Source organism: Streptomyces sp. NPDC029122 (genome assembly GCF_055569445.1).
This window is the reverse complement of record NZ_JBVHWK010000016.1, coordinates 57,672-114,318: the sequence shown is the minus strand read 5'-3', so window position 1 is coordinate 114,318 and position 56,647 is coordinate 57,672. Positions and strand designations below refer to the sequence as shown.

Genomic DNA, 56,647 nt, shown 5'->3' with positions numbered 1-56,647 from the left:
CCCGCCGTCCGCCGACCCGCGCCCACCGCCCCTCGGGCAGCTCCAGGGAGGTTCCGCGCCAGCCGCCCGCGGCCGCCAGGCGGTGGGAGAGGCGGGTGGCCACCGCGATGAGCCCGGCCGGACGGGTGAAGGCCACGCAGTGGCCGGCGGCCGGGCCCCGGGCCGGCAGGGGGGCGTAGCCGGTGAACAGTCCGGGCCGGTCGCGGCGCAGCCGCAGCAGCGCCGCCGTCAGCGCGAGCTTCTCCCGGGCGAGGTCCGGCGGGGCGGCGCCGGCGTCCAGGGCGGCCAGCGCCTTCCGGGGGAAGTCGACGGGGCGGCGGTTGTCCGGGTCGACCAGCGCCCGGCACTCGTACTCGCAGCCCTGGTACACCTCCGGCACCCCCGGCATCGCCAGGTGCAGCAGGGTCATCCCCAGCAGGTTGGCCCGGGCGGCCTCCGCCAGTTCCGGCGGCAGCTCCACCGCCTCCCGGGGCACCAGAGCCGCGATGCCCGCCTCGTAGCCCTCGTCGGGGTCGGTCCAGGAGGTGTGCACCCCCGCCTCCCGCGCGGCCTTCAGCAGGGCGGCCGCCAGCCGGGACTCCCGTTCGGGTGCCTCCCCCAGGCCGAGCGCGCTCTGCCGGGCCACCCACGCCAGCTGCGGGTCGGCCCCGGGCGGCCCGCCCGGCTCCCCCATCGCCTCCGGGGCCTGCGACAGCACCGAGATCCGCGCCCGTACGTCCGCGCTGCGCTTCGTGTCGTGCGTGGACAGCACCGTCCCGGAGGCGGGCCAGTCCCGTTCGAGCTCCGCGCAGTACGCGTGGAACCCGGCGACGGACACCGCCGGATCCCCCGGCTCCCCGCCGACCTCGGTGGCCGACAGCAGCGGCGCCCACCGGTAGAAGGCCCGGTCCTCCAGGGACTTGGCGCGCAGGGCCGCCGAGGTCTGCGCGAAACGCGCCGCGAAGGCGGGGTCCCGCAGCAGCAGTTCCCGTACGCCCTCCACCGCCGCGGCCCCCGCCCGCGCGGCGGCCCGCTCCAGGGTCGCCGCCGACGGCCCCGGCCCGCCCGGGTACGTCCGGTACACCGGCGAGGCGAGGAGCAACTCCCGCACGCCGAAGGCCAGTGCCGGGCCCGCCCACCGCTCCAGCGTCGCCAGCTCGGCGGCCAGGTCGACGGTCAGCACCTCCCGCCCGGCCTCCGAGGCGGTCTCCTCCCACGAGGGAGGCCCCCCGGCGGCCTCCGCGTACGTGCACGCCAGCCGGCGCACCCCCACCGGATCGGTGAACACCCCGTCCACCCGGTGCAGCGCGTCGTACCCGGTGGTCCCGGCCACCGGCCAGGACGCGGGCAGCCGTTCCCGGCGGGCCAGGATCTTCTCCACCACGATCCAGCAGCCGCCCCCGACCGCGGCCCGCAGCCGCCGCAGGTACTGCTCCGGATCCGCCAGCCCGTCCACGTGGTCGATCCGCAGGCCGGCCACCACCCCGTCCCGCACCAGCTGCAAGACCTTCCCGTGGCTGGCCGCGAACACGGCGGGGTCCTCCACCCGCACTCCGATCAGGTCGGAAATCGTGAAGAACCGCCGGTAGTTCAGGGCCGTCCGCGCCTCGCGCCACCAGGCGGCCCGGTACCACTGCGCGTCCAGCAGCTCCCGGAGCGGCAGCCCGGCCGTCCCCGCCCGCAAGGGCAGCTCCAGCCCGCCCCCGTACCGGAGCAGCTCCTCGCCGCCGTCCCCGGCCACCACCTCGCAGCCCTCGTCCGGCCCGCCAAGCACCGGCAGCAGGACCTGCCCCCCGCCGCCCTCCCAGTCGATGTCGAACCACCGGGCGTACGGCGAGCCCGGCCCCTCCCGCAGCACCTCCCACAGGGGCCGGTTGAGCCGCAACGGCACCGGTACCGCCATGTGGTTCGGCACGATGTCCAGCACCAGCCCCAGCCCGTGGGCCCGTCCCGCCGCCGCGAGCGCGCGCAGCCCCGGCTCGCCGCCCAGCTCGGCCCGGACCCGCGCGTGGTCGACGACGTCGTACCCGTGCTCCGAGCCCGGCACCGCCTCCAGCACGGGGGACAGGTGCAGGTGCGACACGCCGAGCGAGGCGAGGTACGGCACGGCTGCCTCGGCCGCCGCGAACGTGAAGCGCGGGCTGAGCTGGAGACGGTAGGTCGACGCCGGAACGACCGGTGTCTGAACGTCGGATTCCGGTCGGCTGCTTGAATACCCCAGGGTCATGAGAACGTACGTACCCAGCCCGGGCGATTCCGTGCCATGACCCAATGCATCCGGGTGACTCCAGCGCGTTAGTGTCGATCAAGTGGTTGGAACCGTCAGTACCTATAGACACGTCATCGCCCTGACCGGGCCCCTGCTCCCGCTCGTCTCCTTCTTCGCCCGACTGCCCGTCGCGATGTCCCAGTTCGGGAGCGTCCTGCTGGTCGCAGGGACCAGCGGCTCGCTCACCACCGCCGGAATCGTCGGCGGCACCCTCTCGGCGGGCCAGGTGGTCTGCGGGCCCGTCCTCGGCCGGCTCGCCGACCGCCACGGGCAGCGGCCCGTCGTCCTGACCGCCGCCGCCGTCAACGCCCTCGCCACCGCCGCGCTCGTCGCCGGCGCCCTCGGCGGGCTCGCGACCGCCCCCCTCGCCGCGATCGGCGCCGTCACCGGGGCCTCCGTACCGCTGATCGGGCCGCTCGCCCGCACCCGCTCCGTCGCGCTCGCGCACCGCGCCCGCGCCGACGAGAAGGTGGTCGGCGCCGTGCACTCGCTGGAGGGCACCCTCGACGAGGTCTCCTTCGTACTCGGCCCGGCCCTCGTGGGCCTCGCCGCGCTCGTCGCGCACCCCGCCGTCGCCCTCGGCGGCGCCGCCGCGCTCGTGGTCGTCTTCGGCACCGCGTACGCCCTGCACCCGACCGCCGCCGTCACGGCGGGCACTCCCGCACCGCGGCGCACCGGCGGCGCCCGACCGGCCCGCCCGCCCCGCGTGGTGCACGCCGTACGCGGCTCCCTCGCCCTCCAGGGCGCCATGTTCGGCGCCTGCCAGGCGGGCATCGCCTCGCTCACCGCCGCGCTGGGCGTCCCGGGCCAGGCCGGGCTGGTGTACGCCGCCATGGGCGTGGTCAGCGCCGCCGTCGGCCTCGCGCTCGGTGCGCTGCCCGCCCGCTTCGGGCTGAGGCTGCGCTGGCGGGTGGCGACCGGCGCCGCGCTGCTCCTCTCGGTGCCGCTGCTGTTCACCGAGACCCTCTGGCCGCTGTACGCGGTCGTCACCGTCCTCGGGGCCGCCTACGCCCCGCACCTGATCACCGCGTTCGCGCTCACCGAGCGCGTCGTGGAGCCCGCCCGGCTCGCCGAGTCGATGGCCTTCGCCGCGAGCTCCCTGGTGGCCGGGCAGGCCGCGGCGCTGGCCGTCTCCGGGCGGCTCGCCGAGTCGTACGGGCCCGCCGGGGCGTTCGCCGTGGCGGTGGGCGCGGCCGCCCTGTGCCTGGTCATCGCCCTCGTGACCCGGGTGCCGTCCGACCGGCCCCCCGCGGCGGCCCTCGCCGCGGCCCGGCGCACCCCCTCACCCGGAGGCACCGCCGCCGGCTACGCCGGCCGCTGAAGCACCACCAGGCACCGCCCCGTCAGGGCCACCCGGTCCCCGGCCGCGTACTGCGGCCCGGTGCCGGGTGGCGGCACTTCCGCCCGCGCCGTGTCCACGACCAGCCGCCAGTGCGCGCCGTGCCCGGCGGGGACGGTGAAGTCCTGCGGTTCGGCGCCCGCGTTGAACATCAGCAGGAACGAGTCGTCGGTGATCCGCTCCCCCCGCGTGCCGGGCTCGGAGATCGCCTCCCCGTTGAGGAACACGGTCAGCGCCCGCGCGTGCTGCGCCTGCCAGTCCCGCGCCCGCATCTCCTCGCCGTGCGGGGTGAACCAGGCGATGTCGGAGAGTTCGTCGTGCGTGCCCTCCACCGGCCGGCCGTGGAAGAACCGGCGCCGCCGGAACACCGGGTGGTCGCGCCGCAGCCAGACCATGCGGCGGGTGAACTCCAGCAGGGCGGGCGGTGGTTTGCCGGGCTCGGGCCAGGTCACCCAGGACAGCTCGTTGTCCTGGCAGTAGGCGTTGTTGTTGCCCTCCTGGGAGCGGCCGAACTCGTCTCCGTGGCTGAGCATCGGCACGCCCTGCGACAGCATCAGGGTGGCCGTGAAGTTGCGCATCTGCCGCTCGCGCAGCTCCTGGACCTCCTTGTCCTCGATGGGCCCCTCGACCCCGCAGTTCCAGGACCGGTTGTGCGTCTCGCCGTCCCGGTTGCCCTCCCGGTTGGCCTCGTTGTGCTTCTCGTTGTACGAGACCAGGTCCCGCAGGGTGAAACCGTCGTGGCAGGTGGTGAAGTTGATGGAGGCCAGCGGCCGGCGCCCGTCGTCCTGGTAGAGGTCGGAGGAGCCCGTCAGCCGCCCCGCGAACTCCGCGAGGGTGCGCGGCTGCCCGCGCCACAAGTCCCGTACCGTGTCCCGGTACTTGCCGTTCCACTCGGTCCACAGGGGCGGGAAGTTCCCCACCTGGTAGCCGCCCTCGCCCAGGTCCCAGGGCTCCGCGATCAGCTTCACCTGGCTGACCACCGGGTCCTGCTGCACCAGGTCGAAGAACGAGGACAGCCGGTCCACCTCGTGGAACTGCCGGGCCAGCGTGGCCGCGAGGTCGAAGCGGAAGCCGTCCACGTGCATCTCGGTCACCCAGTACCGCAGCGAGTCCATGATCAGCTGGAGCACGTGGGGGGAGCGCATGAGCAGCGAGTTCCCGGTCCCCGTGGTGTCCGTGTAGTGCCGGGGGTCGTCCGCGAGCCGGTAGTACGAGGCGTTGTCCAGGCCGCGGAAGGACAGCGTCGGACCCAGGTGGTTGCCCTCGGCGGTGTGGTTGTAGACCACGTCCAGGATCACCTCGATCCCGGCCTCGTGCAGCGCCCGTACCGCCGACTTGAACTCCAGCACCTGCTGGCCCCGGTCCCCGGAGGCGTAGCCGTTGTGCGGGGCGAAGAAGCCGATCGTGTTGTAGCCCCAGTAGTTGCTCAGCCCGTCGTTCACCAGGCGGTGGTCGTTGACGAACTGGTGCACGGGCATCAGCTCCAGCGCCGTCACCCCCAGCTTCGCCAGGTGCCCGATCACCGCCGGGTGCGCCAGCGCCCCGTAGGTGCCCCGCAGCTCCTCGGGCAGATCCGGGTGACGCATGGTCAGGCCCTTCACGTGCGCCTCGTACAGCACGGTGTGGTGGTACTCGTGACGCGGCGGCCGGTCGTTGGCCCAGTCGAAGTACGGGTTCACCACCACCGAACTCATCGTGTGCGGCGCCGAATCCAGGTCGTTGCGGGAGTCGGGCCGGCCGAAGTGGTAGCCGTAGACCTCCTCGCCCCAGGACACCTGCCCGCTGATGGCCCGCGCGTACGGGTCCAGCAGCAGCTTCGCCGCGTTGCAGCGGTTCCCGCGCTCGGGTTCGTACGGCCCGTGCACGCGGAACCCGTACCGCTGGCCGGGCATGATCCCCGGCAGGTAGGCGTGACGGACGAAGGCGTCCGTCTCGCGCAGCTCGACGGCGGTCTCCGAGCCGTCGTCGTGCAGCAGGCACAGCTCGATGCGGCGGGCGACCTCGGAGTACACCGCGAAGTTGGTGCCCGCGCCGTCGTACGTGGCGCCCAGCGGATACGCCTGTCCCGGCCAGACTTGCATGGCTAACGACTCTTCCCGTCCTGGTCCGGCTCGATCCGGCGCGCATCACGCCTCTGCCAGATCTTCCCCGAAAGAGGCTCCCCACGCGTGGACTTGGAATGCTGCCGATGGGTGAACCGGAGAGCTGATAGGCGGGTCAACCGACTGTCCGGGCATCACATAATGGGTCAACGGACGGCCGGACCAGGGGACCTGAGGTCACGGGGGACGGCTTCGGGCTGCGTCGGGCCGCGTGCGCGGAGTACCCTTCCGTGATCACTGGAGACGGGCGTCCAGACGCAGAAGGCGGTGCACGGGTGAGCTCGGGAGGTCTGGAGCTGCCCCCTGGTGACAGCGGTCACGAGGGTGGCCCGGTGGACGCGGCGGGCGGCGCGTCCACCGGTGTGCCGGGCGCGGCGGCGGCCGGGGCGGCGGTGTCGCTGGCCCCGCAGGAGGCCGGGGACGCGCGGGCCGGGGCCGAGCTCGACTGGGGCGCGGACGCGTGGAGCGAGGTCCGTACGCGGGCCCAGCGCGCGGGCCGTGCGTACATCTGGCTGAACCTCATCGAACAGCGGCTGCGCTCGGTGGTCGGTGCCGTGCTGCGGCCCGTCTACGAGCCGGTGCACGGCGGGGACGACTGGGTGGTCGCCGCAGCGGGGCCCGCCGGGCAGGAATGGGTGCAGCGGGCCGTGGCCGTGCGCGAGGTCAGCAGGCGCAAGGGCTACCTCCTGGACCCGGCCGACGACAACGTGCTGAGCTTCCTGACCCTGCCGCAGCTGCGCGAGCTGATGGTCCAGCACTGGCCCTGCTTCGAGCCGTACTTCGACGACCGGCGCGAGATCGAGCTGGCCCTCGACGAGCTGGAGGTCACCCGCAACGTGGTCTCCCGCAACCGGGCGCTGTCGCGGGCGGTGCTGGAGCAGGCGGAACGCGCCTCGGCGCGGCTGCTGGAGGTGCTGGGCGCCGGCTCGGGCAGCCCCTCGGCGGACCGGCTGCCGATCGACGCCGTCGAGGACCTGGTCGGGGACCGGTACGCGGACGTCATCTCGGTCCACCCCGACCGGGTGCGGCTCCAGCGGCAGCTCCCGGCGGAGGACCTCTTCGGGGGCGCGCGGCGGCTCGACGCCATCGGCATAGGCCTCAACCTGCTGGTGCAGAACTTCTCGGGCCGCCGGCTGGTGCGGCTCTCGGAGGCCGGCTGCCGGGTGCGGCTGCTGTTCCTGAACCCGGCGAGCAGCGCGGTCAAGCGGCGCGAGCGCGAGCTGGGGCTGCGCAAGGGCGAGCTGAGCCGGTCGGTGGAGATGAACATCCTGCACGTGCGCAGGGTGCGGGCGGGGCTGAAGGACCCGTCGCGCTTCGACATCCACGTCTTCGACGAGACCCCGCGCTTCACGGCCTACCTGGTGGAGGGCCAGTCCTCGGGGATCGCGGTGGTCCAGTCGTACCTGCGGCGGGCCCGGGGGATGGAGGCGCCGGTGCTGGTGCTGCGCGGGGGCGGCAGGGGGGTGCCGAAGGACGCCGACCACGGGCTGTTCCAGACGTACCGCGAGGAGTTCGAGTCGGTGTGGGAGGACTCGCGGCCGGTGTCCTGACCCGGGCGGCCCCGCCGGCCCGCTCCCCCCGTTCCCGATCCGGCTTCCGTCCGGCTCCCGGGCCGGCCGTGCCAGGCCCGGTGCGGGGCGGTCCTGGGGGGTGGCCCGGCCCGGTGTCAGTGCCGCGTGGCAGGCTGAAACGCGTTGACCTGAAACACGGGGGAGGGGCGCGTCATGGAGGCGTGGCACGGGGGAGCGCTGGTCGGGTTCGACCTGGAGACGACCGGCACGGAACCGGGGGAGTCCCGGATCGTGACGGCCGCGGTGGTCGAGGTGCGGGGCGGTGAGGTGCACGCCAGGCGCGGCTGGCTCGCGGATCCGGGGATACCGATCCCGGAGCAGGCGGCTGCCATCCACGGGATCAGTACGGAGCGGGCCGTCGCCGAGGGCCGCCCGGTGCGGGAGGTCGCCGAGGAGGTGGCGGCGGCACTGGTGGAGCACTGGCGCGGCGGAGCCGTGGTCGTCGCGTACAACGCTGCCTTCGACCTGACCCTGCTCTCGGCGGAGCTGGCCCGGCACGGGCTGCCCTCGCTCGCCGACCGGCTGGGCGGAGCCGAGACCGGCCCGGTGGTCGACCCGCTGACGATAGACCGGGCCGTGGACCGCTTCCGGCGCGGCAAGCGGACGCTGGAGGCCGTGTGCGGGGTGTACGGGATCACCCTCGACGCCGCGCACGACGCGGGGGCCGACGCGCTGGCGGCGGTACAGGTGGCCCGGGCGATAGCCGCCCGCCACCCGCAGGTGGCCGCGCTCAGCCCGGCCGAGCTGCACGACCGGCAGGGCGGCTGGCACGCCCGCTGGGCCCGCGACTTCCAGTCCTACCTGCGCCGCCAGGGCAGCCCGGACGCGGTGATCGACACGGCATGGCCGCTGCGGGGCCCGGTCCCGGCCTGAGCCTCACCGGGTCGGGGCGTCGCGGTACTCGACGTGGATGTCCCGGAAGCGGGGGTCGCAGTGCACGCTGCGGCAGTAGTGCCCGTGGCGGTGGCCGGGGAAGGCGGCGGTGTGCCCGGGGCCGTGGCGGGCCACCTCGTGGAAGACGTCGGCCGCCTGACGGAACACCGGGGCGCTGCCCGTCATGAAGAGGGTCTCGGCGTGGACGCTCTGGTGGAAGCGGTCGAGGTTCTCCGCGCGGTGCACGGCGGCGTGGTGCAGCTCGGCCGGCTCCCGGAGCGGCACCTCCACGGTCTGCGGGCGGCCGGGACCCAGCCGGCCGCGCAGCTCCTTCCAGCGCGAGGGCGCCCACTGGAGCGAGTGGTGCGCCAGGACCAGGTCCAGCCGCCTCGAGCCCGTCGGCGAGGGGCCGTCGCGCAGGGGCAGGTGGACCAGCGTGCGCGGTGAGGAGGCGGCGAGGGTCCACAGCCCCGCCATGAGCACGGCGGCGTCCCGGTCGACGTACGCGTTCAGGTACCAGCTGTCGTCGAGGAGTCCGGCGTGCCGCGGAGGCACGGCCGGGCGGACCACCTTGACGGTCCCCGTTCCGTGGCGGGCGTGGTGGGCGGTGAGGTGCAGCTTCGTTCGGTCGGGCACGCGTGCCATTGTCCCGTGTCTGCTTTCCTGCGTCCCGGCGCGGGCCGGTGTCTGCCGGGGAGGCCCCGGTTCCAGGGCCGGGCGCCGCCGCTCTCCCGGCGGGGTACGCACCCGAGGGGCTCGCCGGCGGGGGCGCGGACAGCGGGGCTTCCGGCACTCCGGGACCGTCCCGTGGCGGCCTTCGGCGTGCCGGGGCCGTGCTCCGGGCGGGTCAGAAGGCGTGCCAGCGGGCTTCCGTGTCGCCGTCGCGCAGGGAGGCCACCCGGCGGCGGAACTCGCTCAGGGCCTTGGGGTTGGACGGCGCGTGCTGGGCGACCCAGGCGCAGCTCGCCGTCTCGCGGGCGCCGCGCAGGACGGCGCAGCCCTCCCAGTCCCGTACGTCCCATCCGTACGCGGCCGTGAAGGCCTCGTAGGAGGAGGCGGGCAGCCCGTAGCGGTCGCGGGACAGGGCCATCACCACCAGGTCGTGTTCCCGCAGGTCCGCGGAGACGGTCTCCAGGTCCACCAGGACCGGCCCGTCCGGGCCCACGTGGACGTTGCGGGGCAGGGCGTCGCCGTGGATGGGGCCGGGCGGCAGGTGCGGGGCGAGTGCGGCGACCTCGCCCGCGTAGGCGTCGCGCCGGGCGCGCAGGTACGCCGCGTCCTCGGGGCCGACGGCCGCGCCGGCCAGCCGGAGCCACCGCTCGACCCCGCCCAGCAGGTCCCGCGCGGGCAGGGCGAAGGAGGGCGCGGGCAGCGCGTGCAGCGGCCGCAGCAGGGCCGCGAGGTCCTCGGGACCCGCCGGGCGGACCGGTTCCGGGAGCCGGTGCCACAGGGTCAGCGGGTGTCCGCCCACCAGCCGGGGCTTCGGTTCAGCGGCCCGGACCGCCGGGATCCCGGCGTCGGCGAGCCAGCCCGCGACCGCCAGTTCCCGCTCGGCCCGCTCCAGCAGTCCCGCCTCGCGGCCGACCTTGACCACGAGGCCGCCGGCCGCGAAGACGGCGTTCTCGCCGAAGGCGAGCAGCTCCGGGCGGCCCGCCCCGGCGCCCGTCAGTCCCGCCTCCGCCAGTACGTCCCTGGCCCGCGCCTCGTCCATGCGTTCGTCTCGTCCTTCGCCGGGTCGTCGTGATCACCGTGGATCGTCCCAGTCTCGCATTCAGCGCCCCGAGCCCCCGGCGGGAGACGGAACGAGCCATCAGGTCGATTTTCGGACAGGGTGACCGTCGGGTCCGTCATCCAATTGCACGAGACGTCTCGTCTCGTTAAGCTCGCGGCATGACCTCAGCCGAGCCCGCACACATCGCCATGTTCTCCATCGCCGCCGCCGGGCACGTGAACCCCAGCATCGAAGTCATCCGGGAACTCGTCGCCAGGGGCCACCGCGTCAGCTACGCCATCCCCGCCTCCTTCGCCGACAAGGTCGCGGAGACCGGCGCCACCCCGGTGATCTGGAAGTCCACCCTGCCCACCGAGGACGACCCCGAGGCCTGGGGCACCGAACTCATCGACAACATCGAACCCTTCCTGAACGACGCCGTCCAGGCGCTCCCGCAGCTCGCCGACGCCTTCGAGGGCGACGAACCCGACCTCGTCCTCCACGACATCACCGCCTACCCGGCGCCCGTCCTCGCCCGCCGCTGGGGCGTCCCCGCGATCTCCCTCTCCCCGAACCTCGTCGCCTGGACCGGCTACGAGGAGGAGGTCGCCGCCCCGATGACCGCGGAACTGCGCGCCTCCGAGCGCGGGCGGGCGTACTACGCCCGCTTCCGGGCCTGGCTCGACGGGAACGGCATCGACGCGGACCCGGACCACTTCGTCGGCCGCCCGTCCCGCAGCATCGTCCTGATCCCCCGCGCCCTCCAGCCGCACGCCGACCGGGTCGACGAGTCCGTCCACACCTTCGTCGGCGCCTGCCAGGGCGACCGCAGCGCCACCCAGGGCACTTGGGAACGGCCCGCCCCCGCCGAGGGGAAGAAGGTGCTCCTGGTCTCCCTCGGCTCCACCTTCACGAAGCAGCCCGCCTTCTACCGCTCCTGCGTCGAGGCCTTCGGAGACCTCCCCGACTGGCACGTCGTCCTGCAGATCGGCAAGTTCACCGACGAGGCCGAACTGGGGGAGATCCCCGCCAACATCGAGGTCCACCGCTGGGTTCCGCAGCTGGACGTCCTGCGCCAGGCCGACGCCTTCATCACCCACGCGGGTGCCGGCGGCAGCCAGGAAGGCCTCGCCACCGCGACCCCGATGGTGGCCGTGCCCCAGGCCGTCGACCAGTTCGGCAACGCCGACATGCTGGCCGCCCTCGGCGTGGCCCGGCACCTCCCGATGGAGGAGGCGAACGCCACCACCCTGCGCGAGGCCGTCCTCGGCCTGCTCGCCGACCCCGAAGTCGCCGTCCGCGCGGAGGCCGTCCGTGCCGGCATGGCCTGCGAGGGCGGCACCCGGCAGGCCGCCGACCTCATCGAGGCGGCGCTGTCACAGGCACGCCCTAGGGTTCGGCCATGACGAAGAAAGCGAGCCCGAAGAAGTACGCCGCCCTCCTGCGCGGCATCAACGTCGGCGGGAACAAGAAGGTCCCGATGGCCGAGCTGCGCTCCGTACTGGAGGGCCTCGGCCACGGCGACGTGCGCACGTACCTGCAGAGCGGCAACGCCGTCTTCAGCAGCGCGCAGACCGATCCCGCCGCCCTCGCCCGGGACCTGGAAGCGGCCGTCGAAGCCCACTTCGGGTTCCGGGTGCCCTGCCTGGTCGTCGACGGCGACCACCTGGCGGCCGTCGCCGGAGCCTGCCCCTTCCCGGCCGCCGAACTGGAGGGAAGACAGCTCCACGTCACCTTCTTCTCCGAGCAGCCCGGCCCGGAGCGCTTCGCCGCGCTCGACGCCGCCGCGTACCTCCCCGAGGAGTACCGCCTGGGGGACCGCGTCCTCTACCTCTACGCGCCCGAGGGCCTCGGCCGCTCCAGACTGGCCGAGGCCCTCCACCGGCCCGCCGTCGTCAAGGGCCTGGACGTCACCACCCGCAACTGGAACACCGTCGTCAAGCTCGTGGAGCTGACCCGCCCCTGAAACCCCGCGCTCCGAAGGCGCGACGGCCGACCGGCCCCTCTCGGGGACCAGCCGCCGGAGCGATCCGTCACGGCCCGACCGCGGCCGTGCGCGACCGGTGTGCCAGGCTCTGGGCATGCGTTACATCATCATCGGCGCCGGCGCGGTCGGCGCGACCATCGGCGGACGCCTCGCGGAATCGGGCCGGGAGGTCGTCCTCGTCGCCCGCGGCGCGCACGCCGAGGCGCTGAAGAAGGACGGACTGCGCCTCACCACCGCCGCCGGCACCCGCCTCCACCGGCTGCCCGTGGTCACCGGCCCGGCGGAACTGGGCGAACTGCGCCCGGACGACGTACTGCTGCTGACGGTGAAGACCCAGGACGCGATCGCCGCACTCGACGCGTGGGGCGACGCGGAGGTCGCCGGCGGCGGCACCGCGGCGCAGCGGCTCCCGCTGCTGTGCGCGCAGAACGGCGTCGAGAGCGAACGGCTCGCGCTGCGCAGGTTCTCCCGGGTCTACGGGGTCTGCGTCTGGCTGCCCGCGACCTTCCTGGAGCCCGGCGTCGTCTCGGCCCTCTGCGCCCCCTTCACCGGCATCCTGCACCTCGGGAGGGCGGCCGGCGGATCGGACGCGCGGATCGGGGCCGTCGCCGCCGACCTCGCCGGGGCGGGCTTCGAGGCGCCGGTCGTCGAGGACGTGATGCGTTGGAAGTACGCGAAGCTGCTCGGGAACCTGGGCAACGCGATCCAGGCGACCACCGGCCCCGAGCCGGACCCGGCCAAGGCGGCCCTGCTGCTGCGGGCGATCCGCGAGGGCAAGGCCGCCTTCGACGCGGCGGGCATCGGCTACGCCACCGACGCCGAACAGTCGGCCGCCCGCGACGGCAAGGCCGACCAGCCGGCGGGCGTGCGCGGCGGCTCCTCCTGGCAGAGCCTGGCCCGGGGCACCGGCTCGGTCGAGGCCGACTACCTCAACGGCGAGATCTCCCTGCTGGGCCGCCTCCACGGGGTGCCCACCCCGGTCAACGACGTCCTGCGCCAGGCGGCGAACATCTTCGCCCGCGAGGGCCTCCCGCCGGGCGCGATGTCCATCGCCGACCTGACCTCCCTGGCCGACGAGGCCGCCGCCCGCGGCTGACCGGGCCGCTGCCCGGGCCCTCGTACGCGGACCCGGGCGGGCGCCGTCTAGGCGGTGAGGGCCGCGAGAGGGGTCCGGCGGCCGGCCGCCGTGTCGTAGCGGTGCAGCAGGAGGCGGGCCAGTTCCGGGGTGGCGCCCAGGACACCGGCGACCACGTCCGCGCCCGCCGCCCCGGCGCCCGCCGTGATGCGGTCCGGGAGGAAACCCGGGGCGATGACGTACGGGGCGACCGCCACGCGGCGGACGCCTTCCGCGCGCAGGGCGCGTACGGCGTCCTCCGTGCGGGGAAGGGCAGCGGAGGCGAACGCAGGCCGCACGGCGCACCAACCGGTGTGCCGCCACTCCCGCGCGATTTCAGCGATCACTGCGATCGCCTCCGGGTCGGTGGATCCGGCGGACGCGAGGACGACGCCGGTCGCCGCGCGGTCCGCCGGGGTGAGGCCGAGGCCGGCCTCGGCGAGGCGGCGCTCCAGGGAGGCCACCAGGAGGGGGTGCGGGCCCAGGACGTCAGCGACCCGGACCGAGAGGCCGGGCAGGCGCGTGGCGGACTCCGCCAGGACCGCCGGGACGTCGGCCTTCGCGTGGAAGGCGCGGGTCAGCAGCAGCGGCAGGGCCACGACCTCCCGCACCCCCGACAGGTACAGGGAGGCCAGGGAGCGGGAGACGGTCGGCCCGTTGAAGTCGAGGAAGGCCGTCTCCACCCGGAGCCCCGGCCGCAGCGACCGGGCCCGCCCGACGAGGGCGTGCACGGCCGCCGCGTGCCGCGGATCGCGGCTGCCGTGGGCTATCACCAGAAGTGCGCGGGACATGGGACCGGGGCTCAGCTCTTGACCAGCAGGCCGCGGCTGCGCAGCACCCACCGCTCGACCGGGCTGAAGATCAGCAGGTCGATGGCGATGCCGACGACCAGGATCAGGATGATCGCGAGGAACACGCCCGGCAGGTCGATGTTGTTGCGGCCGTTCTCCAGGAGCTGGCCGAGGCCCAGGCCCAGGTCGGGGGAGCTGGCGATGATCTCGGCGGCCATCAGGGAGCGCCAGGAGAAGGCCCAGCCCTGCTTGAGACCGGCGACGTAGCCCGGCAGGGCCGCCGGCATGACCACGTGCCAGGCGCCGCGCAGGCCGGTGGCGCCGAGGGTGCGGCCGGCCCGCAGGAACAGCGGCGGGACCTGGTCGATGCCGGAGACCAGGCCGTTGGCGATCGACGGGACCGCGCCGAGCAGGATCACCGTGTACATCATGGCGTCGTTGAGCCCGAACCAGAGCACCGCCGGGGGCACCCACGCCACCGACGGCAGGGACTGCAGGCCCTGGAGGATCGGGCCGATCGCGGCGCGGACGAACTTCACCCGGGCGACCAGCAGACCGAGCGGGGTGCCGATGGCCAGCGCGAGGAGGAAGCCGAGCAGGCCGCGGGAGACGGAGGTCCAGATGACGTCGAGGAGCGTGCCCTTGAGCCACATGTCGGACAGGCTGTCCCAGACGGCGGACAGGGCGGGGAGTTTGCTCTCCTCGGTGACCTTCGCCGCGACGAGGACCTGCCAGACCAGCAGCACCAGGGCGACGGCGACGACCGGCGGCAGGACCTTCTTGGTGAGGACCTCGCGCACCGGGGTGCGGTGGGTCTGGACCGCGTCGAGGGCGTCGAGTCCGGCCTCCAGGCCGGCCAGGTCGTCGCGGGTGCCCCGGACGGCCCCGGCCTTCGGGGTGGTGTCAGTGCTGGCCATGGCGGCGGATCTCCCCACGCAGGTGTTCGGTGATCTCGAGGGACAGCTCCGCGACGTCCGCGTCCTCGATGCGGCGCGGCTGCGGGATGTCGACGGTCCACTCCTTCGCGACCCGGCCGGGGCGGGAGGAGAGGAGGACGACGCGCTGGGCGAGGCGGACGGCCTCGCGGACGTTGTGGGTGACGAAGAGGACCGACAGGCCGGTCTCCTCCCAGATGCGGGTGAGTTCGCCGTGCAGGACGTCGCGGGTGATGGCGTCGAGGGCCGCGAAGGGCTCGTCCATCAGCAGCAGTCGGCTGTCCTGGGCGAGGGCGCGGGCCAGGGCGACGCGCTGGCGCATGCCGCCGGAGAGTTCGTGGACGCGCTTGCCGTACGCGCCGCCGAGGCGGACCAGCTCCAGCAGCCGCTCGGCCTCGGGCTTGCGGTCGGCCTTGGCCACTCCCCGCAGCCGCAGGGCCAGTTCGATGTTCTTGCCCGCGGTGAGCCAGGGGAAGAGGGCGTGCTCCTGGAACATCAGGGCCGGGCGTCCGAGGGTCTCGATGGACCCCGCGGACGGCTTGTCCAGACCCGCGACCAGGTTCAGCAGGGTGGACTTTCCGCACCCCGAGGCCCCCAGGAGGGTGACGAACTCTCCGGGAGCGACATCGAGACTGATGTCGTCCAGGACGAGCTGCGATCCGGCCGGGCCGGAGAAGGACTTCGAGACGTGCTCGATGCGGGTGGCGTGCGTCTGCTCCGCTACCGCGCCCTCGGCAGCCTTGGCGAGAGTGGTGGCCATGGTCGTCACCTCCTGGGGTTGCTGGACTACGGATTTACTTGGCGCCGAGACCGGCGTCGGAGACCTCGGGCTTGCCGGCGGCCTTCAGGACCTTGTTCAGGAGCGTCAGGTCGTAGATGCCGGAAAGGTCGGGCTTCTCGAGGAGCTTGGCCTTGACCGCCCAGTCCGACTCCGTCTTCAGCGTGGTGGCCAGCGGGTCGTCGGTGATCGCGATGCTCTGCCACGCCGGGTCGATGACCTTGGCGTCGAGCGGCTTGCCGCCCTCCTCCGCCAGCTTCGCGTTGGCCGAGGCCTTCGCCTTCTCCGGGTTGGCGTTGATCCACTCGTTGGTCTTCACCGTGCCCTTCAGCACGGCCTCGACCACGTCCGGGTGCTCCTTGAGGAACTTCTGCGACACGATGACGTTCGTGATCACGAACTTCCTGTCGGGCCACAGGGAGGTCTCCTCGAGGAGGACGGAACCCCCGTCGGAGACCAGCTTGGAAGCCGTCGGCTCCGGCACCCAGGCGCCGTCGATGGAGCCCTGCTTGAAGGCGTCCGGGGTGACCTTGTTGTCCGTACGGACGACGGAGACGTCGCCCTTGCCGGACTCGGGGTCGACCGACCAGCCCTTCTCCGCGATCCAGTTGAGGAACGCGACGTCCTGTGTGTTCCCCTTCTGCGGGGTGGCGATCCTCTTGCCCTTGAGGTCGTCCAGGGACTTGATCCTGTCCGGGTTCACGACCAGCTTCACGCCGCCCGAGGCGGAGCCGGAGATGATCCGCAGGTTCTGCCCCTTGGACTTCACGTAGCCGTTGATGGCCGGCGAGGGGCCGATGAAACCGATGTCGAGAGAGCCGCCGTTGAGGGCTTCGATCTCGGACGGACCGGCGTTGAAGGCCTGCGGCTTGACCTTGGTGCCGTTCAGTTCCTTCTCGATCAGGCCTTCCTGGAGGCCGACCAGGGCGGTCGCGTGCGTCAGGTTCGGGAAGTACCCGATGCGGACCTCGGAGGCGGAGAGCTTCGGGCCGCCGCCGCCGGCGGCGCCGGACGCCTTCGCGTCCGTCTTCTCGGCCTGCGAGCCGTAGCCGCAGGAGGCGAGCGCGCCGATCAGGAGGGGCAGGGCCGCTGCGACGGCGACGCCGCGGCGCAGGGTCTTACGGGTGGAACCGGTGGCAGGCACGGGAGGACGTCCTCTCGACGCGCCGTCTGGGGACTACGGCGCATGTCTTCGTCTGTGATGGAGGGGCAGGCAGGGATCGTGCGGGGTGAGGGCGCGACGGCGGGACGCCGACGGCAGTGCGGTCATCGCACACATCGCGCCACTCCTCCCTGGCCGCTGCCGAGGACGCCGCTGCCCACGCGGCCGCCCTCCTTCGCGAAGGTGGAGTACATGTCGCCGAGCATGATCTAGAAGTCCCACCCTTCTTCGTCCGCCTGCACGGTCTCGGCCTTGGCGGCGAAGGCCTCGCCCGCCATGCCCGCCGCCAGGGTCGTTCCGTCAGCCGGGTCGATCAGCAGGAAGGACCCGGTGCGGCGCGAGTCGGCGTACGCGTCGAGCGCGAGCGGCTCGGCGGTACGGACGACGACGCGGCCGATGTCGTTGGCCACGAGCTGCCCCGGGTCCGGGTGCTGGGACAGGTCGTCGAGGGTCAGCCGGGAGGGGATCTCCTTGACGATCGCCTTGACCGTGCGCGTCGTGTGCTTGAGCAGCACCCGGGCGCCCACGGCCAGCGGCTGGTCGGCCACGTGGCAGACCGTCGCGACGACGTCCTGGGTGGTGGCGGGGGCGCTCGCGGACGGCGCGATCAGGTCACCGCGCGAGATGTCGATGTCGTCCTTGAGGCGCAGGGTCACCGACTGCGGGGACCAGGCGATGTCCACGGACTCGCCGAGGACGTCGATGCCTTCGATGACCGAGGTGCGGCCGGAGGGCAGCACGGTGACGGCCTCGCCGACGCGCAGGACGCCGGAGGCGATCTGGCCCGCGTAGCCGCGGTAGTCGGGGTGCTCGGCGGTCTGCGGCCGGATCACGTACTGCACCGGGAAACGCGCCGGGCAGGCCGTGAGGTCGTGGCTGACGGGGACGGTCTCCAGGTGCTCCAGCACCGTCGGGCCGCCGTACCAGTCCATGTTCGCCGAGGGCTCCACCACGTTGTCGCCGGCCAGCGCCGAGATCGGGATGGCGGTGATCTCCGGGACGCCCAGCTCCGAGGCGTACGCGGTGAACTCCTCGGCGATCTTCGCGAAGACCGTCTCCTGGTAGCCGACGAGGTCCATCTTGTTGACGGCGAGGACGACGTGGGGGACGCGCAGCAGCGCGGCGACGGCGGCGTGGCGGCGGGTCTGCTCGATGACGCCGTTGCGGGCGTCGACGAGGACCACGGCGAGGTCGGCGGTGGAGGCGCCGGTGACCATGTTCCGGGTGTACTGCACGTGCCCGGGGGTGTCGGCCAGGATGAACCGGCGGCGGGCGGTGGCGAAGTAGCGGTAGGCCACGTCGATGGTGATGCCCTGCTCCCGCTCGGCCCGCAGACCGTCGGTGAGCAGCGCCAGGTCCGGGGCGTCCTGGCCCCGGTCGGCGGAGACCCGCTCCACGGCCTCCAGCTGGTCCTCCAGGACCGACTTGGAGTCGTGCAGCAGGCGGCCCACCAGGGTCGACTTGCCGTCGTCGACGGAACCCGCGGTGGCGAAGCGCAGCAGCGTCGTGGCGCTGAGCTGCTCGGTGGTGGTCGTCATGGTTAGAAGTACCCTTCGCGCTTGCGGTCTTCCATCGCGGCCTCGGACAGCTTGTCGTCGGCGCGGGTCGCTCCCCGCTCGGTGAGCCGGGACACGGCGATCTCGGCGATCACGGCGTCGAGCGTGGTCGCGTCGGAGTCGACGGCGCCGGTGCAGGACATGTCGCCGACCGTGCGGTAGCGCACGAGGCGCTTCTCCACGGGTTCGGTGTCCTTGGGGCCGCCCCATTCGCCGGCGGTGAGCCACATGCCGTTGCGCTGGAAGACGTCCCGCTCGTGGGCGAAGTAGATCTCCGGCAGTTCGATGCCCTCGCGGGCGATGTACTGCCACACGTCGAGCTCGGTCCAGTTGGACAGCGGGAAGACGCGGACGTGCTCACCGGGGGCGTGGCGGCCGTTGTAGAGCTGCCACAGCTCGGGGCGCTGGCGGCGCGGGTCCCACTGGGAGAACTCGTCGCGCAGGGAGAAGACGCGTTCCTTGGCGCGGGCCTTCTCCTCGTCGCGGCGGCCGCCGCCGAAGACGGCGTCGAACTTCAGCTGCTGGATCGCCTCGGTGAGCGGGACGGTCTGCAGCGGGTTGCGGACGCCGTCGGGGCGCTCGCGGAGCCTGCCCGCGTCGATGTACTCCTGGACGGAGGCCACGTGCAGGCGCAGGCCGTGCCGGGCCACCGCACGGTCGCGGTAGGCGAGGACCTCGGGGAAGTTGTGCCCGGTGTCCACGTGCAGCAGCGCGAACGGCACCGGCGCGGGCGCGAACGCCTTCAGCGCCAGGTGCAGCATGACGATGGAGTCCTTGCCGCCGGAGAACAGCACCACCGGCTTCTCGAACTCCCCCGCCACCTCACGGAAGATGTGCACCGCCTCCGACTCGAGGGCGTCGAGGTGCGACAGCGCGTAGGGCGCGTCGGAACCGGAATCGGTGTGCAGGTGCGCGGCGGTGGTCATGCCAGACCCCTCTCGGTGAGCAGTGCGTGCAGGGCCGAAGCCGACTCCTGCACGGTCTGCGTGTGCGACTCGATCCGCAGGTCCGGCTTCTGCGGTGCCTCGTACGGGTCGTCGACGCCGGTCAGACCGGTGATCTCGCCCGCCGCCTGCTTGGCGTACAGGCCCTTCACGTCACGTTCGGAGCACACCTCGACCGGAGTGGCCACATGGACCTCCAGATAGGTGGTCCCGGCGGCCGCGTGCCGCTCGCGGACGGCGTCACGGCTGTCCGCGAACGGCGCGATCACCGGCACCAGCGCCTTGACGCCGTTGCTCGCCAGGAGCTCGGCGACGAACCCGATCCGCTGCACGTTGGTGTGCCGGTCCTCCCGGCCGAAACCCAGCCCCGCGGAGAGGAACTCGCGGATCTCGTCCCCGTCGAGCACCTCCACCCGGTGACCATCGGCGCGCAGCCGCTCGGCCAGCGCGTAGGCGATCGTGGTCTTGCCCGCGCTCGGCAGCCCGGTCAGCCACACCGTGGCGCCCTGGTCGCTCACGCTCATCCGCTCCGTCTCCGTCACTTCTTCACTCGTCGTCATCAGCCGTGCAACCCGCACTCGGTCTTGCCCAGCCCCGCCCACCGGCCGGCCCGCACGTCCTCGCCCTCCGCCACGCGCCGGGTGCAGGGAGCGCAGCCCACCGAGGCGTAACCGTCCATCAGCAGCGGATTGGTCAGCACCCCGTACTCGGCCACGTACGCCTCCACGTCCGCCTGCGTCCAGCGGGCGATCGGCGACACCTTGACCTTCCGCCGCTTCTCGTCCCAGCCGACCACCGGCGTGTTCGCCCGGGTCGGGGACTCGTCCCGGCGCAGACCCGTGGCCCACGCGTCATACCCGGTCAGACCCTCTTCGAGGGGCTTGACCTTGCGCAGCGCGCAGCACAGGTCCGGATCCCGGTCGTGCAGCCTCGGGCCGTACTCGGCGTCCTGCTCCGCCACCGTCCGGCGAGGCGTCAGCGTGATGACGTTGACGTCCATCACCGCCGCCACCGCGTCCCGCGTCCCGATGGTCTCCTCGAAGTGGTAGCCCGTGTCCAGGAACACCACGTCCACACCCGGCAGCACCCGCGACGCCAGATGCGCCACGACCGCGTCCTCCATCGAGGACGTCACGCAGAACCTCTCCCCGAACGTCTCCACCGCCCACCGCAGGATCTCCAGGGCGGAAGCGTCCTCCAGGTCCCGGCCCGCCCGCTCGGCGAGCTCTTTGAGACCGACGTCTTGAGTGGTGGTCATATCTCGTCCCCTCCAGCGGTGTTGGACTGAACGCCCCGGGCCAGCAGCCCGAGGTACTTCAGCTGGAAGGCTCGGTTGCAGGCCCTGCATTCCCAGGCGCCGTGACCCGTCTCGTGGGGAAACAGGTCCTCGTCGCCGCAGTACGGGCAGTAGAACGGTGCGGCGCGCTCGCTCATGAGAGGCTCGCGTCGCTGGCGCGGCCGACCCAGGCGGCGAAGCGCTCGCCGTCCTCGCGCTCCTCCGCGAAGCGCTTGACGACCCGCTCGACGTAGTCGGGCAGACCGGCCGAGGTGACCTTGAGGCCGCGGACCTTGCGGCCGAAGCCGGCTTCGAGGCCGAGGGCGCCGCCCAGGTGCACCTGGTAGCCCTCCACCTGGTTGCCCTCGTCGTCCAGGACCAGCTGGCCCTTGAGACCGATGTCCGCCACCTGGATACGGGCGCAGGCGTTCGGGCAGCCGTTGATGTTGATGGTGAGCGGCTCGGCGAAGTCCGGCAGGCGGCGCTCCAGCTCGTCGATCAGCGAGGCGCCGCGCGCCTTCGTCTCGACGATGGCCAGCTTGCAGAACTCGATGCCGGTGCAAGCCATGGTGCCGCGGCGGAAGGGGGACGGCTTGACCCGCAGGTCCAGCGACTCCAGGGCCGCGACCACCGAGTCGACCTGGTCGGCCTCGATGTCGAGGACGATCATCTTCTGCTCGGCGGTGGTGCGCAGCCGGCCGGAGCCGTGCTGCTCGGCGATGTCCGCGATCTTGGTCAGGGTGGCGCCGTCGACGCGGCCGACGCGGGGCGCGAAGCCGACGTAGAACTTGCCGTCCTGCTGCTGGTGGACGCCGACGTGGTCACGCCACTGGCCGGAGGGCTGCTCGGGCGCGGGGCCGTCGGTCAGCTTCCGCTTCAGGTACTCGTCCTCCAGGACCTGGCGGAACTTGGCCGGGCCCCAGTCGGCGACGAGGAACTTCAGGCGGGCGCGGGTGCGCAGACGGCGGTAGCCGTAGTCCCGGAAGATCGAGATGACGCCCTCGTAGACGTCCGGGACCTCGTCGAGCGAGACCCAGGTGCCCAGGCGGACGCCCAGCTTGGGGTTGGTGGACAGACCGCCGCCGACCCAGACGTCGAAGCCGGGACCGTGCTCGGGGTGGTTCACGCCGACGAAGGCGATGTCGTTGATCTCGTGCGCCACGTCGAGCAGCGGCGAGCCGGAGACCGCGGACTTGAACTTGCGGGGCAGGTTGGAGAAGTCCGGGTTGCCGACGATGCGGCGGTAGATCTCCTCGATGGCGGGGGTGCCGTCGATGATCTCGTCCTGGGCGATGCCGGCGACGGGCGAACCGAGGATGACGCGGGGCGTGTCACCGCAGGCCTCGGTGGTCGAGAGGCCGACGGCCTCCAGGCGGCGCCAGATCTCCGGGACGTCCTCGATCCGGATCCAGTGGTACTGCACGTTCTGGCGGTCGGTGAGGTCCGCGGTGCCGCGCGCGAACTCCTCGGAGATCTCGCCGATGACGCGGAGCTGCTCGGTGGTCAGCCGGCCGCCGTCGATGCGGACGCGCAGCATGAAGTACTTGTCGTCCAGCTCCTCGGGCTCCAGGATCGCGGTCTTGCCGCCGTCGATCCCGGGCTTGCGCTGGGTGTACAGGCCCCACCAGCGCATGCGTCCGCGCAGGTCGTTGGGGTCGATCGAGTCGAAGCCCGTCTTCGAGTAGATCGTCTCAATGCGTGTCCGCACGTTGAGACCGTCGTCGTCCTTCTTGAACTGCTCGTTGCCGTTGAGGGGCGTGTGGTGTCCGACGGCCCACTGGCCCTCGCCGCGGTGACGGCCGGTCTTGCGGCGCGCTGCGGCTGCGGGGGCGGCTGCGGGCGTATCAGGGGTGGCGGCCATGGCGGGTACGTCCTTCTTCAACGGCTCGAGGTGGAGGCAGGGGGGAGCGGCGGCGCGCCCCTGTCACGCTGGAGTCTCTGAGCAGGTGCGGCCGATATCCGCCCGCGCGCCGGGGTTGCCGGCGGGCAGGGGGCGGTGTTCGGCCTCAGGGGGCTTGCGGGTGATCGACGCGTCCGCGGCGGCGGGGACTGCGGCGATGTGCGGCGGTCGCTGGTTCCGTCAGCGTGCCGGACAGATGGCGCTGGACATGCGGCCGAGGTCGACGTGCCGCCGACTCACCAAGGCAATTCCAGCTCCATTCATGGCCGAAGCGTGGCATGTGGCGATTGGAGGAGTCCACTACTGTCCACGATCCGGACGAACTCGTCCCGGATCGTGGGATGGCGTGACGGGGGTCACTGCCGGAGCGGAGCCCCCACCCGCCCTTCACCCGTTCCCCGGGACCGCGCCCCGGCCCCCGCGCCTCACACGCCGGCGAGGCTGAAGTTGCCGACCCAGTCGGCTTTGGCTGCGCAAGGGGGCGGGGACGGGGTGGGGTGTCGTCCGGGGCCAGAACGAGATGAATTCGGCGCGCGGTACCCCGTACGACTCACACCCGGAACAGGCGCCGAACATCGAAGCCCGCCCCGGACGACACCCCACCCCGGCACCGACCCCGACCCGAAACCACCCCACCGAAACCCCGCCCCACAGGGCAACCATCCGACCCCGAAGCCACCCCACCCGCACCTCGCCCGACAGGGCAACCGCCCCGCCCCCGAACCGCCCGGCCAGGGCCTACGCTCCCGGCCACGGCCCCGGCGTAGGCGTCGCTTCCTTCAGTTCCGTCTCCGTCCGGAAGACCTTGAACCCGCGGCGCTGGTAGTTGGCCATCGCCGTCGGGCCGTCCAGGCTGCACGTGTGCACCCAGACCCGCCGCGTGGGCTCGCGGTCCGGCCAGCGCGACGCGAGGTCCCAGGCGCGGGCCGTGCCGAAGGCCAGCAGGTGTCCGCCGATGCGGCGGCCCCGGAAGTCGGGCAGGAGTCCGAAGTACATGATCTCGACCACACCGTCGGGCTGCGGGTCCAGCTCCACGTACCCGGCCGGGGTGCCCCGGTCGTACGCGACCCACGTCTCCACCCCAGGCCGGTTCAGCTGCTCCACCCACTCCGCGCGGGTCAGCGACAGCCGGTCCGTCCAGTGGATGTCCCCGCCCACCGAGGCGTAGAGGAACCGGCTGAACTCGGGCGACGGGACCTCCGAGCGGATGATCGTGATCTCCGGGCCCGGTACCGCCGCCGGGACGAGGTCCGACGCCGAGGTCATCTCGAGGGACCAGGTGGTGAGTGTGATGGTGCTCATGCCGTTCAGGGAATCACGGCCGCCGCGCCGTGGCCCACGCGGGCCCGGATGACCGCCGGGGCGGTGGAGTGGGGCAGGAGCCGGCCCGGGTCCGCCGGGCGGATCAGCTCCACCTCCACGTCCTCCGCGAAGCGGTACGGCCGGTGCGTCAGGACCCCGGCGAGGTGCCGCCGTACCCGGGACAGCTCGGCGCGGACCGTCACCGTCCGCGTCGGGTCCCCGAACAGTTCGGCGGCCAGTTCCGCCGCCGTACGCCCCCGCGGCGCCTCCGCCAGCAGGAACAGCAGCTCGGCGTGGCGCGGGCTCAGCTCCTGGGACCAGCTGCCGGCGGCCCCGTACACCGTCGCCGACCAGGACCGGGGCCGGCTCAGGTCCAGCACCACCCGGCTCACCGCCGCGGCGGCGCCGCGCGGCTCGGCCAGCCGCAGCAGCCACCCGCCGGGCAGCGGCTCGGCGACGCAGTCGCCCAGCTGCGCGACGCGTACCGGTCCGGGGCCGAGCGCCTTCGGCAGGGCGACCCGGTCGGCGGGGACCAGCCCGGTCACGGCCGCCGTCCAGCCGTGCGGGTCCACGGCCACGGCCCGCCCGGGCAGCCGGGCCAGCAGCGGGGCCGCCACCGCCCGCAGCCGCTCCAGGGACTCCAGATGCCGCACCCGCAGTTCCCGCTCGGCGAGGCGGGCCACGGAGCTCACCCAGGCCAGGGTCGCGGGGTGCATGGTGGCGAGCGGCCCGCTGACGTCGACCACGCCGAGCAGCCGCCCGTCCCTCGGGTCGTGCACGGGGGCCCCCGCGCAGGTCCAGTCGTGGTGGCTGGAGACGAAGTGCTCCGCCGAGAACACCTGGACCGGGCGCCGTGTCACCAGGGCCGTGCCCACCCCGTTCGTGCCGACCACGGCCTCGTCCCAGTCGGCCCCCACCGCGAAGCCCAGCCGGTCGGCCTTGCGCAGGATCGACCGGTGTCCCTCCCGCCACAGCAGCCGCCCGTCCGCGTCGGCGACGACCATGATGTGCAGGGACTCGTCCAGGGCGGGCAGCAGCCCCTCGCGCAGCACCGGGAGGATCTCCCGCAGCGGCGAGACCTGCCGCCGCTCCTCGGTCTCGGCCGCGGACAGCATCCGCGAGCGGGCGTCCCGGTCGGGATGCACACCGCCCGCGAGCATCCGCCGCCAGGACTCGGCGATCTCCGGGCGGGGGGCGGCCGGCGGCCGGTCCCCGGCCAGCGCGGCGGCCCGTACCCCCTTGAGCAGGCGCGTCGCCTCCCGCGCGTCCATGGCCGAGATGCGCGCCACGTCGACCGTGCTGCCTGCGGTGTTGGCCACCGGAACCTCCCCGTGCTGAACAGGACGTACTGCCGGAGCCGCCCCGGTGCCGCACGCGCGTGTTTCCCGGGCACATGCGGCGGGCGAATTCCGAGCCGTAAGGAATGCAGGGTTGCAACGGTATGCAACCCTCGCCAACCCCCGGTCACCCGACCGAAACTATCGGCACGCCGCCGAGCGGCGTGGCAGCTCCTTCCTCGGGGCTCTTGGACCAGGGGTGGTGCCGAGTCGGCGCGGCGCCACCCCCGGTTCCACCTCCACGGGCTCGGATCCGGTGCTGAGCGTTCCGGCGGCCGTAGCGGTTTGGGGACCACGACGGCCAGGGAGCACGGTGGTTTGGGGACCGCCGTCAGCCCGTGATCCGCGCCCGTGCCACCACCGCGGCCAGGTCCAGGCTGTGCGGCAGCGTTCCGAAGGCCGCCCCCCAGTCACCGCCGAGCCGCGACGCGCAGAACGCGTCCGCCACCTCCGGCGGAGCCCACCGCACCAGCAGCGAGCCCTGCAGCACCAGGGCCATCCGCTCCACCACCCGGCGGGCCCGTGCCTCGATGCCGTCGAGATCGGCCAGCTCCGTCAGCAGGTTCTTGATGGCCGCGTCCAGCCGGTGGTCGGCGCCCCGCGCCAGGCCGACTTCCTGGAGGAAGGCGGTCAGGGCCTGCGGCTCCCGCTGGAGCGCGCGGAGCACGTCCAGGGACTGGACGTTGCCCGAGCCCTCCCAGATGGAGTTCACCGGGGATTCGCGCAGCAGCCTCGGCAGCCCCGACTCCTCGACGTAGCCGTTGCCGCCCAGACACTCCAGGGCCTCCGCCACCATCGGCGTGCAGCGCTTGGTCACCCAGTACTTCGCGGCGGGGACGGCCAGGCGCAGGAAGGCCCGCTCCTGGTCGGTTCCGGCGTCGTACGCGGCCGCGAGGCGCAGCGTCAGAGCCGTCGCCGCCTCCGACTCAAGGGCGAGGTCGGCGAGGACGTTGCGCATCAGCGGCTGCTTGATGAGCGGTGCTCCAAAAGCAGAGCGGTGCTCCGCGTGGTGGACGGCCTGCGTCAGCGCCTGCCGCATCAGCGACGCCGAACCGATCACGCAGTCCAGCCGGGTCGCCGCGACCATCTCGATGATGGTCCGCACCCCCCGGCCCTCCTCGCCCACCCGCCGCGCCCATGTACCGTCGAACTCGATCTCCCCCGACGCGTTCGACTTGTTGCCCAGCTTGTCCTTCAGCCGCTGGATCGCGAACGCGTTCCGCGTCCCGTCCGGCAGCACCCGCGGCACCAGGAAGCAGGTCAGCCCTCCCGGCGCCTGCGCCAGCACCAGGAACCCGTCCGACATCGGAGCCGAGCAGAACCACTTGTGCCCGGTCAGCACGTATTCCCCGGAGGCGTCCAGCGGCGCCGCCGTCGTCGTGTTCGCCCGTACGTCGCTGCCGCCCTGCTTCTCCGTCATCCCCATCCCGAAGAGCACCCCGGCCTTCTGCCCGGCCGGCCGCAGCCCCTCCTCGTAGACGTGCGAGGTCAGCCGCGGCTCCCACTCCGCCGCCAGCTCCGGATCGGCCCGCAGCGCCGGCACGGCGGCGTGCGTCATCGAGACCGGGCAGCCGTGCCCCGACTCGGCCTGCGACCACAGGAAGAAACCCGCCGCGCGCCGCAGGTGCCCGGCCGGACGGCCCCAGGCGTCCGTCAGCCCGGCGCCCACCGCGTGCCCGAGCAGCCGGTGCCACGAAGGGTGGAACTCCACCTCGTCGATCCGGTTCCCGTACCGGTCGTGCGTCCGCAGGACCGGCGGGTGCTCGTTCGCCTCCCGGCCCCATTGCTGGGCCTGCGCGGAACCCGCGGCGCGCCCGAGCACGGTGAGCTCCCCGCGCACCTCCTCGCGGAGTTCCGGTGCCGCGTCGGCGAGGTGCCGCTCCACGCCCTCCGTGAGGGCACGGTCGCCGAGGTAGACCTCGTACCCCACGAGGGGAGGGGCCTGGTTGCTGACTGTGTGGGTGGTGGCTGCCATGCGGATACCGTAAGGACGTGCAGCCAGCAAAAGAAACACCCGAGGGGTTCCCGGTACGGCCGGGACGGCTCCACCGGGCCCGCGCCCTCTACCGCAACGTCTCCAAGCGCACGATGGGCTGGCTGCTCCTCAAAGACACCGTCAACTCCTGCATCGAATACCGGATCCTCGGCCTCGCCGCCGAAGCGGCCTTCTTCACCCTCCTCTCCCTGCCCCCGCTCTTCCTCGGCCTGCTGGGCCTGCTCGGCTACGTGGACGGCTGGACGAACACCGAGTCCGTCGCCAGCATCGAGGAGAACATCCTGCGCGCGGTCGGCACCGTCCTGTCCGACCGGGGCGTCAACGACATCGCCAGACCCATGCTCGACGACGTCACCAGCCGCGGCCGCCCCGACCTGATCTCCCTCGGCTTCGCCTTCGCCCTGTGGTCGGGCTCGCGCGCCGTCAACGTCTTCATCGACACCATCACCGTCATGTACGGGCTCGACGGACAGCGGGGCATCGTCAAGACCCGGCTGCTCGCCTTCCTCCTCTACGTGATCGCCCTGCTGATCGGCGCGATCGTGCTCCCGCTGATGGTGGTCGGGCCCGACGCCGTCGTCCGCCTGGTGCCCTGGAGCACGGAGGTCATCGCCGTCCTCTACTGGCCCGTGGTCACCCTGCTCTCCATCGCCTTCCTGACTACGCTCTACCACGTCTCCGTACCCGTCCGCTCCCCGTGGATCGAGGACGTGCCGGGCGCGCTGGTGGCGCTCGCGATGTGGGTGCTCGGCTCGTTCCTGCTGCGGATCTACCTCACCAACACGGTGGAGGGGCCGACGATCTACGGCTCCCTGGCCGCGCCCGTCGCGATCCTGCTGTGGATCGGCATCTCCGCCTTCGCGGTCCTCGTCGGCGCCGCCGTCAACGCCGCCATCGACCGGGTCTGGCCCTCGGTGGCCACCGCCGCCGCCCGCGAGGCCAACGAGCGGGCCCGCGAGGCCGAGGCCGCCCGGCTCGTCGCCCGCGCCGCCGCCTGGCGGGCCCTCGCCGAGGGGGAGTCCGAGGACGACGAGGACGCCGGAATGCCCTCGGAGTTCCCCGAGCGCTGGTCGAACTTCCTGCCGCCCGACGACTACACCTCCCGCCTGCGCAAGCACTGACGGCGGGCCCGGCCGGAGGGCCTCGGTGGTCCGACCCTTAGGGTGGCCGTGTGTACGAGGAAGCGCCGTCCGGGGCGGTCCCCGGAGCCGTGGTCTGGCGGGCGCGGGGACCCGGCGGGGTGGTGCTGCCCGACGGGTGCATGGACCTGCTGTGGATCGAGGGGCGGCTGCTGGTCGCCGGCCCCGACACCGGCCCGCACCCCGCCGGGGAGGTCCCCGGCCGTTCCTTCGCCGGACTCCGCCTCGCCCCCGGCACCGCGCCCGCGCTGCTCGGCGTACCGGCGCACGCACTGCGCGACCGGCGGGTGGAGCTGGCCGACCTGTGGCCCGGCCCGGACGTGCGCCGCCTCACCGAGCGCACGGCCGCGTACGAGGACCCGTGCGCGGCCCTCGAAGCGCTGGCCCGGACCCGCCTCGCCGCCGCCGGCCCGCCCGACCCGCTCCCCGCCGAGGTGACGGCCCGGCTCCGGGCGGGGCAGCCGGTCGCCGCGATCGCGCGGGCCGTCGGGCTCGGGGAACGCCAGCTGCGCCGGCGCTCCCTCGACGCCTTCGGGTACGGCCCCCGCACCCTGGGCCGGGTGCTGCGCCTCCAGCGCGCGCTGGCCCTGGCCCGGCGCGGGCTCCCCCAGGCGGAGGTGGCCTCCGCCGCCGGGTACGCCGACCAGGCGCACCTGGCCCGCGAGGTGCGCGCCCTGGCCGGGACCACCCTCGGGGCCTACACGGCGTCGGCGGGGGCGAACAGCGAGACCCCGCAGCCGTCCGGGTCGAGCACCACCGCGTAGCGCTGCCCCCAGAAGGCGTCCCAGGGGTTGAGGTGCCCCTCGTACCCGGCGCCCGTCAGCTCCGCGTACAGCGCGTCCACCTCGGCGGGGGAGTCGCACAGAAAAGCGAGCTCCCGGCGCTGGCCGCCGCTCGGCGGGGTCCAGGAGGGGTCGAAGGACCGGACCGTCTCCTCCGTGTCCCAGGCGATCCGCAGCCCGCCGGGCAGTACGGCCTCGACGTGCGGCTGGGTGTCGGCGCCGGCCGGGACGTCCAGACCGAGCCGGCGGTAGAAGGCGAGCGAGGCGGCCATGTCGGAGACGACCAGGCCGATCATGTCGAGTCGTGGAGTCATGCACCGCAGGCTAGGCGGGCGGCCGGGGCGAGGTCTTGAAGGAAACGGACATCGCGGGAACGGCACACGGACGTCGGCACGGGGACGTCGGCACGCGGACGCCGGCACGCACCCCGGCGCGGTCCGGTGAATAAACCGGTGGTGCCGCCCCGGGGGCCGGGTTATGGTTCCGGCGTACGGGAGCGCGGCACCGAGCCGCCTTCCGGAGAGCCGCGTCGGCTCGTCGTGGAAACAGGAGGTGAGGACATTGATGACTGTCACGGTGACGGGTGTTGCCCGCATTCAGGAGTTCATCATCGTTTCCGCCCCTGTGGTCTCCGGCTGACCTCACACTCTCTTCGCACCGCCGCCGAGCGGGCGCTGCCGGGGCCACCCTGTGAAGGGTTCCCCTTGACTCTCTCTTCTTCCACCTCTTCCCTGTCCTCCCTGTCCTCCTTCGGCTGGGACGAGGCATGGGCCGACGAGTTCGCCCCCTACGCCGCCCAGGGACTCCTTCCCGGCCGCGTCGTGCGGGTCGACCGGGGCCAGTGCGACGTGATGACGGGGAACGGCGTGGTCCGCGCCGACACCGCGTTCGTCACCCCGCACGACCCGCTGCGGGTCATCTGCACGGGCGACTGGGCCGCCCTCGAGGCGACCGGCAACCCCCGTTACGTGAAGGCGTACCTGCCGCGCCGGACCGCCTTCGTGCGGTCCACCTCCTCGCAGCGGTCCGAGGGGCAGATCCTCGCCGCCAACGTCGACCACGCGATCATCGCGGTCTCGCTCGCCGTCGAGCTCGACCTCGGCCGGATCGAGCGGTTCCTCGCGCTGGCGTGGGAGTCGGGTGCACAGCCGCTGGTCGTCCTGACCAAGGCCGACCTGGTCCCGGACCCGAGCACCCTGGCCCACCTGGTGCAGGATGTGGAAACCAGCGCTCCGGGCGTGCAGGTCCTCACCGTCTCCTCCCACACGGGGGAGGGCACGGACGTGCTCGCCGCGATCGTCGCCGACGGTACGAGCGTGCTGCTCGGCATCTCCGGCGCGGGCAAGTCCACGCTGGCGAACGCGCTGCTCGGCGCCGACGTCATGCACGTCCAGGAGACCCGCGAGGTCGACGGCAAGGGCCGCCACACCACCACCACGCGCAACCTGCTCGCCCTGCCGGGCGGGGGCGTTCTGATCGACACCCCGGGGCTGCGCGGCGTCGGGCTCTTCGACGCGGAGGCGGGGGTGGGGCAGGTGTTCTCGGAGATCGAGGAGTACGCCGAGCAGTGCCGCTTCCACGACTGCGCGCACGAGGCGGAGCCGGGGTGCGCGGTGCTGGAGGCGGTGGCGGAGGGCGCGCTGCCTGAGCGGCGCCTGGAGAGCTACCGCAAGCTGCTGCGCGAGAACCAGCGGATCGTCGCGAAGACCGACGCCAGGCTGCGGGCGGAGATCCGCCGGGACTGGCGCATGAAGTCGGCGGTGGGGCGCGCGAATTACGCGGCGAAGCGGGGCAACTAGCGGGGGCCCTGGCCGGGCGGTTCGGGGGTGGGGTGGCTGCCCGGCAGGGTGGTTGCCCTGCCGGGCGGTTGCCCTGGCCGGGCGGGGTGCGGGTGGGGTGTTGCCCTGGCCGGGCGGGGTTCGGGTGGGGTGGCTTCGGGTCGGGGTCGGTGCCGGGGTGGGGTGTCGTCCGGGGCGGGCTTCGATGTTCGGCGCCTGTTCCGGATCCGGTTGTGCTCGGTACCGGGCGCCGAATTCATCTCGTTTTGGCCCCGGACGACACCCCACCCCGTCCCCGCCCCCTCACGTGGTTCTCCGGCCGCCCGGGTGTCTTTGCCCGGGCAGGCGTGCTGCTGGCAACTCCGCCTCGTCGGCCGCCTCGTCTGCAGTCCCGGCTCGGCCTGCAACTTCTCCTTGGCTGGCAACTCCGTCTTGGCCGGCAACTCCACCCGGGTCGGCAACTTCAGCCCCGCCGGCGTTTGAGGCGCGGGGGTCTGGGGGCTGGCCCCCAGGAGACGGTCCGCAGGCGGGCGGGCTGCGCGGGCACATCCAACCCCGCCGGCGTTTGAGGCGCGGGGGTCTGGGGGCGGAGCCCCAGGAGGGGGTCCGGGCGCAGCCCGGGGAACGGGCGAAGGGCGGGTAGGGGACTCCGGCCCGCGCAGCGGTAGCCCGGCTACACGGCCAGCACCGTTCCGAGCCACGCCGCCGTAACCAGAAGGCACGCGAGCAGCTCCACCAGCACGCTCGTCCCCACCGCCCGCATCACCGCCCGGACCGACGCCCACGCCTCCCCGTGCGTGCCCAGCCGGCGGCGTTCGGAGAGGTAGATGCCGCCCACGAAGCCCGGCACCGCCCCGACCACCGGCAGCAGGACGAAGCCCGCCACCGCGCCCGCGCCCGCGTAAGCCGCCATGCGGCGGGTGACCCCGACACCCCGCAGCCGCCGCGGCGGCAGTTGCCACTTCACCACCTGCACCACCAGCAGCAGGGCCGTCGAGGCGACCAGGACCGCCCATGCGGCGGCGGACCGCTCGTGCAGGGCCCACCACAGCAGCCCCGCCCAGACCAGCCATGTCCCCGGCACTCCCGGGACCAGTACCCCCAGCACCCCGAGCAGCAGCACCAGCCCCACCAGGAGCAGCTGAGGCAGATCCATGGGCTCAGCCTGACCGACCCCCGGCTATCGGGCCACCCAGCCCCGTTCGTACGCGTGCCAGCCGAGCTGGAGCCGGGTCGTCACGCCCGTCAGCTCCATCAGCCCCTTCACGCGCCGCTGGACCGTCCGCAGGCCCAGGTCCAGGTGTTTGGCCACGCTCGCGTCCGTCATCCCGGCCAGCAGCAGGGAGAGGATCTCCAGGTCGGTGGTGTCGGGGCCGCCGTCGCCCTCCTCGGGGTGGCCCGTGACGCCCAGCCTCAGGGGGAGGGACTCCCGCCACACCGCCTCGAAGAGGCCGCGCAGCGATTCGAGCAGGCCCGACGCGTGCACCACCAGGGCCGTCGGCTCCGCCCCGCGGACCGTCAGCGGGACCATGGCGAGGGTGCCGTCCGCGATCACCAGCTTCGTGGGTACCGCTCCCGTCACCCGGATCCGTTCGCCGCGGGCCAGTGCGCTGGAGGCCTCCCGCATCCCGGTGGGCAGCGTGAGCACCTCGCGCTCGACGACCACCCGGTACTCGACGCCCCGTACGGCCACCCGGTCCTCGGCCTCGGCCACCGCCCGGTGCCGGCCGCTGACCAGCGCGCAGACCTCTTCCGTCGCGCCCAGCCGGAGCTGGTGGAAGCGGTGGGCCACGGCGCTCGCTCCCGTGACCACCTCCACCAGGTCGTGCACGGAGGGTTCGGCCGCTTCCGCCCGGTACTGGCGCGCGAGCAGCGCCGCGGCCGTCTCGGCCTGCTCCAGTTCGTGGCGCTGCTGGGTCAGCAGGGCTCCGAGGGCGACGTCCGGCGGTGCCGCCACCCAGCGGCCCGGGCGGGCCGAGGACCGGGCCGCGAGGCCGTGGCGCTCCAGGTGCCGCAGCGCCCGCTCGGTCTGCGGCACGGGCAGCGTCAACCGGTGTGCCAGGTCGGGCACCTCCGCCGCCCCCAGTGCCACCAGCGCGCGGTACGCCGATTCCTGGCCCTCGTCCAGGCCTATCGCTCCCAGCAACCCGTCCACCCCACTCCCCAGAGCCGTTCCCGGCGGGGAGCGGCCACGGCGCGAACCCGCCGCTGCCATCTTCGCCGCATCCCCCGCTCCGCTGTCACGGCGGCTCCCCCGCGGCACCAACATCCTCCCGGCATGGGCCCTTTGCGGAGTGGATGAGGTGATTTCGTCCGGTGAGAGCGATGCGTCCGAACGCCCCCGGGCGGGCGAACGGGCGTACGGGATCCGTGCGGTGGGGTTCACCGGGCGGTGGCCCAGGGGGTCCTTTTCGTGCATTCGGCGTTTTCCGCCGCCCGGTCGGGCCGAGAATGGGGGCATGAGTCAGCAGGGCGCCGAGGACTGGTGGCAGAAGCTGTACGAGGACCCCGAGGCGGGCCCCGCCCCCGACCCGGGGGAAACCCTGGACCAGCGCTTCCGCTCGGCGTCGGTCCTGGTGACCGGCCCGGCGCCGGCCGGGCCCCCCCTGCCGGGCCCCCGGCGGGAGCCGCCCGAGGTGTCCGCCGGGGCCGGGGAGGCGGGGCGGCGGCCGGAGGCGCAGCCTCCGACGGCCGGGGCGCCGCCCGCCCCGCCACCGGCGGTTCCGGCCCCCGGGGGTCTGCCGTCCGTACCGCCGCCGACCGAGCCGCCGCCCGGGTACCGGATCGCCGGGCCGCCCCCGCCCCCGCCCGTACCCCCGGCGCCCCTGCCCCCGCAGCGCACGGCGCCCCCCGCGGCGGATCCGCGGGTGGCCGGCGAGACCGGGTACGCGCGGGGGGACGTGGCCGTGCCGCCGGCCCCCGGACCCGGCTGGGCCCCGCCACCCGAACGGGGGCCCGGGCCCGAGCGGCCCGCGGTGCGCCACCTCGGGGACCGTGCCCCCACCTACGCCGCCGAGCCGGGGGCACTGCCCGCGGCCGACCCCGCCGCGCTCGACTTCCTGACCCCCGACACCGTCCTGGAGGGCGCCCGCTACGGCACGTACACCCTGCGGGCCGCCTCGCTGCGCGGGGACTCCGCCCGCTACCGGGGCGAGGCCCGGCGGGACTTCCTGCTCACCGCCCGCTTCGGCAGCGGCGACGAAGCGCTCGTGCTGGTGGTCCTGGCCGGCGGGGACCGGGCCGCGCCCGGCGCCCGCGAGGCCGCCGCCGAGCTGGGCCACCTCGTCGCGGCGGCCGTCGGGCGCAGCCGGGAGCGGCTGGCCGAGGACATCCGTGCGGGCCGGCGCGAGGCCCTGCTGTCGGGGCTCCAGCGCCTCACCGACCGGGGCTACGGGCGGCTGCGGGCCCGCGCCGCTGAACTCGGGCTCGCGGAGGAGGCGTACACCGCCGGGCTGCGCGGGCTCCTGCTGCCGCTGGACCCGCACTGCCCCCACCGGGTGTCCTTCGGCGCGGGCGCGGGCGGGGCCTTCAGGCTGCGCGCCGGCCGCTGGCAGGACCTGGAGGCCGCCGATCCGGCCACCGGGGCGCCGGGCGGCGCCTTCCGGTTCCGGGCGTCCGTGGCCCGCCCGGGTGACACCCTGCTGCTCTGTTCCGGGGGCCTCGCGGAGCCGATGCGGGAGGAGAGCCTGCTTCCGGCCGAGCTCGCCGCCCGCTGGTCGCAGGGGGAGCCGCCGGGCCTGGCGGCGTTCCTCGCGGACGCCCAGCTCCGCCTCAAGGGCTACGCCGACGACCGGACGGCCGTCGCGCTCTGGGAGGCGTAGCCGGGCGGGACGTGCGTGGATGGAAGGCGCACACGGCTCGCGAGGAACCGGAAAGGGCGCCTTCCATGGCCAAGCAGAACGTGGCGGAGCAGTTCGTGGACATCCTCGTGCGCGCGGGCGTGCGCCGGGTGTACGGAGTCGTCGGCGACAGCCTGAACCCCGTCGTCGACGCGATCCGCCGGACGGGTGGCATCGAGTGGATCCAGGTCCGCCACGAGGAGACGGCCGCGTTCGCGGCGGGCGCCGAGGCCCAGATCACCGGCCGGCTCGCCGCCTGTGCGGGCTCCTGCGGGCCCGGCAACCTCCACCTGATCAACGGCCTGTACGACGCCCACCGCTCCATGGCCCCCGTCCTCGCGCTCGCCTCGCACATCCCCTCCGGTGAGATCGGGCTCGGCTACTTCCAGGAGACCCACCCCGACCAGCTGTTCCGCGAGTGCAGCCACTACAGCGAGCTGATCTCCAACCCGGCGCAGATGCCCCGGCTGCTCCAGACCGCCGTCCAGCACGCCATCGGCCGCGGCGGTGTCAGCGTCGTCGCGCTGCCCGGGGACATCGCCGCGCAGCCGGCTCCGGAGAAGGCGGTGGAGCACGCCCTGGTGACGGCCCGGCCGACCGTACGGCCCGGCGACGAGGAGATCGAGAAGCTGGTCCGGCTGGTCGACGAGGCCGGCAAGGTGACGCTCTTCTGCGGCAGCGGTACCGCGGGCGCGCACGCCGAGGTCATGGAGTTCGCCGGCCGGGTCAAGGCCCCCGTCGGCCACGCCCTGCGCGGCAAGGAATGGATCCAGTACGACAATCCGTACGACGTCGGCATGAGCGGTCTGCTGGGCTACGGCGCCGCCTACGAGGCCACGCACGAGTGCGACCTGCTGGTCCTGCTCGGCACGGACTTCCCGTACAACGCCTTCCTCCCCGACGACGTGAAGATCGTCCAGGTGGACATCCGGCCGGAACACCTGGGCCGCCGCTCCCAGTTGGACCTCGCGGTCTGGGGGGACGTGCGGGAGACCCTGCGCGCGCTGAACACGAGGGTGCGGCCCAAGGAGGACCGCCGCTTCCTGGACCGGATGCTGAAGAAGCACGCGGACGCGCTGGAGGGGGTGGTGAAGGCGTACACGCGCAAGGTGGAGAAGCACACGCCGATCCACCCCGAGTACGTGGCCTCCGTCCTCGATGAACTGGCCGACGACGACGCCGTGTTCACCGTCGACACGGGCATGTGCAACGTCTGGGCGGCGCGCTATCTTTCCCCGAACGGCAAGCGGCGCATCATCGGCTCCTTCAGCCACGGCTCCATGGCCAACGCCCTCCCGCAGGCCATCGGCGCACAGTTCACGGACCGCCGCCGTCAAGTGGTGTCGATGTCGGGTGACGGCGGCTTCTCGATGCTGATGGGAGATTTCCTCACCCTGGTGCAGTACGACCTGCCCGTCAAAGTGGTTCTCTTCAACAACTCCTCCCTGGGCATGGTGGAGTTGGAGATGCTGGTTTCCGGCCTTCCCTCGTACGGAACGACGAACCGCAATCCGGACTTCTCCGCGATCGCCCGCGCGGCGGGTGCCTACGGGGTGCGGGTGGAGAAGCCCAAGCAGCTCACGGGCGCTTTGAAGGACGCGTTCCGGCACAAGGGGCCCGCGCTGGTGGACGTGGTGACCGACCCCGACGCCCTGTCGATCCCGCCGAAGATCAGTGCCGGGATGGTGACCGGATTCGCACTGTCCGCCAGCAAGATCGTGCTGGACGGCGGGGTCGGCCGGATGGTTCACATGGCTCGTTCCAACCTCCGCAACGTGCCCAGGCCTTGAGCCCGAAGGAGTGCGGACCGTCACCAGGGGCATGCATCCCGTAGACCTGTTCGAGACCACGGGCAGCGCTATACGGGGAGGTATGTCGCCGTGCGGGTGGGGGCGAAGACCGGGAAGACGTGGAGGACCGAACGGCCCTTGGCGCGGGAGCCGTCGACGGGTGCCGGGCAGGACCGCGCCGAGATGGCGCGCAGCGTGCGCCGGGCCGACCTGAAGGCCGTGGGCGAGGTGCGCCGGGCCCTGCGGGAGCTGCTGCGGCACCGCTGCCGCGGCGAGGCGGCCGAGGCGGCCGAACTGCTGATCACCGAGGTCGTCACCAACGCCCTCGTGCACACCGAACAGGGCGCCGAGGTGTCCGCGAGCCTCAGGGGCGGCCGGCTCCGGGTCGAGGTCCGCGACCACGCCGCACTCCTGCCCCGGCCGTACGTACCGTCCGCCGACGACGGTACGCACGGCCGCGGACTGGTCCTGATGCAGGCGCTGGCCGACGACTGGGGCGTGGACCCGCTCGGGCCGGGGCGCGGCAAGGTGGTCTGGTTCGAGCTGGGGGTGACGGGCACGGGCCGGGCCTGAGCGTGCGGAAGCGGGGCACCCGGGGGCACCCCGCCTCCGTGCTCGCGGTCCGGTCAGCCGAACTGCTGCTCCAGGTCCTTCAGTTTGCGCTCCAGGGAGTCGAGCCGGGGGATCGTCTGGGTGTCGTCCTCGGCGGTGAGGTCCACCGTCCGGGGGCCGGGCGGATCAAGGGGTTCGGTTCCGTTCACGGCCTGCAGTGAGGGCCTTCGGCGCAGGGGCAGCTGTCCCGCTTCCGATATGGCGGGCTCCGCGCCGACCGGCGCGGAGCCCGGCCCGGGGGCGAGCCCCGGCAGGTCGACCTGGCGTCCCCGGGTCCGCCCGAAGGCCCTGTTCTGCCGGCCCAGCGCCTTGATGTGGGCGCGGTCCAGGCGGTGCTGCTCCCGCCTGCGGTGCCGGTCCCGTTCACGCTCCTTCTTGTCCTCGCGCACCTCGTCCACCGCCTCGTCGAGGGTGCGTACCCCCTCCAGCAGCATGAGCGACCAGGCGCCGAAGGTCTCCCGGGGCGCCCGCAGCCAGCGGACCATGCGGATCTGCGGCAGCGGACGCGGGATCAGGCCCTGCTCGCGCAGTGCCGCGCGGCGGGTCTGCTTGAGGGCCCGGTCGAAGAGCACCGCCGCCGAGAGCGACATCCCGGCGAAGAACTGCGGGGCACCGTCGTGGCCCGAACCCCGCGGTGCGTGCACCCAGTTGAACCAGGCCGCCGCCCCGGCGAACAGCCAGACCAGCATCCGGGAGCCGAGGGCCGCGTCGCCGTGGCTGGCCTCGCGGACGGCGAGCACCGAGCAGAACATGGCGGCGCCGTCGAGGCCGAAGGGGACCAGGTACTCCCAGCCTCCGGAGAGGTTCAGGTTCTGCCGGCCGAAGCCGACCAGCCCGTGGAAGGAGAGCGCGGCGGCCACCGCCGCGCAGCAGAAGAGCAGGACGTACGAGGCGGTCCCGTAGACGGCCTCCTTGCGGCGGCGGCGTTCCTCGCTGCGTTCCCAGCTGTCGTCGGCCGCCGCCTTCTCGCCCTCACGCTTGCCCCGGGCCAGTACCGCCACTGCCGCAAGCACGCCCAGGATCAACAGGCTGCCGGGCAGCAGCCAGTCCAGCGATATGTCGGTCAGTCTCATGCGGATGTCCCTTGCCTCGCGTATGCGGCTTTCCGGGCGCCATAGTGGCGCAGCCGGTCAGTGGTGCACGTGGGTTTCGGGGCAAGTGGACGCCATCGGGGGGCGGGTCCCGTCGGATAGGGTGTTGTGGGTCGAACTGGCTCTCGGTCGGACCGAGTTGAGTTCGAATCCACTTCATCCGTGCGGGTGGGTTCAGCCGGTGGCCGCCGTGAGCCGGGTGACGCGGTCCGCGTCACAGGTGCGCGGGCAGGTCGTACAGGTGTCCTCCGGGCGGATCGTGTAGAAGAAGCAGCAGCTCGCCCGGTCCCGGGTGGTGAGCTCCGCCCCGCCGGCACCGGCGAGGGCCCGGAAGCCGGCGCCGGCCGTGTACGGGGCGAGCGCGCCCGGCAGCAGCAGTTCCAGCTCGCGCACGGCCCGCCGCTCCTCGCCGAGCAGGCTCCCGACGTACCAGAGCCCCTCGACCACCTCGTCGGCGGCCATCGCCCACAGCGCGCGGCGGCCGCGCCGCATCCGCGGGCCGAAACCTTCCAGCAGCGGTCCGAGGTGCTGGGCCACCGCTGCCCGCACCTCCTCGCGCAGGGCCTCCTCGCCGGGCACGACCCGTGCCCCGGGGAGGGAGGCCGCCGGGTCGCCCGGCAGGCAGGCGAACTCCTCCACCCGTACGGACATCCGCCCCTGGGTCCTGTGGAAGGCCACCCGGTCCACGGGCAGCCGGGGCACCCGGCGTTCCAGGAACCACGGGACGGTGATCAGCAGGCAGGCCGGCCAGGCGTACCGGTGGAGCCCGAACCCGGCCACCACGTCGGGCCGGCCCCGGCGCCCGTAGTCCCGCAGGACCTGGGCCTCGTCCCAGGCGAGGTGGGCGTCCAGGGCCGCGCCGCCCGCCGCGAGCTCGTGCGCGCCGACCCAGCCCGCACCGCGAGGGAGGGGTTCGTGCGCGCCGCGCTCCTCGGCCCGCAGGCCCGGATGGGCGGCCGCCAGGCGCTCGTACGCGCGTGCCACCGGAGAGCCGGCCGGGGCGGGGGCGGACGGGGGCGGGGCGGGAACAGCCGAGCCGGGCATGGCGGACCACCGAATCACGGGTCGTGAGAGAAGGTAAGGCTTACCTTAGCGGATCTCCGGTGGTGGGGGGAGGCCGGGGCCGCCCGCTTCCTCCCGCCGCTCACGTCCGCGACGCCCGTGGGCCCGTCACCTATCCTCGGAACCGGTCGAGACCCGGAGGAGGACCGAGTGCACGAAGCGGCCCACGCCCTGGTGTCGGAAGAGCCGGTGGGGCCGGCGGAGCAGGCGCCGCCGGACGAGCCCCTGATCCCGCCGCAGAAGGTGCTGCGCCATTCGGTGCGCGGACAGGTCCTCGAAGCGCTGCGCGCCGCCCTCGTGGACGGGGAGCTGGCGCCGGGGGAGATCTACTCGGGCCCCGCGCTCGGCGAGCGGTTCGGGGTCTCGGCGACCCCCGTCCGCGAGGCGATGCAGCAGCTGGCGCTGGAGGGGGCGGTGGAATGCCTGCCCAACCGGGGCTTCCGGGTGCTGAGCCGCACCCCCCGCGCCCAGGCCGAACTGTCCGAGGTCCGGGCCCTGATCGAAGTGCCCGTGATGCTCCGGCTGGCCCGCTCGGTGCCCGCCGCGACCTGGGAGTCCCTGCGCCCGGCCGCCCTCGCCACCGCCGAGGCGGCCGCCGAGGGGGACCTGCCCCGGTACGCGGACGCCGACCGGGCCTTCCACCGGGCCGTGCTCTCCCTGTCGGGCAACGGCCAACTGGCGCAGATCGCGGAGGAACTGCACCGGCGCGCCCAGTGGCCCCTGCCCGGCGCCCCGCGCGTGCGCCGCGCCGACCTGGTGGCCGACGCGGCCGAGCACTCCGCCCTGCTGGAGGCCCTGATCGCGCAGGACCTCCTGGTGGTGGAGTCGCTCGTACGCGAGCACTTCGCGGGCTCCCCGGCCTGAGGCCCCGACGCCCGCCCGGGACGTCGACGGCGCTTGACCCGCCGACGCCCGCCTGGGATGCCGCCTCACGCCCGCCCGGCGCCCCTACGCCGCCGGGGCCAGCTGGTCCGCCAGCCACGTCGGGATGCCGCCCAGCAGGTGGAACAGGCGCCGGGCCTCCGCGCGCAGCCGGGCGGCCTCGGGCTCCGGTTCCACCTCGGCCAGCGCCGCCAGCGCCGGGGCCGTGCCGACCAGGAAACCCAGGTCCTCCCGGATCCGCAGGGACTCCGAGAAGCCCTTGCGGGCCTCCGCGACCTCGCCGTCCCGCAGCGCCAGTGCGGCGAGGTGGCGCCACGTGAAGGACAGCAGCAGCGTGTCGCCGTGGGCCAGCGCGCCCGTGTGCGCGCGGTGGTACGCCGGCCGGGCCGCCTGCGGGGCGTCCGCCAGGTGCTCGGCGACCAGGCCCCGCCGGAAGTCCAGCAGCGGGCGCGTCCGCGACCCGGGGGACAGCAGGGCGGCCGCGCGGCCCAGCGCCGAGCGGGCCTCGTCCGCCCGGTCCCGTACGCCGAGCACGGTCGCCGCGTACGCCAGCTGGCCCCGCTCGCAGGCCGCCGCGCCCCGCTCGTCGTCGTCGTGGGCCACGGCCTCGGCCACCCGCAGCGCGTCCTCCGCGTCGGACCAGCCCTGGCCGGTGAACAGGCACCTCTCCACCAGGAGCGCGGTGCGCTGCACCGCCGCCCCCGCCTCGTCCGCGTGCGGCGTCAGCAGGGCCGCCGCGTCCGTCCAACAGCCGCGCGAGCGCAGCCGCCATATCGCCCGCTGGAGGGGGTCGTCGCCCCCCGTAGATCCCGCACCGGACATGGCGGTATCCGCCACAGTGCCCTCCCCGAAGCAACCAAGCAGCACGTCGTTGAGCCCTGGGGCGAAATGAGAGCACGGATCGGCCGCATCGGCCAAGGGGTCGGGTGAACTCTTTCACAAAGTCCGGACGGCTCGTCAGCCGCCCCGGCCCGGCCCCTCCCGGGACCACCCCCCGCGATCAGGGAGTTGGTCAGCTCATGCGCAGTGCGAGGAAGAAATCGAGCTTGTCCTCCAGGCGCGAAAGGTCCCGCCCCGTCAGCTGCTCGATTCGCCCGACCCGGTAGCGCAGCGTGTTGACGTGCAGGTGCAGCCGCGTCGCGCAGCGCGTCCAGGAGCCGTCGCAGTCCAGGAACGCCTCCAGGGTCGGGATGAGCTCCGCCCGGTGCCTGCGGTCGTAGTCGCGCAGCGGGTCCAGCAGGCGGGCCGTGAAGGCGCGGCGGACGTCGTCCGGCACGAACGGCAGCAGCAGTACGTGCGAGGCCAGCTCGTGGTGGCCGGCCGCGCAGACCCGGCCGGGCCGGGCCGCCGCGACCCGGCGGGCGTGCCGGGCCTCCTCCAGCGCCCCGCGCAGTCCCTCGGCGGAGTGCACGGCCGCGCTGACGCCGAGGGTGAGCCGGCCGTCGTCGGCCAGGCCGGCCGCCAGGGGCTCGCGTACGGCCGCCAGGAGCACGTCGGCGTGCAGGGCGGAGTCGGGGCCCTTGTCCTCGCCGGCGTCGCCGGAGAGCGCGGCCAGCGGTACGAGGGCGATCGCCTCGTCACCCGCATGGGCCACCGCGATCCGATCGGACGGTTCGGGTCCGGCCATCGACGGGTCGACCAGGATCTCCTCCAGCAGCGACTGGGCCACCGGGCCGCCGGGGATGTTCCCGCCCTCCCAGTCCACCCGCGCCACGACGACCTGCCAGTGCGGGGCGACGCCCAGGCCGGGCAGCAGGACGGGCGCGGCCACCCGCAGGCGGGCGGCGATCTCGGCGGGCGGAGCGCCCGTCTGGACCAGCTCCAGCACCTCCTGCGCCAGCCGGCGGCGCACCGTACGGGCCGCGTCGCGGCGGTCCCGCTCCACCGCGATGAGCTGGGTGACGCCCTGGAGCAGGTCCAGGCGCTCGGCCGGCCAGTCGCCCGCGTCCGCCTCGACGGCCAGCAGCCAGTCGGACAGCACGCTCTCGCGCACGTCACGCGCGGCGGCGGCCGGGCCCCGGCCGTGTCCTCTGATCGGGAAGAGGGAGTACGTAATACCCTGGATGGACATCCGGTGCGGACCCCTGCGGCCGGTCCGGACCGCCGCGAGGTGTTCGCTGGCCAGCGCCGCGCAGATGCCCGGAGCGAGCGGCTCGCCGGCCCCGGCGATCTGCCGGCCGGTGGGCGAGAGCACCCAGGCCCGCAGATCGAGGTCCGTGGTGAGCAGATCCAGCACCACATCGGGTCCGCCGCCCGCGGGGCCCGAGGTCATCAGACGCCGGTGGCGGTCCACGACCGCCGCCAGGTCGCCCGCGCGTTCCCCGGAGACCTGCCGCACCACGTATTCCGTGATGGTGGCGAACGCGACGTCCTCGTTCACCGCGAAGAGCGGGAGCCGGTTGCGCCGACAGGCTGAAACCAGATCGTCGGGGATGTCTCCCAGTTCCGCTTCGCCGGCCGCGAGGCCCGCCACTCCCGCGCTCGCGAGGATTCGTACGAATGGCTCGGAGTCGGCTGAATTTCTTCGCCATGCCAGCCCCGTGAGGACAAGTTCTCCCCCCGACAGGTATCGGCTGGGATCCCTCAGGTCGGTCGTCATGACCCCGCGGACCGTCCGGTCGAGTTCTTCCTCGCCGCCCAGCAGCCGCAGCCCCAGCGCCTCGGTTTCCAGCAGTGCGCGCAGCCGCATGATGTCGCCGCCGATCTGTCTCGAATGTTGCCGTTGGAAATCGGGCAGGTCGTCGCATCCTGCCTTTCATACGAATCTACAAGACGAAGGAGGCCGCCAGCCAACTCCTTCATGGTTTCGGTGACTGCACCCGAGGGACACCGGGCTTGTGTACTGGCTCCACACCGCGTTAACAGCACGTGAACGACCAGTCGAGGGCCCTTCGGCCTCCTGGCTTGAAGTGAACGACCCGATTAAGAAGAAGAGAGCCGACATGGACTTCCTTCGCCCCGCCAGCTGGGAGGAGGCACTCGCCGCCAAGGCCGAGTACCCCACAGCTGTGCCGATTGCGGGTGGCACCGACATCATGGTCGAGATCAACTTCGATCACCGCCGTCCGGAATACCTCCTGGACCTCAACCGCATCGAGCTGCTGCGGGAGTGGGAGGTCGGCGAGGAGGTCACCAAGCTCGGCGCCTCCGTCCCGTACACCCAGATCATGGAGAACCTGCGCGGTACGCTGCCGGGTCTCGCGCTCGCCTCGCACACGGTCGCGTCCCCGCAGATCCGCAACCGCGGCGGTGTCGGCGGCAACCTCGGTTGCGCCTCGCCCGCCGGTGACTCCCACCCCGCCCTGCTCGCCGCCGACTGCCACGTCGAGGTCGAGTCGGTGCGCGGCTCCCGCCTCATCCCGATCGACGAGTTCTACACCGGCGTGAAGCGCAACGCGCTCGCCGCCGACGAGCTCATCAAGACGGTCCACATCAAGAACGCCACGGGCCCGCAGCAGTACTCGAAGGTCGGCACCCGCAACGCGATGGTCATCGCCGTCTGCGGTTTCGGCCTCGCGCTGCACACCGACACCCGCACCGTGCGTACGGGCATCGCCTCCGCCGCCCCCACCCCGATCCGGGCCAAGGCCGCCGAGGAGTTCCTGAACGCCGCGCTCGAAGAGGGCGGGTTCTGGGACAACGGCAAGGTCATCACCCCGTCGATCGCCAAGCAGTTCGGTGAACTCGCCTCCGGCGCGTGCAACCCGATCGACGACGTCCGCGGCACGGCGAAGTACCGCCGTCACGCGGTTGGCATCCTTGCTCGCCGTCAGCTCGTCTGGACGTGGGAGCAGTACCGCGGCGACAACGGCCGCTCGCTTGAAGGGGCTGCGTAACCATGCGCGTCAATTTCACTGTCAACGGTCGTCCGCAGGAAGCCGACGACGTGTGGGAGGGCGAGTCCCTCCTCTACGTGCTGCGTGAGCGTCTGGGCCTTCCCGGCTCGAAGAACGCGTGCGAGCAGGGCGAGTGCGGTTCCTGCACCGTCCGTCTCGACGGAGTGCCGGTCTGTTCCTGCCTGGTCGCGGCCGGCCAGGTCGAGGGCCGTGACGTCGTGACCGTCGAGGGCCTGGCCGACTTCGCCAAGCAGCGCGACGCGCACGGCCACGCCTGCGGCACCAGCGCGTGCGGCGGCTCCCAGGGCGTCTCCACGGACGAGGCCAAGCAGTGGTCCGCCAAGGGCACCGACTCCCAGACCGGTGAGGGCGCCGAGCTCTCCAACATCCAGCAGGCGTTCATCGACGCCGGCGCCGTCCAGTGCGGTTTCTGCACCCCGGGTCTGCTGGTCCAGGCCGACGCCCTCCTGGAGAGCAACTCCGACCCGTCCGACCAGGACATCCGTGAGGCCCTGTCCGGCAACCTGTGCCGCTGCACGGGCTACGAGAAGATCCTCGACGCGGTCCGCCTCGCGGCCGCCCGTCAGGGAGAGGCTGTCTGATCATGGCCAACACCCGCACCACTCCCTCCGGTACGCCGACGAACGTCACCCAGAAGCACAACAAGGGCGGCATCGGCGAGTCCACGCTGCGCCCCGACGGCACGCTCAAGGTCACCGGCGAGTTCGCGTACTCCTCGGACATGTGGCACGAGGACATGCTGTGGGGCCAGACCCTGCGCAGCACCGTCGCCCACGCCGAGATCGCGTCCATCGACATCTCCGAGGCGCTCGCCACCCCCGGCGTGTACTCCGTGCTCACGTACGCGGACCTGCCGGCCGAGATGAAGAACTACGGCCTCGAGATCCAGGACACCCCGGTCCTCGCCAACGGCCGGGTACGTCACCACGGTGAGCCGGTCGCCCTCGTGGCCGCCGACCACCCGGAGACCGCCCGCCGCGCCGCGGCCAAGATCAAGATCGACTACCGGGAGCTGCCGCTCGTCACCGACGAGGCCTCCGCCCTCGCCGCCGACGCGCCGCTGATCCACGAGGGCCGCGACGACCACCACGCCGGGCACGTCCCGCACCCGAACATCGTGCACCGCCAGCCGATCATCCGCGGCAACGTGGAAGAGGCCCGCAAGCGCGCCGACGTCATCGTCGAGGGCGAGTACACCTTCGGCATGCAGGACCAGGCCTTCCTCGGCCCGGAGTCCGGTCTCGCCGTGCCGTCCGAGGACGGCGGCGTCGACCTGTACGTCGCCACCCAGTGGCTGCACTCGGACCTCAAGCAGATCGCCCCCGTCCTCGGCCTGCCCGAGGAGAAGGTGCGCATGACGCTCTCCGGCGTCGGCGGTGCCTTCGGCGGCCGCGAGGACATCTCGATGCAGATCCACGCCTGCCTGCTGGCCCTCGCGACCAACAAGCCGGTCAAGATGGTCTACAACCGCTTCGAGTCCTTCTTCGGCCACGTGCACCGCCACCCGGCGAAGCTGTACTACGAGCACGGCGCCACCAAGGACGGCAAGATCACGCACATGAAGTGCAAGATCGTGCTCGACGGCGGTGCCTACGCGTCGGCTTCCCCGGCCGTCGTCGGCAACGCGTCCTCCCTCTCGGTGGGCCCGTACGTCATCGACGACGTGGACATCGAGGCGATCGCGCTCTACACGAACAACCCGCCCTGCGGCGCGATGCGCGGCTTCGGCGCCGTCCAGGCCTGCTTCGCGTACGAGGCCCAGATGGACAAGCTCGCGGCGAAGCTGGGCATGGACCCGGTCGAGTTCCGCCAGCTCAACGCCATGGAGCAGGGCACGATCATGCCCACCGGCCAGGTCGTGGACTCCCCGGCCCCGGTCGCCGAACTGCTGCGCCGGGTCAAGGCCCGCCCGCTGCCGCCGGAGCGCCAGTGGGAGAGCGCCGGCGAGGGCGCGGACGTCCGCGCGCTGCCGGGCGGCCTGTCCAACACCACGCACGGCGAGGGCGTCGTCCGCGGCGTCGGGTACGCGGTCGGCATCAAGAACGTCGGCTTCTCCGAGGGCTTCGACGACTACTCGACCGCCCGGGTGCGCCTGGAGGTCATCAACGGCGAGCCCGTCGCGATGGTGCACACGGCCATGGCGGAGGTCGGCCAGGGCGGTGTCACCGTCCACGCGCAGATCGCCCGTACGGAGCTGGGCGTCACGCAGGTGACCATCCACCCGGCCGACACGCAGGTCGGCTCCGCCGGTTCCACGTCCGCCTCCCGGCAGACGTACATGACCGGTGGCGCCGTGAAGAACACCTGTGAGGCCGTCCGCGAGGCCGTCCTCGAGATCGGCCGCCGCAAGAACGGCTCCTACCACCCGGCGTGGGCGACCGCCGAGCTGCTCCTGGAGGGCGGCAAGGTCGTCACCGACGGCGGCGAGGTGCTCGCGGACCTGGCGGACGTCCTGGAGGGCGAGGACCCGATCGACCTCGAGCTCGAGTTCCGTCACCGCCCGACCGTCCCCTTCGACCTGGTCACCGGCCAGGGCGACGGCCACGTCCAGTACACCTTCGCCGCGCACCGCGCGGTCGTCGAGGTGGACACCGAGCTCGGCCTCGTCAAGGTCGTCGAGCTGGCGACCGCCCAGGACGTGGGCAAGGCGCTGAACATGCTCTCCGTGGTCGGCCAGATCCAGGGTGGCACCACCCAGGGTCTCGGCGTGGCGGTCATGGAGGAGATCATCGTGGACCCGAAGACCGCGAAGGTGCGCAACCCCTCCTTCACGGACTACCTGATCCCGACCATCCTGGACACCCCGACCATCCCGGTCGACGTCCTGGAGCTGGCCGACCCGAACGCGCCGTACGGCCTTCGCGGTCTCGGCGAGGCCCCGACCCTCTCGTCCACCCCGGCCGTCCTCGCGGCGATCCGGCAGGCGACGGGCCTGGAGCTCAACAAGACGCCGATCCGTCCGGAAGCCCTCACCGGCACCCTCTAGGACGGCGTGGTCCGGGGGCCGGAGGGCCCCCGGACCGTCACACCCCGGACTTCCGGGCGGCGCGGTTCGGGAACGTCACACTTCACGCCGCGCCGCCCGGAGCACCACGCACCAGTACCGCACCGCTCGCGGTCCGCGTCACCCCGCAGAACCCCTGCGAAACCCCCACGTAGTACCAGCGGTCACCCCGCACTACCCGCAGTACACGCAGTGCACATTTCGCGTCGCCTCGGGCCGTCACCCCGGGTCGTGCAGCCAACGCAGTTTCCCAAATCCCGCGTCTCCAATCTTTATGCGGGTGCCCCTTTGAACCTTGGGAGTTAGGCACCATGACCCAGTCGTCTGTGGAGCCCAAGACCACCGCGGAAGAGGCCGGCGACGGCTCTCTGAACCCCGCGGGGCGTTCTTGGCTCGACCGTTACTTTCACATCACCCATAGAGGGTCCAGCGTCGGCAATGAAATTCGTGGCGGTATCACGACTTTCATGGCCATGGCGTACATCCTCCTGCTCAACCCGCTGATCCTCTCCGGCAAGGACGCCGCCGGCGACACGATGAGCCAGAAGGCGCTGATCACGGCCACCGCCTTCGCCGCGGCCCTGACCACCCTGCTCATGGGCTTCGTCGGCAAGGTCCCGCTGGCGCTGGCCGCCGGCCTGTCCGTCTCCGGCGTCCTGGCCTCGCAGGTGGCCCCGCAGATGACGTGGCCGCAGGCCATGGGCATGTGCGTGATGTACGGCGTCGTGATCTGTCTCCTGGTCGTCACCGGCCTCCGCGAGATGATCATGAACGCTATCCCCCTCGCGCTCAAGCACGCCATCACCATGGGCATCGGCATGTTCGTCGCCCTGATCGGCCTCGTGAAGGCGGGCTTCGTGCACGCCTCCGAGGTCGGCGGTCCCGTCACCCTGGGTCCCGCCGGCGAGCTCGCCGGCTGGCCCGTCCTGCTCTTCTGCCTCACGCTGCTGGCCATCTTCATGCTCCAGGCCCGCCGGGTCCCCGGTGCGATCCTGATCGGCATCATCGGCGGCACCGTCCTGGCGGTCGTCCTCAACGCCGTGGCGGACATCGACGCCAAGGCCTGGCGCAGCGGCCCGCCGGCGCTCAACGGCTCCGCGGTCTCCATGCCCGACTTCTCGCTCTTCGGCGAGGTCGAGTTCGGCGGCTGGGGCGACGTCGGCGTCATGACGATCGGCATGATCGTCTTCACCCTGGTGCTCGCCGGCTTCTTCGACGCGATGGCCACCATCATCGGCGTCGGCACCGAGGCCAAGCTCGCCGACGACAAGGGCCGCATGCCGGGCCTGTCCAAGGCGCTCTTCATCGACGGCGCCGGTGGCGCCATCGGTGGCGTCACGGGCGGCTCCGGCCAGACCGTGTTCGTCGAGTCCGCGACCGGCGTCGGCGAGGGTGCCCGCACAGGTTTCGCCTCCGTCATCACCGGCCTCTTCTTCGCCGCCTGCCTCTTCTTCACCCCGATCACGCAGATCGTCCCCGGTGAGGTCGCGTCCGCCGCCCTGGTGGTCATCGGCGCGATGATGATGCAGAACGCCCGCCACGTGGACTGGTCCGACAGCGCGACCGCGATCCCGGTCTTCCTGACCGTCGTGATCATGCCGTTCACCTACCAGATCACCGCCGGCGTCGCCGCGGGCGTCATCTCCTACACCGCCATCAAGGTCGCTCAGGGCAAGGCCCGTGAGATCGGCGGCTTCATGTGGGCGCTGACCGGTGTCTTCCTGGTCTTCTACGCGCTCCACCCGATCGAGGGCTGGCTCGGAGTCAGCTGACCCGGGGCGGCTGGGGCCGCCCTCCAGCGGCCCGCACCCTCCACGCACCCGATACTGGAATCCGACACCCTCTCCGAGGAGGCCGCACATGCTGGACATCGCCGAAGAACTGAACCGGTGGGTCGAGCAGGGACGGGACTTCGCCGTCGCCACCGTGGTGGCGGTCGGCGGGAGCGCCCCCCGGCAGCCCGGGGCCGCGCTCGCCGTCGACAGCGAGGGCACGGCCATCGGATCGGTTTCCGGCGGATGTGTGGAGGGCGCGGTGTACGAGCTGTGCCGGCAGGCGATCGAAGACGGCGAGACCGTCGGGGAGCGCTTCGGCTACAGCGACGACGATGCCTTCGCCGTGGGCCTGACCTGCGGCGGAGTCATCGACATCCTGGTGACCCCGGTCCCGGTGGGATCCCCCTTGCGGGAGGTGCTGGCCGGCGGGCTGCGCGCCGCGGCCCGGGGCGAGGCGTCCGCGCTGGCCCGGATCGCCGAAGGCCCGGCCGAGCTGATGGGGCGCGCCCTGGTGGTCGGCCCCGACGGCTCCTTCGAGGGCGGCTTCGGCGGCCACCCCGAGCTGGACCGCACCCTCGCCGAAGAGGCCCGCGCCATGCTGGACGCCGGCAGGACCGGCGTCCTGGAGATCGGCGCCGACGGCCGGCTCTGCGGAGAGCCGCTCAAGGTCCTGGTCGAGTCCAGCGTCCCGCCCCCGCGGATGATCGTCTTCGGTGCCATCGACTTCGCCTCCGCCCTGGTGCGGATCGGCAAGTTCCTCGGCTACCACGTGACGCTGTGCGACGCCCGGCCCGTCTTCGCCACGAAGAAGCGTTTCCCCGAGGCCGACGAGATCGTGGTCGACTGGCCGCACCGCTACCTGGAGAGCGCCCAGGTGGACGGCCGGACCGTGCTCTGCGTCCTCACCCACGACGCCAAGTTCGACGTACCGCTCCTCGAACTGGCCCTCCGGCTCCCCGTCGCCTACGTCGGCGCCATGGGCTCCCGCCGTACCCACGAGGACCGCAACAAGCGGCTGCGCGAGGTCGGCGTGACCGAGCTCGAACTGGCCCGGCTGCGCTCCCCGATCGGCCTGGACCTGGGTGCCCGCACACCAGAGGAGACCGCGCTGTCCATCGCCGCCGAGATCGTCGCGAACCGCCGCGGCGGCAGCGGCGCGGCCCTCGCCGGCGCGCACATCCCGATCCACCACGACAGCTCGGACGCGGTGGCCGGCAGGATCGGCTCGGTCGCCTGAAGGGGCGGCCCTCCGGCGCGACAGAAGGCGCGGCCCCGCGGGGGTTGCGCCTTCTTGCCGTCCCGCCTATTTTACCGGCCGGTAACAGCGCTTCCCCGTATCGGAGTTGAGCGGATGTCCCGGACCGGCCGTACCCCTGCACGCACCCTGCGCCTGATCGGCGCCGCCCTGGCGATGGCAGGCCTCGCGGCCGTCCCCGCCCCCGCCTCCCAGGCCGCGACGCCCCCGGCCGCGGGCCTGCGCGAGGTGCTCTTCGTCGGCAACAACTGGGAGGGCACCGCCGACGTCCTCGCCTCCACCGGCGACCTCGCCCGCGTGGGCCGGATCAACGTCGTCCCCGACAAGGAGGAACGGCTCCGCGAGATCTACCTCAACCCCGTCAGGCTCGGCTTCTTCCTCGGGATCCGCGCCACGGCCGGGGAGGGCCACGACCAGTTCGTGGACGACATGTACACCACCCCCGACGGCTCCGCCGTCGTGGTCTCCCGCCCCAGCTTCGCCGACGTCGTCTCCATCGACGTGCGCTCCGGACGGATCAACTGGCGCTTCCCGGTGGCCGGGTACCGCTCCGACCACATGGCCGTCTCGCCCGACGGGACCCGCGTCGCCGTCTCCGCCTCCACCGCGAACACCGTCCACGTCCTGGACATCGCCACCGGCCGGGAAGCCGGATCCTTCACCACCGGCGACAAGCCCCACGAGAACGTCTTCACCGAGGGCGGCCGCTACCTCTGGAACAGCGCCATCGGCGACGTCACCTCCGCCCTCGACGCACCCTGGCTGGACTGGACCAAGGGCGACCGGAAGATCACCGTCGTCGACACCCAGACCTTCCGCACCGTCCGCGTCATCGACATGCGCGAACGCCTCGACGCCTTCGGCCGCAAGGACCTCTCCGACGCCGTACGGCCGGTCTCCCTCAGCCCCGACGAGTCGAAGCTCTACTTCCAGGTCTCCTTCTTCAACGGATTCCTCGAGTACGACGTGGCCTCCGACCGGATCACCCGCGTCAAGACCCTCCCGGAGAACCCCGCCACCACCACCGACCGCACCAAGTGGGTCAACGACTCCCGCCACCACGGCATGTCCATGAGCCCCGACGGCAGCAGGCTCTGCGTCGCGGGCACCATGGACGACTACGCCACCGTCGTCGACCGCGCCACCCTCGCCGAGGGACCGCTCGTCCCCGCCGCCAAGCCCTACTGGGCCACCGTCAACGGCGACGGCACCGCCTGCGTCATCTCCGAGAGCGGCGCCGACCAGGTCACCGCCATCGACTTCGCCACCGGGGCCAAGCGGGTCTCCGTCCCCGTCGGCGACCACCCCCAGCGGATCCGAATCGGCCACGTCCCCGCAGGCTGGACCGGCCCCGAGACCCGCTGACGGCAAGCCCCCGAACCGGCCGGACCCGGCACCGGGACCGGCCGGACGGGCAGATCCGGCCATTATGGTGTGAGCAGTCCGCGATGACCGATTAGTCTCCCGATCATGGTGGACATCCGCGAGGTACCCGAGGCCGACATCGACCGCGCCCAGGAGCTCGCCTACCTGGTCTTCCACGACCGGCCCGAACCGGAGGCACGCCAGCGGCACCGCTCCCTGCTCACCCGCTGCCGACGGCTCGGCGCCTACGACGGCGACGCACTGGTCGGGTTCATGGCGGCCCACCCCTTCCGCCTCTCCGTGCCGGGCGGCACCGACCTCGCCTGCCCCGGCCTCACCTTCGTCTCCGTCGCCCCCACCCACCGCCGCCGGGGCGTCCTCACCGCGCTCATGGACGAACAGCTGCGCCGCGCGGCCGCCGAGGGCAGCCCGCTCGTCGCCCTGTGGGCCTCCGAGGCCGCCATCTACGGCCGCTTCGGCTACGGCTCCGCCACCCAGGGCGTCACCATCGAGATCGACTCCACCCGGCCGCTCGCCCTGCGCATCGACCCCGATCCGCGCCCGCTGCGGCTGGTGGACCCGGACGAGGCCCTCACCGCCATCGCGCCGTTCCACGAGGCCGCCCGCCGGACCCGGGCCGGACGGCCGACCCGGAGCGCGCGGCGCTGGGCCGACGAGTGGCTCTGCGAACAGGACGAGGAGGACGAGGAGCTGAGCCCGCCCAGGATCATCGCCGTCGGGGAACCGGGGGAACCGGTGGCGGGCTACGTCCTCTACCGCACCAAGCACGAGGACGACGGCGCACCCGCCCGCAGCCCGGGCCTGGTCCGCGTCGACGAACTCGAGGCCGCCACCCCGGCGGTCGCCGCCGCGCTGTGGCAGTGCCTGGCCTCCCTCGACCTGACCGGGAGGGTGTCCGCGTGGGGCCGCCCCCTCGACGACCCGCTGCTGCACTTCGCCGCCGACCGGGACCAGGTCCGGGTCACCGCCCAGTACCCGGCGCTGTGGCTGCGGCTGGTCGACGTACGGGCGGCGCTGACCGGGCGGTCGTGGGCCGCGCCCGTGGAACTCGTACTGGAACTGTCCGACACCCGGCTGCCCGCGAACGCCGGGCGGTTCCGGCTCAAGGTTGGGTCGGGCGGGGCGACGTACGAGACGGCCCGCGCGGCCCCCGATCTCACCCTGGACGTACGGGAGCTGGCCGCCTGCTACCTGGGCGGGACCCGCCTCGGGGAGCTGGTGGCGGCCGGGCTGGTGGCCGAGCACACTCCCGGCGCGGCGGCGGCCCTGGACGCGGCCCTGTACCCGGGGCGGCTGCCGCACACGTCCGACGAGTTCTGACGGCCGAGGGAGGCGGGCCGGTGCGGGCGGCCGGCGAGTGCGGGGGCGGGCGAGCGGACCGCCCCCGCGGCCTTCAGGATCGGGCGGCCGGGCCGATCCGCGCCGCCGACATGCCGAAGCCGCCGGCGAGGATGCCGGTGGACAGGGCGTCGCCCGGCCGGTGCAGGTTCTCCTCGCGGTAACGGCTCGTCATCCGGTGCCAGTGCAGGATCCCGGCGAGCCAGTCCTGGAGCTCGCCGACGTACGCGTCGAGCCCGGCGCGGGCGTCGGCGTCCAGCTGCCAGTCGTCGTAGAGCACGGGCAGCTGGTTCTCGACGATGTGCTGGAACTCCTCGGTGCGCTGCGTCATCAGGGAGTGGCAGATGTGCAGGGCTTCGGGGTACCCGATGTCGAAGAAGTTCCGGGTGACGAGGACGTGGTTGTGCACCTCTCCCTCGAACTCCACCTCCTTCTGGTAGGAGAAGATGTCGTTGACGAGGGCGCCGGCGTCGGCCGCCGCGTTCTCCAGCGACCGGATGGTCCCCGAGCGGTAGATCTCGTCGGGGATGCCCCGGCCGTCCTGGCCGAGCCGGCACATGTACATCGTCAGCTGGGCGCCGAAGGTGTGCCGGCGCATCTCGGCGTAGTCCACCGGATCAGGGATGCGGTGGTGGAACTGGTTCTCCACCTCCCACACCCAGCTGTCCAGCATGCTCACCATCGTCGCCCGGAACTCGGCTCGGGCGGCCGGGGTCATGCCCCGGCAGGTGCGCAGCCACAGGTCGGCGAGTGAACGTTCCATCGCGATGACCGGCACCGGCGCCGTTTCGCCGGGGTCCAGCGGCATCATGGCGACCAGCCGCGCGGTGGCCGCCTTCGCGGCGGCGATGTTCCCGGTCTGCCCGAACACCAGCGGGTAGTAGTCGTCCCCGTACGTCCCCCAGGCCAGCCAGGACGCGTTGAGCAGGAGCGCCTCCCGGGTGGCGTCCGGGTCGATGCCGGCCGAGCAGAGGGCGAAGTCGAAGCCGCGCATCTTCCGTTCGTCCCAGATCGCCGAGCCCGGGTCCCCGGGCTGGGGGTCCAGCATCCCCATCCGCCGGCACCATCGCACCAGCCCCTCGCGGGCGTGGTCCAGGTGCGGGCTGAGGGACAGCGCGTAGGGCATGTGGATGTCCGGGATGACGGACGGGCCGGTCTTCTCGAAGGGGACGTGGCTGAAGGACCGGCGGCGCAGTTCCATCGAGCGCCGGGTGAAGACCGAGCCCAGGTCGAAGGCGCTGGTGCCGAGCCCGGCGGGGAGGAAGGGCAGGGTCAGCCGGCCGGTGGCCCGGGCGCCTTCGTTCATGTAGCGGCTGGAGGCCATGTGCCATTCGTGGCCGCCGGACTGCCAGTCCTGGAGGCCCTTGGTGTAGGCCAGTACGGCCGCCGTCTCGGCCGGGGTCAGGGCGTGTTCGGCGAAGAGGCGGGGGAGTTCGGTGAGCGCGGTCTGCTCGAACTGCTGGAGACGGGAGGTGATCAGGTCGTTGGAGAGGTCGGCGGCCTCCTGGGTGGTGCAGCCGAGGAAGGTCTCCAGCACCAGGACGGCATTGGAGAGTTCGCCCTCGTCCTCGACCTCGCGCTGGTAGGAGAAGAGGTCGTTCCTGATGTGCACGGCGTCGGAGAAGGCGTCGCGCAGGACGCCCAGGGGCCGTGAGTGCGCCACGCGCGCGGGGACTTCGGCCGACACGTACTCGACCAGCCCGGCCGACCAGGGCGCGCCGCCGACCTTGCGGCGCATCTCGATGTACTCGAGGGGGTTCGCGATCCGCCCGAGGTTGATGTTCGCGAGCTCCCACATGGACTCGTCGAGCAGGTTCTTGGTGGAGAGGGAGAACCGTTCCCGCCAGTCGGCCGACATGGCGGGGACCGTACGGGCCCACAGGTCGGCGAGCCCCGCCTCGACGGGGTTGGTGGCCTCGGGGAAACCTTCCGCCAGGTCCATCGGCATGAAGGCGGCCAGCCGGTCGAGGTAGGCCTTGGCGCCGGCCCGGTCCTGGGAACGCTTGAACATCTCCAGGAAGTGGTCGTCGAAGAAGAACACCCACACGTACCAGTCGGTGACCAGGGACAGGGCGTCGCCGTCGCAGTCGGGGTGGGTGTACGAGCAGAGCAGCGCGTAGTCGTGCGAGTCCAGGTCCGACTCCTCCCAGACGCCGGAGCCCTCCAGCATTCCGAGGGCACGTGCCCATCGTTTGCTGTGGGCCCTCGCGCTCTCCAGGTGGGGGTTCAGGCGTGCCGGGTAGGGCACGTAGAACTCCGGCAGTTGAAACGGCTGCGTCACGGGCGGGCCGGCCTTTCCTCACTGGATGCGGGACCGGCGCTCCGGCCCCCGCACGAGATCAGCACCGCCCCGCCCCCGGCGTCGCCCGGATGCGCCGGAGTTCACCGCTTCAGGTGACGGCGGGGCCGTTCCGCGGCGCGTGGGCCTGCCGGGGGCCTGCGGGCTGGCGGCGGCCCGCGTGAACCAGACCGCCCGGGCCTGACGGGCGGCGGACGCACGACGGCCCGGCCTCCGCGGGAGGCCGGGCCGTCCGCGCACGGGCGGCGGTCAGTCGGACGCGCCCTCGAGGTCGCCCTCCGTGTCGAGGTAGACCTGGCGCAGGGCTTCGAGGACCTGCGGGTCCGGCTTCTCCCACATGCCGCGGGACTCCGCCTCCAGGAGGCGTTCCGCGATGCCGTGGAGGGCCCAGGGGTTGGCCTGCTCCAGGAAGGCGCGGTTCTCCGGGTCCAGGACGTACGTCTCCGTGAGCTTGTCGTACATCCAGTCCGCCACCACGCCCGTCGTGGCGTCGTAGCCGAAGAGGTAGTCGACCGTCGCCGCCAGTTCGAAGGCGCCCTTGTAGCCGTGGCGGCGCATCGCCTCGATCCACTTGGGGTTCACGACGCGGGCCCGGAAGACGCGCGAGGTCTCCTCGACGAGCGTGCGGGTCTTGACCGTTTCCGGGCGGGTGGAGTCGCCGATGTACGCCTCGGGAGCCGTGCCGCGCAGGGCGCGGACGGTGGCCACCATGCCGCCGTGGTACTGGAAGTAGTCGTCGGAGTCCGCGATGTCGTGCTCGCGGGTGTCGGTGTTCTTGGCGGCCACCGTGATCCGCTTGTACGCCGTCTCCATCTCGGTGCGGGCCGGGCGGCCCTCCAGGCCGCGGCCGTACGCGTAGCCGCCCCAGACCGTGTAGACCTCCGCCAGGTCGGCGTCCGTACGCCAGTCCCGGGAGTCGATCAGCTGGAGGATGCCGGCCCCGTACGTGCCCGGGCGCGAGCCGAAGATGCGGGTGGTGGCCTTGCGTTCGTCACCGTGGGCGGCGAGGTCGGCCTGGGCGTGGGCCCGGATGAAGTTGTCCGAGGCCGGCTCGTCCAGGGAGGCCGCCAGCCGGACCGCGTCGTCCAGGAGGCCGATGACGTGCGGGAACGCGTCGCGGAAGAAGCCCGAGATGCGCAGCGTCACGTCGATGCGGGGGCGGCCCAGCTCCGCGAGGGGGATCGCCTCGACGCCGGTGACGCGGCGCGAGGCCTCGTCCCAGACGGGGCGGACGCCGAGGAGGGCGAGGGCCTCGGCCACGTCGTCGCCCGCCGTGCGCATCGCGCTCGTGCCCCACAGCGACAGGCCGACCGAGGCCGGCCACTCCTCGTCGTGGTCGGTGCGGTAGCGGGTCAGCAGGGAGTCCGCGAGGGCCTGGCCCGTCTCCCACGCCAGGCGGGACGGGACGGCCTTGGGGTCGACCGAGTAGAAGTTGCGGCCGGTCGGGAGGACGTTGACCAGGCCGCGGAGCGGCGACCCCGACGGGCCCGCCGGGACGAAGCCGCCGTCCAGGGCCCGCACGACGTGGGCGATCTCGTCGGTGGTGCCGGCCAGGCGGGGGACCACCTCGTGCGCGGCGAAGGCGAGGATGTCCGCGACGGCCCGCGGGTGGCCCGCCGCGACGGTGGCGACCGCGTCGGGGGACCAGCCGGCGTCCTCCATGGCCTGGACCAGCGTGCGGGCGGTTTCCTCGACCTCGTCCGCCGCCGTGCGGGTGGCCGCCGACTCGTCGAGGCCGAGGGCCTCGCGCAGCCCCGGCAGGGCGGAGGCGCCGCCCCAGATCTGGCGGGCGCGGAGGATGGACAGGACCAGGTTGACCCGGGCCGGCCCCGTCGG

The 56,647-nt window shown here is 73.1% G+C and carries 46 protein-coding genes and 1 pseudogene (2 of these 47 only partly in view); 20 read left to right on the top strand and 27 right to left on the bottom strand.

Annotation, left to right across the window (positions count from 1 at the left end; translation table 11 throughout):
• Positions 1-2,206: the 5' portion of a malto-oligosyltrehalose synthase gene (treY, locus tag ACZ4WZ_RS19825; protein ID WP_467891996.1), read on the bottom strand. It extends 89 nt beyond the left edge of the window; 2,206 of the gene's 2,295 nt are visible here — the first part of the coding sequence; it begins with the start codon at positions 2,204-2,206; its stop codon lies off the left edge, out of view.
• A gap of 82 nt (positions 2,207-2,288) precedes the next feature.
• On the opposite strand from treY, the gene ACZ4WZ_RS19820 reads away from it, so the two are divergent.
• The gene (locus ACZ4WZ_RS19820; RefSeq protein ID WP_467891994.1) at positions 2,289-3,569 is read left to right on the top strand and encodes an MFS transporter; all 1,281 of its coding nucleotides are present in this window, start codon (positions 2,289-2,291) and stop codon (positions 3,567-3,569) included.
• Here ACZ4WZ_RS19820 and glgX read toward each other — a convergent pair.
• Entirely contained in the window at positions 3,554-5,668 is a 2,115-nt protein-coding gene (glgX, locus tag ACZ4WZ_RS19815; RefSeq protein ID WP_467891992.1) for a glycogen debranching protein GlgX, read from the bottom strand. The genes ACZ4WZ_RS19820 and glgX overlap by 16 nt on opposite strands.
• A 296-nt stretch (positions 5,669-5,964) precedes the next feature.
• On the opposite strand from glgX, the gene ACZ4WZ_RS19810 reads away from it, so the two are divergent.
• Positions 5,965-7,239: an SAV2148 family HEPN domain-containing protein gene (locus tag ACZ4WZ_RS19810; RefSeq protein ID WP_467891989.1), complete on the top strand. Its 1,275-nt coding sequence runs from the start codon at positions 5,965-5,967 to the stop codon at positions 7,237-7,239.
• A 174-nt stretch (positions 7,240-7,413) separates the two neighbouring features.
• Positions 7,414-8,133 (top strand): exonuclease domain-containing protein, encoded by a 720-nt coding sequence (locus ACZ4WZ_RS19805; RefSeq protein ID WP_467891988.1) that lies wholly within the window; start codon positions 7,414-7,416, stop codon positions 8,131-8,133.
• 3 nt (positions 8,134-8,136) lie between these two features.
• On the opposite strand, the gene ACZ4WZ_RS19800 is transcribed toward ACZ4WZ_RS19805, so the two are convergent.
• Together ACZ4WZ_RS19800 and ACZ4WZ_RS19795 are read right to left on the bottom strand one after the other, a co-directional pair.
• Positions 8,137-8,778 carry a hypothetical protein gene (locus ACZ4WZ_RS19800; RefSeq protein WP_467891986.1) on the bottom strand — a complete coding sequence of 214 codons (642 nt, stop codon included), beginning with the start codon at positions 8,776-8,778 and terminating at the stop codon, positions 8,137-8,139.
• Positions 8,779-8,980: 202 nt separating this feature from the next.
• Positions 8,981-9,844, bottom strand: coding sequence for a phosphotransferase enzyme family protein (locus tag ACZ4WZ_RS19795; protein WP_467891984.1), 864 nt, complete (start codon positions 9,842-9,844; stop codon positions 8,981-8,983).
• 138 nt (positions 9,845-9,982) lie between these two features.
• Between ACZ4WZ_RS19795 and mgt the strand changes: the two are divergent.
• From mgt to ACZ4WZ_RS19780, 3 genes and pseudogenes are all read left to right on the top strand, one after another.
• Positions 9,983-11,250: pseudogene (gene mgt, locus ACZ4WZ_RS19790) on the top strand (macrolide-inactivating glycosyltransferase).
• The gene (locus tag ACZ4WZ_RS19785) at positions 11,247-11,810 is read left to right on the top strand and encodes a DUF1697 domain-containing protein (protein WP_467891983.1); all 564 of its coding nucleotides are present in this window, start codon (positions 11,247-11,249) and stop codon (positions 11,808-11,810) included. The pseudogene mgt and the gene ACZ4WZ_RS19785 overlap by 4 nt, the downstream one beginning before the upstream one ends.
• A 115-nt stretch (positions 11,811-11,925) precedes the next feature.
• Positions 11,926-12,927, top strand: coding sequence for a ketopantoate reductase family protein (locus ACZ4WZ_RS19780; protein ID WP_467891981.1), 1,002 nt, complete (start codon positions 11,926-11,928; stop codon positions 12,925-12,927).
• Between the two features lie 47 nt (positions 12,928-12,974).
• On the opposite strand, the gene ACZ4WZ_RS19775 is transcribed toward ACZ4WZ_RS19780, so the two are convergent.
• From ACZ4WZ_RS19775 to ACZ4WZ_RS19710, 14 genes are all read right to left on the bottom strand, one after another.
• Positions 12,975-13,736 (bottom strand): sirohydrochlorin chelatase, encoded by a 762-nt coding sequence (locus ACZ4WZ_RS19775; RefSeq protein WP_467891979.1) that lies wholly within the window; start codon positions 13,734-13,736, stop codon positions 12,975-12,977.
• Between the two features lie 11 nt (positions 13,737-13,747).
• Entirely contained in the window at positions 13,748-14,653 is a 906-nt protein-coding gene (locus ACZ4WZ_RS19770) for an ABC transporter permease (RefSeq protein WP_467891977.1), read from the bottom strand.
• Positions 14,640-15,431, bottom strand: a complete 792-nt coding sequence (locus ACZ4WZ_RS19765) for an ABC transporter ATP-binding protein (RefSeq protein WP_388938643.1) — start codon at positions 15,429-15,431, stop codon at positions 14,640-14,642. The genes ACZ4WZ_RS19770 and ACZ4WZ_RS19765 overlap by 14 nt, the downstream gene beginning before the upstream one ends.
• A gap of 34 nt (positions 15,432-15,465) precedes the next feature.
• Positions 15,466-16,593 carry an aliphatic sulfonate ABC transporter substrate-binding protein gene (locus tag ACZ4WZ_RS19760; RefSeq protein WP_467891975.1) on the bottom strand — a complete coding sequence of 376 codons (1,128 nt, stop codon included), beginning with the start codon at positions 16,591-16,593 and terminating at the stop codon, positions 15,466-15,468.
• A 227-nt stretch (positions 16,594-16,820) separates the two neighbouring features.
• Positions 16,821-18,149, bottom strand: a complete 1,329-nt coding sequence (locus ACZ4WZ_RS19755) for a sulfate adenylyltransferase subunit 1 (RefSeq protein WP_467891973.1) — start codon at positions 18,147-18,149, stop codon at positions 16,821-16,823.
• A 2-nt stretch (positions 18,150-18,151) separates the two neighbouring features.
• Entirely contained in the window at positions 18,152-19,093 is a 942-nt protein-coding gene (cysD, locus tag ACZ4WZ_RS19750) for a sulfate adenylyltransferase subunit CysD (protein WP_467891971.1), read from the bottom strand.
• Positions 19,090-19,671 (bottom strand): adenylyl-sulfate kinase, encoded by a 582-nt coding sequence (gene cysC / locus ACZ4WZ_RS19745; RefSeq protein WP_467891969.1) that lies wholly within the window; start codon positions 19,669-19,671, stop codon positions 19,090-19,092. Before cysC ends, cysD begins: the two co-directional genes overlap by 4 nt.
• Positions 19,671-20,369, bottom strand: a complete 699-nt coding sequence (locus tag ACZ4WZ_RS19740) for a phosphoadenylyl-sulfate reductase (protein ID WP_467891967.1) — start codon at positions 20,367-20,369, stop codon at positions 19,671-19,673. The genes cysC and ACZ4WZ_RS19740 overlap by 1 nt, the downstream gene beginning before the upstream one ends.
• The gene (locus ACZ4WZ_RS19735; protein ID WP_125815005.1) at positions 20,366-20,545 is read right to left on the bottom strand and encodes a hypothetical protein; all 180 of its coding nucleotides are present in this window, start codon (positions 20,543-20,545) and stop codon (positions 20,366-20,368) included. Before ACZ4WZ_RS19735 ends, ACZ4WZ_RS19740 begins: the two co-directional genes overlap by 4 nt.
• Positions 20,542-22,248, bottom strand: a complete 1,707-nt coding sequence (locus tag ACZ4WZ_RS19730; protein WP_467891965.1) for a nitrite/sulfite reductase — start codon at positions 22,246-22,248, stop codon at positions 20,542-20,544. Before ACZ4WZ_RS19730 ends, ACZ4WZ_RS19735 begins: the two co-directional genes overlap by 4 nt.
• A gap of 219 nt (positions 22,249-22,467) precedes the next feature.
• Positions 22,468-22,551, bottom strand: a complete 84-nt coding sequence (locus ACZ4WZ_RS19725; protein ID WP_312847410.1) for a putative leader peptide — start codon at positions 22,549-22,551, stop codon at positions 22,468-22,470.
• Positions 22,552-23,025: 474 nt separating this feature from the next.
• Positions 23,026-23,589, bottom strand: a complete 564-nt coding sequence (locus ACZ4WZ_RS19720; RefSeq protein ID WP_467891962.1) for a GNAT family N-acetyltransferase — start codon at positions 23,587-23,589, stop codon at positions 23,026-23,028.
• Between the two features lie 5 nt (positions 23,590-23,594).
• Positions 23,595-24,860, bottom strand: a complete 1,266-nt coding sequence (locus tag ACZ4WZ_RS19715) for a GAF domain-containing protein (RefSeq protein WP_467892099.1) — start codon at positions 24,858-24,860, stop codon at positions 23,595-23,597.
• A gap of 397 nt (positions 24,861-25,257) precedes the next feature.
• Complete coding sequence (locus tag ACZ4WZ_RS19710) at positions 25,258-26,901, bottom strand: acyl-CoA dehydrogenase family protein (protein ID WP_467891960.1); 1,644 nt, start codon at positions 26,899-26,901, stop codon at positions 25,258-25,260.
• 17 nt (positions 26,902-26,918) lie between these two features.
• On the opposite strand from ACZ4WZ_RS19710, the gene ACZ4WZ_RS19705 reads away from it, so the two are divergent.
• Positions 26,919-28,043: a YihY/virulence factor BrkB family protein gene (locus tag ACZ4WZ_RS19705; protein ID WP_388946494.1), complete on the top strand. Its 1,125-nt coding sequence runs from the start codon at positions 26,919-26,921 to the stop codon at positions 28,041-28,043.
• A gap of 50 nt (positions 28,044-28,093) precedes the next feature.
• The gene (locus ACZ4WZ_RS19700; RefSeq protein ID WP_467891957.1) at positions 28,094-28,825 is read left to right on the top strand and encodes a helix-turn-helix transcriptional regulator; all 732 of its coding nucleotides are present in this window, start codon (positions 28,094-28,096) and stop codon (positions 28,823-28,825) included.
• Here the strand turns inward: ACZ4WZ_RS19700 and ACZ4WZ_RS19695 are convergent.
• Positions 28,759-29,157 (bottom strand): VOC family protein, encoded by a 399-nt coding sequence (locus ACZ4WZ_RS19695; protein ID WP_467891955.1) that lies wholly within the window; start codon positions 29,155-29,157, stop codon positions 28,759-28,761. The genes ACZ4WZ_RS19700 and ACZ4WZ_RS19695 overlap by 67 nt on opposite strands.
• Positions 29,158-29,547: 390 nt before the next feature.
• Between ACZ4WZ_RS19695 and rsgA the strand changes: the two genes are divergently transcribed.
• A complete protein-coding gene (gene rsgA / locus ACZ4WZ_RS19690) occupies positions 29,548-30,642 on the top strand; it encodes a ribosome small subunit-dependent GTPase A (protein WP_467891952.1) in 1,095 nt (364 codons plus the stop codon).
• Positions 30,643-31,294: 652 nt separating this feature from the next.
• Here rsgA and ACZ4WZ_RS19685 read toward each other — a convergent pair.
• Positions 31,295-31,777, bottom strand: coding sequence for a DUF456 domain-containing protein (locus ACZ4WZ_RS19685; protein ID WP_467891950.1), 483 nt, complete (start codon positions 31,775-31,777; stop codon positions 31,295-31,297).
• A gap of 24 nt (positions 31,778-31,801) precedes the next feature.
• Entirely contained in the window at positions 31,802-32,767 is a 966-nt protein-coding gene (locus tag ACZ4WZ_RS19680; RefSeq protein WP_467891948.1) for a helix-turn-helix domain-containing protein, read from the bottom strand.
• 313 nt (positions 32,768-33,080) lie between these two features.
• Here ACZ4WZ_RS19680 and ACZ4WZ_RS19675 point away from each other — a divergent pair, with 313 nt between their 5' ends.
• From ACZ4WZ_RS19675 to ACZ4WZ_RS19665, 3 genes are all read left to right on the top strand, one after another.
• Positions 33,081-34,442 (top strand): protein phosphatase 2C domain-containing protein, encoded by a 1,362-nt coding sequence (locus ACZ4WZ_RS19675; RefSeq protein ID WP_467891946.1) that lies wholly within the window; start codon positions 33,081-33,083, stop codon positions 34,440-34,442.
• A 65-nt stretch (positions 34,443-34,507) separates the two neighbouring features.
• Positions 34,508-36,250 carry a pyruvate dehydrogenase gene (locus ACZ4WZ_RS19670; RefSeq protein WP_467891944.1) on the top strand — a complete coding sequence of 581 codons (1,743 nt, stop codon included), beginning with the start codon at positions 34,508-34,510 and terminating at the stop codon, positions 36,248-36,250.
• Between the two features lie 183 nt (positions 36,251-36,433).
• A complete protein-coding gene (locus ACZ4WZ_RS19665; RefSeq protein WP_467892097.1) occupies positions 36,434-36,823 on the top strand; it encodes an ATP-binding protein in 390 nt (129 codons plus the stop codon).
• A gap of 53 nt (positions 36,824-36,876) precedes the next feature.
• Here ACZ4WZ_RS19665 and ACZ4WZ_RS19660 read toward each other — a convergent pair whose 3' ends face one another.
• Both ACZ4WZ_RS19660 and ACZ4WZ_RS19655 read right to left on the bottom strand, forming a co-directional pair.
• Positions 36,877-37,935: a DUF2637 domain-containing protein gene (locus tag ACZ4WZ_RS19660; RefSeq protein ID WP_467891942.1), complete on the bottom strand. Its 1,059-nt coding sequence runs from the start codon at positions 37,933-37,935 to the stop codon at positions 36,877-36,879.
• Positions 37,936-38,127: 192 nt separating this feature from the next.
• The gene (locus ACZ4WZ_RS19655) at positions 38,128-38,997 is read right to left on the bottom strand and encodes a (2Fe-2S)-binding protein (RefSeq protein WP_467891940.1); all 870 of its coding nucleotides are present in this window, start codon (positions 38,995-38,997) and stop codon (positions 38,128-38,130) included.
• A gap of 207 nt (positions 38,998-39,204) precedes the next feature.
• On the opposite strand from ACZ4WZ_RS19655, the gene ACZ4WZ_RS19650 reads away from it, so the two are divergent.
• Entirely contained in the window at positions 39,205-39,879 is a 675-nt protein-coding gene (locus ACZ4WZ_RS19650; protein WP_467892095.1) for a GntR family transcriptional regulator, read from the top strand.
• A gap of 84 nt (positions 39,880-39,963) precedes the next feature.
• Here the strand turns inward: ACZ4WZ_RS19650 and ACZ4WZ_RS19645 are convergent, their stop codons facing one another.
• Together ACZ4WZ_RS19645 and ACZ4WZ_RS19640 are read right to left on the bottom strand one after the other, a co-directional pair.
• A complete protein-coding gene (locus tag ACZ4WZ_RS19645; RefSeq protein ID WP_388945459.1) occupies positions 39,964-40,719 on the bottom strand; it encodes a hypothetical protein in 756 nt (251 codons plus the stop codon).
• A 190-nt stretch (positions 40,720-40,909) separates the two neighbouring features.
• Positions 40,910-42,586: a PucR family transcriptional regulator gene (locus ACZ4WZ_RS19640; RefSeq protein ID WP_467891939.1), complete on the bottom strand. Its 1,677-nt coding sequence runs from the start codon at positions 42,584-42,586 to the stop codon at positions 40,910-40,912.
• Between the two features lie 253 nt (positions 42,587-42,839).
• Between ACZ4WZ_RS19640 and ACZ4WZ_RS19635 the strand changes: the two genes are divergently transcribed.
• The 7 genes from ACZ4WZ_RS19635 (at position 42,840) to ACZ4WZ_RS19605 (ending at position 52,494) form a co-directional block, all read left to right on the top strand.
• Positions 42,840-43,733: an FAD binding domain-containing protein gene (locus tag ACZ4WZ_RS19635; protein ID WP_467891937.1), complete on the top strand. Its 894-nt coding sequence runs from the start codon at positions 42,840-42,842 to the stop codon at positions 43,731-43,733.
• 2 nt (positions 43,734-43,735) lie between these two features.
• On the top strand, positions 43,736-44,335 hold the full coding sequence (locus ACZ4WZ_RS19630) for a (2Fe-2S)-binding protein (RefSeq protein WP_467891935.1): 600 nt from the start codon (positions 43,736-43,738) through the stop codon (positions 44,333-44,335).
• A gap of 2 nt (positions 44,336-44,337) precedes the next feature.
• Positions 44,338-46,740 (top strand): xanthine dehydrogenase family protein molybdopterin-binding subunit, encoded by a 2,403-nt coding sequence (locus ACZ4WZ_RS19625; RefSeq protein ID WP_467891933.1) that lies wholly within the window; start codon positions 44,338-44,340, stop codon positions 46,738-46,740.
• 329 nt (positions 46,741-47,069) lie between these two features.
• Positions 47,070-48,530, top strand: coding sequence for an NCS2 family permease (locus ACZ4WZ_RS19620; protein WP_467891931.1), 1,461 nt, complete (start codon positions 47,070-47,072; stop codon positions 48,528-48,530).
• Positions 48,531-48,618: 88 nt separating this feature from the next.
• Positions 48,619-49,770 (top strand): XdhC family protein, encoded by a 1,152-nt coding sequence (locus ACZ4WZ_RS19615; protein WP_467891929.1) that lies wholly within the window; start codon positions 48,619-48,621, stop codon positions 49,768-49,770.
• Between the two features lie 114 nt (positions 49,771-49,884).
• On the top strand, positions 49,885-51,153 hold the full coding sequence (locus tag ACZ4WZ_RS19610; RefSeq protein WP_467891927.1) for a YncE family protein: 1,269 nt from the start codon (positions 49,885-49,887) through the stop codon (positions 51,151-51,153).
• A 105-nt stretch (positions 51,154-51,258) separates the two neighbouring features.
• Entirely contained in the window at positions 51,259-52,494 is a 1,236-nt protein-coding gene (locus ACZ4WZ_RS19605; protein ID WP_467891926.1) for a GNAT family N-acetyltransferase, read from the top strand.
• 73 nt (positions 52,495-52,567) lie between these two features.
• Here ACZ4WZ_RS19605 and ACZ4WZ_RS19600 read toward each other — a convergent pair whose 3' ends face one another.
• Both ACZ4WZ_RS19600 and cobN read right to left on the bottom strand, forming a co-directional pair.
• The gene (locus tag ACZ4WZ_RS19600; protein ID WP_467891924.1) at positions 52,568-54,793 is read right to left on the bottom strand and encodes a terpene synthase family protein; all 2,226 of its coding nucleotides are present in this window, start codon (positions 54,791-54,793) and stop codon (positions 52,568-52,570) included.
• A gap of 267 nt (positions 54,794-55,060) precedes the next feature.
• On the bottom strand, positions 55,061-56,647 hold the 3' portion of the coding sequence (gene cobN, locus ACZ4WZ_RS19595; protein WP_467891922.1) for a cobaltochelatase subunit CobN. It continues 2,034 nt past the right edge of the window; 1,587 of the gene's 3,621 nt are visible here — the last part of the coding sequence; its start codon lies beyond the right edge, outside the window; its stop codon occupies positions 55,061-55,063.

Bases quoted from the DNA above. Each gene is read 5' to 3' on its own strand.
- ACZ4WZ_RS19655 (WP_467891940.1), bottom strand. From the start codon at position 38,997: ATGCCCGGCTCGGCTGTTCCCGCCCCGCCCCCGTCCGCCCCCGCCCCG.
- ACZ4WZ_RS19735 (WP_125815005.1), bottom strand. From the start codon at position 20,545: ATGAGCGAGCGCGCCGCACCGTTCTACTGCCCGTACTGCGGCGACGAG.
- ACZ4WZ_RS19755 (WP_467891973.1), bottom strand. From the start codon at position 18,149: ATGACGACCACCACCGAGCAGCTCAGCGCCACGACGCTGCTGCGCTTC.
- ACZ4WZ_RS19720 (WP_467891962.1), bottom strand. From the start codon at position 23,589: ATGAGCACCATCACACTCACCACCTGGTCCCTCGAGATGACCTCGGCG.
- glgX (WP_467891992.1), bottom strand. From the start codon at position 5,668: ATGCAAGTCTGGCCGGGACAGGCGTATCCGCTGGGCGCCACGTACGAC.
- ACZ4WZ_RS19805 (WP_467891988.1), top strand. From the start codon at position 7,414: ATGGAGGCGTGGCACGGGGGAGCGCTGGTCGGGTTCGACCTGGAGACG.
- ACZ4WZ_RS19675 (WP_467891946.1), top strand. From the start codon at position 33,081: ATGAGTCAGCAGGGCGCCGAGGACTGGTGGCAGAAGCTGTACGAGGAC.
- ACZ4WZ_RS19785 (WP_467891983.1), top strand. From the start codon at position 11,247: ATGACGAAGAAAGCGAGCCCGAAGAAGTACGCCGCCCTCCTGCGCGGC.
- ACZ4WZ_RS19625 (WP_467891933.1), top strand. From the start codon at position 44,338: ATGGCCAACACCCGCACCACTCCCTCCGGTACGCCGACGAACGTCACC.
- ACZ4WZ_RS19635 (WP_467891937.1), top strand. From the start codon at position 42,840: ATGGACTTCCTTCGCCCCGCCAGCTGGGAGGAGGCACTCGCCGCCAAG.
- ACZ4WZ_RS19685 (WP_467891950.1), bottom strand. From the start codon at position 31,777: ATGGATCTGCCTCAGCTGCTCCTGGTGGGGCTGGTGCTGCTGCTCGGG.
- ACZ4WZ_RS19615 (WP_467891929.1), top strand. From the start codon at position 48,619: ATGCTGGACATCGCCGAAGAACTGAACCGGTGGGTCGAGCAGGGACGG.
- ACZ4WZ_RS19620 (WP_467891931.1), top strand. From the start codon at position 47,070: ATGACCCAGTCGTCTGTGGAGCCCAAGACCACCGCGGAAGAGGCCGGC.
- ACZ4WZ_RS19730 (WP_467891965.1), bottom strand. From the start codon at position 22,248: ATGGCCGCCACCCCTGATACGCCCGCAGCCGCCCCCGCAGCCGCAGCG.
- ACZ4WZ_RS19695 (WP_467891955.1), bottom strand. From the start codon at position 29,157: ATGACTCCACGACTCGACATGATCGGCCTGGTCGTCTCCGACATGGCC.
- ACZ4WZ_RS19715 (WP_467892099.1), bottom strand. From the start codon at position 24,860: ATGGACGCGCGGGAGGCGACGCGCCTGCTCAAGGGGGTACGGGCCGCC.
- ACZ4WZ_RS19710 (WP_467891960.1), bottom strand. From the start codon at position 26,901: ATGGCAGCCACCACCCACACAGTCAGCAACCAGGCCCCTCCCCTCGTG.
- cysD (WP_467891971.1), bottom strand. From the start codon at position 19,093: ATGACCACCGCCGCGCACCTGCACACCGATTCCGGTTCCGACGCGCCC.
- ACZ4WZ_RS19725 (WP_312847410.1), bottom strand. From the start codon at position 22,551: ATGAATGGAGCTGGAATTGCCTTGGTGAGTCGGCGGCACGTCGACCTC.
- ACZ4WZ_RS19775 (WP_467891979.1), bottom strand. From the start codon at position 13,736: ATGTCCCGCGCACTTCTGGTGATAGCCCACGGCAGCCGCGATCCGCGG.
- ACZ4WZ_RS19770 (WP_467891977.1), bottom strand. From the start codon at position 14,653: ATGGCCAGCACTGACACCACCCCGAAGGCCGGGGCCGTCCGGGGCACC.
- cysC (WP_467891969.1), bottom strand. From the start codon at position 19,671: ATGACGACGAGTGAAGAAGTGACGGAGACGGAGCGGATGAGCGTGAGC.
- ACZ4WZ_RS19740 (WP_467891967.1), bottom strand. From the start codon at position 20,369: ATGACCACCACTCAAGACGTCGGTCTCAAAGAGCTCGCCGAGCGGGCG.
- ACZ4WZ_RS19605 (WP_467891926.1), top strand. From the start codon at position 51,259: ATGGTGGACATCCGCGAGGTACCCGAGGCCGACATCGACCGCGCCCAG.
- ACZ4WZ_RS19660 (WP_467891942.1), bottom strand. From the start codon at position 37,935: ATGAGACTGACCGACATATCGCTGGACTGGCTGCTGCCCGGCAGCCTG.
- ACZ4WZ_RS19670 (WP_467891944.1), top strand. From the start codon at position 34,508: ATGGCCAAGCAGAACGTGGCGGAGCAGTTCGTGGACATCCTCGTGCGC.
- ACZ4WZ_RS19640 (WP_467891939.1), bottom strand. From the start codon at position 42,586: ATGCGGCTGCGCGCACTGCTGGAAACCGAGGCGCTGGGGCTGCGGCTG.
- ACZ4WZ_RS19780 (WP_467891981.1), top strand. From the start codon at position 11,926: ATGCGTTACATCATCATCGGCGCCGGCGCGGTCGGCGCGACCATCGGC.
- ACZ4WZ_RS19665 (WP_467892097.1), top strand. From the start codon at position 36,434: ATGGCGCGCAGCGTGCGCCGGGCCGACCTGAAGGCCGTGGGCGAGGTG.
- ACZ4WZ_RS19800 (WP_467891986.1), bottom strand. From the start codon at position 8,778: ATGGCACGCGTGCCCGACCGAACGAAGCTGCACCTCACCGCCCACCAC.
- ACZ4WZ_RS19795 (WP_467891984.1), bottom strand. From the start codon at position 9,844: ATGGACGAGGCGCGGGCCAGGGACGTACTGGCGGAGGCGGGACTGACG.
- ACZ4WZ_RS19765 (WP_388938643.1), bottom strand. From the start codon at position 15,431: ATGGCCACCACTCTCGCCAAGGCTGCCGAGGGCGCGGTAGCGGAGCAG.
- ACZ4WZ_RS19630 (WP_467891935.1), top strand. From the start codon at position 43,736: ATGCGCGTCAATTTCACTGTCAACGGTCGTCCGCAGGAAGCCGACGAC.
- ACZ4WZ_RS19610 (WP_467891927.1), top strand. From the start codon at position 49,885: ATGTCCCGGACCGGCCGTACCCCTGCACGCACCCTGCGCCTGATCGGC.
- ACZ4WZ_RS19645 (WP_388945459.1), bottom strand. From the start codon at position 40,719: ATGTCCGGTGCGGGATCTACGGGGGGCGACGACCCCCTCCAGCGGGCG.